The sequence below is a fragment of the Corynebacterium sp. MSK297 genome (genome assembly GCF_030232885.1).
Lineage (GTDB): Bacteria > Actinomycetota > Actinomycetes > Mycobacteriales > Mycobacteriaceae > Corynebacterium.
In genome coordinates, this window is the sequence record NZ_JASPGD010000003.1 from 182,236 (window position 1) to 238,651 (window position 56,416).

Below are 56,416 nucleotides of genomic sequence, written 5' to 3' on the forward strand. Positions count from 1 at the left end.
TGGGTACCGGCTGGTTTGGCGCGGATGTTGCTGGGGCTGGTGCAGGCAAGATTATTGGTGTGGTCGGCGACGGTGCCGTCGGCCTGTCTGCGGTCTTGGCTGCCAAGCAGATGGGTGCGGAGCGCATCGTGGTTTCTTCCCGGCATGAAAGCCGTCAGGAGCTGGCGAAGAAATTTGGTGCCACGGACATCATTCCGGAGCGCGGTGAAGAATTCGTCGAGAAGGTCAAAGAGCTCACCGACGGCGTCGGCCTGCATGGTTGCGTTGAGGCCGTGGGCACGGATGGCTCGATGAAACAAGCCATTGGTGCTACCCGTCGCGGCGGCAATGTGGGCTTCGTTGGTGTCAGTCACGGGGTAGAACTCGACGGCCAAGAGTTGTTCTTCTCGCAGGTTTCGCTGGAAGGCGGCCCGGCTCCAGTGCGGAAATACCTGCCGGAATTGGTCGAATTGATCTATGCGGGCAAGATCACACCGGGTGATGTTTTCGATAAAACTCTGTCGCTGGACGACGCTGCCGCAGGTTATTCGGCTATGGACCGTCGTGAGGCCATCAAGGTCATGCTCAAACCGTAAACGGTGTCATTTTCATTAAGGATCTCTTGTTGAAAATATATCGGCAATGATGTTTAATGAAAATGTACTGAAAACGAGTCGGAAAGGATGTCAGACAATGACTCACGCAATCCACGAAGAGCACACCCACCAGCACGGCCCAAACTGCGGTCACGTTGCCGTCCCACACGATGATCACGTTGACTACGTGCACGATGGCCACCTGCACCGCGAGCACGACGGCCACTGGGATGAGTGCGAAAACGACCAGCACCAGCCGCACGAGGCTCACGAGCATGAGCACGGCCCAAACTGCGGCCACGTCGCTGTTCCGCACGATGATCACGTGGACTACATCCACGACGGTCACCGCCACGCATTCCACGATGGCCACTGGGACGAGCACTAATTAAGTCCTAAGCGAGATACCTGCCACGCCGGGCCGCCAGGTCCTGCAATACTTGCGCCACCTCGTCAATATCTGTGACCCGGTGGCCCGCGCAGGTATCGCCCTGCCCGACCTTGATGCCCACATCATCGGGTCCGAGCACGGCGAAAGCATGTTCATCTGTGGCATCGTCGCCGATGAACACCACGGCATCTGCTTGCACACGCTGTTTTTCGCGTTGCAGCCAGGTGCCTTTCGTGATTTCTAGGGCAGAAAATTCCACCAAATTCTTTCCGGGTGTCACGGGGAACCCGCGCGCATCGACCTGATGGGCGCGCGCCAAGATTTCCTGTGCGGCGTCTGGATCCTCAGCGGCCAGGGGAGCGACGTGAAAAACCTGTTGGAATGGTTTACTTTCCACATAGGTGCCGGGGTGTTGCGCTGCAATGGCCTCGAGTTCGGCGCCGATCGTTAATAAAAAGTTATTCTGTCCCTCCGTTAATTCCACCGTGGCGCCGTCACGGTCTTCGGCACCGTGCGAGCCAACCATCATCACCGGCGCCTGCAGTGGACACACCCGCTGCAAACCGGCCACATGCCGGCCCGATAGCACCCCGACGGTGGTGCCTGGCATTTCTGCTAGCTCCCGCAGTGCCGCCGCGGAATCCGGGTGGGCGCGTACCGCATAGGGATCTGGATCAAAACCTGCCAGTGTGCCATCAAAATCGGACACAACCAGCAGGCGTGCGCTTTCCACGGCAGCAAGAAATGCCGGGTGACTGGCCAAAGCGTGCCTGTTTAGAGCAGGATCGGTTGCGGAATCTGGGGTATTCATGTCCCAAATATTAGCCGCTGAAAATATTAGCCGTGATGCTGGCGATGGCAGCACGAGAAACCGCAAAACTTGCCCGCTCGGGCGTGAGCATCGGCCGCGCTGGGGACGTGGTGCTGTGCAGAACTTGCTGCTATAGCGAGAACATACGCAACGCTGGTGAATCGATCGGTTGGCCGTCGTCAAGCTGCAGCACTAGCTCGCCGCGCGCGTCGAACTGCAGAGCAAACCGGTTGCCAGAGGCCAACAGATCCGAAATATGGCTATGCACCCAGGCTTTGGTGCCGGTGCATTCGGTGTCGGATTCGTCGATAATGACCTCGTTAAGCAGCACGAAACTGGCAGCACCGGCGGGCGCGGAGTTGCCGGATTCACCGCTAAAAATCACCTGTGCCTGCAACGGGGCGCACCCGGTGTAGCCTGCCATGCTGTTTTGGCTGAAACCCAGCCGTGGCACGCCTGCTAAATCCGCGGGCACTTCGGTGGGATCGTCCGGGGCAGAGTAGATGTGGGTGATCTGCCATGTGGAATCCAGTAGCGAGCCGGTGGATTCATCGGCGCACGCGGCTAGGCTGGTGGTGGCGGCCGCGAGAGACACCAATGCTGTTGCTTGCCGACGCCCGATCATGCGAATTCATCCAAACTTGTGAGAAACGTCTGTGCCCAGCGGGCCACGTCGTATTCCAATACGTGTTCATGCATGTGCTGCATGCGGTCGCGCATCCGTTCTGGGTGTTCCCGCAACCCGGTTGCTGCGGTCACCATCGCGGTCTTGATTGATTCCATATCAAAAGGGTTGCACAGAACCGCCTGCTGCAATTCTTGCGCTGCGCCGGCGAATTCGGAGAGCACGAGCGCGCCGGAGCCGTCGTCGTGGCAGGCGACGTATTCCTTGGCCACCAGGTTCATGCCATCTTTGAAAGGCGTGACCACCATGACGTCCGCTAATTGGTAATACAGTTGCAGCGTGTGCTTGGGCAGGCTGGTGTGCTGATAATGCACCACGGGGTGGCCCAGGGTGGAAAACCGCCCGTTGATGCGGCCGACGGTTTCTTCTACTACCGAGCGCGTTCTGCGGTAGTGCTCAATTCGTTCCCGCGATGGGGTAGCCAGCTGCACGAATGACACGTCGCTGGGGGAAAACGCACCGGATTCAAGTAGTTCTTCGAAAGCTCGGAGCCGTTCGACGATACCCTTGGTGTAATCCAGCCGGTCCACACCCAAAAACACCACCCGCGGGTTGCCGAGTTCCGCCCGCAGTCGCGCGATTTCGTGTTCATCACCTGCGCTGCGCTTGGCTTGGGCACCAGAATCCAGCGAGATGGGGAAGGCCGCAACGCCGACCTCACGGGAATCGGGGGTGGTGATGCGTGCGGTGATTTCGCGCAGGCTGGCACTACCTCCGGTCACCGTATGGTCAGTGTGGTCTGTGGGTCCTTTAGTGTCTGCAGCGCCATAACCGGCGTCGACAAGCTGGACAAAGTGGTTGGCGTCAGATACCAATTGGAAGCCCACCACGTCCGCGCCTAAAAGCCCGCGGATGATTTCGTGGCGCCAGGGTAGTTGCCGGAAAATATCCGGGTGTGGGAAGGGGATGTGGGCGAAAAACCCGATACGCACATCGGGGCGTAGTTGCCGCAAAATTCCGGGAACCAGCTGCAGCTGGTAGTCCTGCACCCATACGGTGGCACCTGGGGCGGCGACTACCGCGGCGTGCTCAGCGAAGCGCGTGTTGACATCCCGGTATGCCGCCCACCATTCGCGGTGGTAGGCCGGTGGAACGATCAGGTCGTGGTACAGCGGCCACAGGGTGGCGTTGGAAAATCCTTCATAAAAGGCGGTGAAGTCGTATTCGGACAGCGTAACGGGGTAGAGCAGCGCGCCGGCGTCGTTGTGGAATGGTTCCGGGGCGGCATCGGCGATGCCCGGCCAGCCGATCCAGCAGCCTTGCCGGGCTTCCAAAATGGGCGAGAGCGCAGAAACTAACCCGCCGGGCGAGGCTTTCCATTCTGTGCTGCCGTCGTGGGCGGTGACGAGATCAACCGGCAGGCGGTTGGCGACCACCACGAAATCATGCTCACCGGCCCCACGTCCGGTGCCACCGACATTTCGTCCGGCATTCACCGTGCTACCTCACTCACCGTTTACCTCGACCGCTATCTGGAAACCACAGCAGGTTTATTCGGTTGATTTCTTCGCCGTGGATTTCTTGGTGGCCTTCTTGCTGGTCTTTTTCGCAGACTTCTTCGCGGTCTTCTTAGTCGACTTTTTGGATGCTTTCTTAGCCGTCTTCTTTGTCGATTTTTTGCTGGACTTCTTGGTGGCTTTCTTCGAGGCCTTCTTGGAAGTCTTTTTGGTGGTCTTTTTCGCAACGCCGGATCCGTCGTCAGCATCGCCAGCTGGCTGTGGGTTTTGTTCGGCGGCCACCCTGGAGTGCACCAGGCCGTCTGGTTCTACGCCCAGCATGGACATGAGGGTCACGCCATCCATGAAGTCTTCGGCGTAGGTGGCAACGATGCGTCGTGCAGCAGACGCGGTTTGCTCCTCGACTGCCTCTTCTTGCTCTACGTCGGGATGCTTGTCAGTGACCTTTGGTGGCATGGAGTGCTTCCTCCTGGAGCGGTGTCATTTCGGGTGTGCGGTGCGTATTGCCTACAGCTGCGCCATTCTACGCTATATTTAGTTGCTTTTGCGCCGTGAGGGCTGGGTGTGTGTGGTGTCTTGCGTCTGGTTTTCGGGGGCGCTTGCCGACGCCCGCCCGTGTTTGTGGTTGCTGCTGGTGCGCGGGATGCGGCGGGCTGCGGAACTACCTTTGGCGGCTGCTCTGGCGGCTTGGCGGTAGGAGAACCGGCCTGCGCGTTGCAGGGCCGTGTAGGCGCGGTAGGAGCGTGGGCGGCGTAGGTTACGGGCGACTTTTTCGCCGAAGACCACGCCTGCGGCTAGGGAAGCAGAAATGGCGATGGCGCCGCCGGCGTTGGAAAAACCGACGATGGCTTGTTCGTTGAGCATCGCGTACATGCCGCGGTAGAGCATCAGGCCCGGAAGCATCGGGGTATAACCACACACGGCGACGATCAGTGGTGGGATTTCATAGCGACGAGCCAGCAGGCCACCGGCCAGGCCGATGATGCCTGCGGTAACGCCCGAGGCCAGCACGACGCCTGCGCCCAGTGGCACCATGATGCCGTAGTAGAAGATCATGCCAGCACCGGCGGTGGCACCGGCGACTGCCACAGCGGAGCGACGCGCCTGGCAGGCGAAGGCGAAACCTGCCGAGGCCAGCGCACCGAGTACGATGCGCAGCGGAATTTCGTGTGCGTTGGGCGGGCTGGTGTGTTCGAGTGGGGGCAGTTGCCAGCCGACGAGGATGGCGAATTGAATGCCTAAGGCCACGCCACCGACGATGGCGCCGGTCATCAGAATGGCTTCGAATAAGCGCGCTGCCGAGGAGACCGGAGCGCCGGTGATGCCATCGACAAAGCACTGCACCAGCGTCAAGCCCGCGACCAGCACGATGATGCCGGAGGCAATCAGGTATGACGGTGAGAATGTCCAGCCGATAGTGCCAGCGAAGGTATAAAAGCCAGCTGCGGGCACCGTGGCGATGAACCCGCCGACCACGTTTTGGTAAAACGCCGGAAGGCGGAACTTCGACAGCCAGGAATTCGTCGCCATGATCGCGAACGAAATGATGAATGCCAGGATTCCCACTCCGGCATCGCCGCCGAGCATGACGGAGACACCACCGCCCAGCATGCCCCAGCCGACGTTGACCATCTTCGGTGAGTGTGGCGGAACCTCGGCCATGATGTCGTCGAGGATTTGTTCGGCGCGTTCTGGTGGTGTGGCACCATTCTGGATGGAACGAATCAGCCGGTCCACCGCGGTGAGTTTGGAGAAATCGACCGTCAGGTCAGGGGCAACGCGGAAGACGTTAACTGGGATGCGCTCGTTGATGGTGCCGATATTGGCGTGGATGGTGATGGTTTTTGTGGTGATATCTACGTGTGCCTGGTACAGGCCGTAGGCGCTTAACACGGAGTGGATCTGTGCGCGCACGTCGGAGTTGGAGTTGCCGGAGGAGATGAGGATTTCGCCGATGCGGGCGGCGATTTCCATGACTCCGGTAAGGTGCGCCGGATTAGTGAGGTCCACCGGCGCCAGTGGTGACGGTGGCGGTGCGGCCTTGGCGGCGTCGACCGTGGAAATATTGGCACCGGTGCCCCGCAGGTTCGTTTTCAGGTTATTCAACCAAGACACAGTGGCTCTACCTCATATCGCGTGGCTAGGAATGGTCGTTGCAGTCCGTGGGGATTTTACATGGTGGTACTGGAGCTTATCTGCAGATATATCACGGGGAAACTGGTGATTTTTTTGTTTCGAGAGTCTAAGCTAGACTGTCAGCGTGCTCCGAATATGAACGGACGGTAACAAAAGATTGTCTTTTGTCTACGGTACACGGGTGCACGGTGCTGGAGTGGCGCAATTGGTAGCGCAACGCACTTGTAATGCGTCGGTTGCGAGTTCGAGTCTCGTCTCCAGCTCAAAGTATGATTGGGAAGTAAAAGTTTCCCAAGTTTCTACATGCTTCACTAACGTTAGAACCGGTTAGACACCTGCCAAAAACGTACAAGGAGTTTTGTTTCTTAAATCTTTATTTTTTAGGTTGAGTTCCCATAATTTGTGTGGATTTCAAGTGGTAAAATAGCAGGTAAAGCCCGGTACGACCAGCTATAGCTACCCTAATTTAGGGTGGGCGTGAACTCCTGCTGGAAAATGCTTGGTTACGGGTGTAGGGTTACCTTTCGTACGATGCAGGCGGTGATGAAAACCACCATATACCCGAAAGGTTCGCGCATGGACGTGCTACTTCAGATCAATGAAATCGTGTCAGGGCCAATCAAGGACTTCTTATTCCAGGTCACAGGAGGCGGGGCGCCTCAGGTCAACGCTCCAGAACTGCCTGAGTTGCCTCCACTGTCCTCCCCAACCCTTCCGCAAGATGTAAATGTTGAAGTTGGTGGCTCCACTTTCGGTGACCTGGGATCTTCAGACAATGGATCGTCGCAGTTCCTCAACGATGCCGGTTCTTCCGACCAGCTGAAGGACAACAGCTTCCTCAACGATGCCGGTTCTTCCGACCAGTTTAACGGTAACGAATACGGCTCGTCTCAATTCGGTAATGACAATGGCTCGTCTGAGCTGTTCACCGAGGCTGGCTCTTCTCAATTCGGTAATGACAATGGTTCATCCGAGCTGTTCACCGAGGCTGGCTCTTCTCAGTTGTTCACCGAAGCTGGTTCGTCTCAGTTGTTCACCGAAGCTGGTTCCTCCCAGCTGCTTAACGACGCGGGTTCCGCAGAATTTGGCAATCAGGCAGGATCTTCCGAGCTCGTAAACGGAGCTGGCTCTAGCGAGTTGTTCAATAGCTTCCAGTCTTCGGACCTTGATTTGAGCGCATTGGGTAGCCTCCTGGGAGTTTAAACTCATGTAGCCATGAGCCCAATGGCTTTGTGGCGTTCATCGACGCCTCGCTTGTTCTTTCCCTCACCTCAATTCATCCCGTCCATTTGGGGTGAGGGAAACGTCTGTGAAAATGCGCAAGTGATCGACAGCTTAAAGGGCAAAACCATGGGCTAGTAGAGGTTTTACGCTAAATGTCGAATGTGCACCGTATTCCGACGAACATGTCATCGTGAATTTGGTGTGACTTAACATACGTCCGCACGTTTTACCGTGCGGACGTTTCTTTGTATTAATCCCGTGCACAATGGCGACCACGCCGGGCCGTTTGCGTTAATACTCGTTTACTTAGAGATCGGGTTCTGGCTCTTCAGGATTGTGTAACCGGGTATGCAGTCGGCTCGCGCCAACGTTATGCAGTGAACCCAAGGTGTTACCCAAGGACTTGTGCCTTATAGGGCATAGCAGTGTCGGGTGGTGGCGTTTGTGGAGATGACTATTATACTGAAGTTTATTTACAGGTGACGGATCGGTTTCTGCCTGGACCTCTGGTGTCGGCAGATAACTGGAAACATGAGGGAAGTAATGGATAAAAATTACGACGAAAATGAAATACCAGGAAATGGTAACGATGTGTCTGGCTTTGGTGGAGAAGAGTATGGTGTTGTGAGCTCTAGCTCACAACAATCTCAAGCAAAGAACATCGGCAAGTGGATTACGGTAGCCGTAACGTCGATTGTCATTCTGTTGGTCTTGGTATTGAGCGCTTTTTATCTCTTCCGAGGTGATAGTGATGAAGGTAGCAAACCCGAAGCTTATGTTGATCAATCTGGACAACAGGAGCATGAATTCGAAGCTGCCCCTGGGGAGCTTCGTGGGTTCAACCAGATGTCGATAAATATCCGTGATGAGGCGACGGCAGTCGACCCAGTGCAAGCAACAGACAAGGGTGTGCTTTTGCCGCCGAATGATGTTTCCCGGGTCGGTTGGTACTCTTCTTCGGCTGTCCCTGGCGAACATGGCAAGGTGGGTTCTAGCGTAATCACCGGACACATTAACCACCAGAGTCAAGGCGCTGGATACGCGGGAAAGTTTGCAGAACTTGAGCTTGGCGAAGAATTCGTCGTCAGTCTTGACGATCAAGACCGGCGTTTCCGGGTGACAGACGCTCCATATCGACTGACCAAGGGTGAGGAACTTCCTGAGGTTATTAACGATACGTCTGGAGAAAACCGTCTAGTGCTCGTAACTTGCGGTGGGCAATTTGTCGGAGGAGCTCTTGGCTACGAGGACAATATCATTACTGTCGCGGAGCCGGTGCTTTAGCTACTCTCCGTGCTGTGTCGGGACTTCTGCACTCGATGCCTAGGGAGTTCGATGCCTAGGGACGCCATTGTGGGCTTTGTCGTTGGAACGGCATAGTGCTCTGATGTCGTGCTCTGATGGAGCCGAAATGATATCAAATTGGGTTAGCCGATCTTATATTAAGGTCTTGACAAGTGAAAATTCAGATTGATAAAGTTCAAGTGAAAGGGCACAAAGTGCCTCACCAACCTGAAAAGGAGTCTCTATGTTTCGTAAACTAGGTATTGGTCTCGGTACTGTAGCTCTAGCAGCGACCGTTGCAGCTGCCCCAGCCACCGCTGCAGAAGCTGATGCAAAGCCTGCTGCTGACGTTGCATCGATCGTGGAAAACGTCAAGCCTGATACTCACGCTGACAAGCTCGGCAAGGCTGAACTGACCGGCAAGCACCTTGACAACGCTAAGAAGGGTGTTGAGTCCGCTAAGGGTATTGCAGACACCCTTTCCACTTTGGGTGGCTTGTTCGGACTTGGTGGCAAGTAAAGCCGAAGTCAACGCTAAACTGACGTCCGTCCTAGCCCATCCATGTGATGGAGTATAGGTAGACGGCAGATTCACAAGCGGCCTGGGTTCTTTATCTACCCAGGCCGCTTCGTTGTTTTTATTTACCTTCACAAATGTGCGCAATAACCAGGGATTTTTTAACAGTGGTGTGGTGAACCGTTTGTGCCACAGTATGCGCGCCCGAGGCTACTAGTTGTAGCACATTTATGGTTTCGGCCCGGTTGTCAATGCGCGTGCTGGATGCTTGTCCAGGTTCTGCAGCTACAAGCCGCAGAACCTGGCGCACGTGAGCCGTCGGAAGCCTCTGAGAATGATCGCGCAGAACAAGCAGATCATCCTAGTAGGACCATAAATTTTTAAAAAGATGTCTGAGTTTGATCAAGCGGCTTTTCTGCAGGCATCGGGCGGGGGTTCCCCGGTCGTACGGAATAACTCCGTGCCGTCCACAACTCAGTATCAGGGGAGAGAACGTTATCCACAAAGTGCCAATCACACTGGGCACCTTCTTGGTTTATGTCTACGCTCATATAGCCGTTGAACCGGAAGTCGATCCATTTAAACCAATGATTAAACGCTCGTAGTAGGTTTGCGCCTTGCTCCACGATCGCTTGTGCAGTACCTTCCAACGCTTCATGTGCTGCGAGTGTCGCGAAGGGGCCGTTTGAAGTGACTGCCGGCGTAACGAATTCCGTTGCTATCGACGTCATGTCTTGTCCATTGCGGTACGCGCGGACATCTCGAGGGATATCGCTAGCCCAAGAAGAATGGATGTCGCCAGTTAAAAATATAATATTTCGTCCAGGAGCATCCCCAACGACATCAATAATTTCTTGCCGTTCGGCCATATAACCGTCCCACTGATCCATATTGAGACCAATACCGTCTGGCGGGAGGTCTATCGTGTCGATCAACCAGTGCTGCAACTGCGGACTCAACCCTGGAGGAATAGTCATTGGGCTAAACAGCACGGAGTTAGCAATTATCTGCCATTGCGTGGTTGAACCTGTCACCGAATCCTTGAACCAATTCAATTGGGATTCGCCTAGCATCGTACGGCCGTCTCTGCCAGCAGCCCGGGCAAAGTCTGGGTTCGTTTTGAGTAAATGATCACCGGTCTGAATCAATTGTTCATCGCGGTAGGTTCGGAGGTCTGGGATGATTAAATCTACGAGGTTGCCATAACGCAGCGTGCGGTAGAGACCATCAGAACTAAGATCGTGATCACGACGAACAGGCATCCACTCGAAATACGCCTGAGTAGCTGCTGCCTTCAAGGAATCGAAATCTTGGTTTTCATCGAAGGAGCCGCCCGTTGCACCTTCTCTCCACCGGTTATCTGCGAACTCGTGATCGTCCCAGATACAGATCATCGGTTTCGAAGCATGTAATTCAGCAAGGTCGGCGTCTTCGTGGTAGAGGCCTTGCCGTATGCGAAAATCAGCCAGCGTCGTTGTCTTATGCTGTGGGGCGACTTGGCGGACGGAGGTTTGGTATAAACCGGGATACCCGCCTTGCTCGTATTCATACGTATAATCGCCCAGGTGAAGGACGAATTCGAGGTCATCGCGACGGGCCATGTCGCGGTAAACCTGGAAATAACCGGCTTCGTAGTTGGCGCACGAGCAGACCCCGAAACGCAGAGAATCTAAAGAGGCCTCCGCTGCGGGAGCGGTACGGGTCCGGCCCACACGGGACGTTACCGTCTGACCGTTTATCTTTGCGGAAAAGCGATAGAAATAGGTTGTTGCTGGTGCTAAGCCCCCGACATCGACTTTCACCGTATGATCACTTGTTGCCGCTGCAATTTCCGTACCATGTTGAATGATGCGTGAAAATTCTGGGTCTGTAGCGATTTCCCAGTGCACTGCAGTATCTGGTCCCAGATCGGATCCTGGTAGTGCTTCCGGAGTAGGGGTGATTCTGGTCCAGATGATCAAGCCATGTGGAAGCGGGTCACCTGAGGCTACTGAGTGGCGGAAGACTTCGCGGGCCTGGTCCGTAACTTCAGACTCGGCCGCTAGTGCTTCCGGGGCAATACCGGCGTGAGCTTTTGGTGCTATGTGGTTGAGCACCATCGCGCTACTCATGGCTGTCATGCTTTTTAGTATTTGACGGCGTGACGGGGTGCTTTGTGAATCGTTGGTTCCGTTAATTGGTGGTGTTGCCATCGTTCCTATCCGTGATTCCTACATACTTTGTGCATAAAACGAAGTCTTGACCATAAGACAGACTGACTATATCGCGCTCAGGTGAACCAGAAATGAAACAACAGTAAATTAGCAACGAATGTTTGATGCTACGGAAAACGGCTTTTAGTACGGCTTCTGGAAAGAGGCGAACGGCTAAGCAGTTTCTTCTTATTGTGCAATTTCTTTGGCGGCTAAGCCTTCCGGTCGTAGGCTCGCGTTGCTAATGGACAAAAGATGACAAAAAACAATGCGGCGCCAAGCAACACCAGGACAACCGGATTCTGTAAACTCCACACATCTGGAGTCTCCAGCGCCCCATTATTACCAAACAAATCACGTAAAGCCTGCACCAAAGCAGACAAAGGATTCCATTCAGCGAAAACCCGCAACGGGGTGGGCATCGTTTCTTGCGGCACAAAAGCATTAGACAGAAAAGTCAACGGAAACAGCGTGATAAACGTTGCCGAATTCATTGCCTCAGGGCGCGGAACCACCAAACCCAACGTGACCATCAACCAGGAAAAAGCCCAAACAAACACCAACAGCAACACATAGCCTTGCGCGAAGCCCCAGAAAGACTCCGGACGCCAACCAATTGCCAAACCAGTACACACCATAACCAGTAGGGTGAGACTCGCCAAAGTAATATCGGCAAACGTGCGGCCAAAAACCACTGCCGAACGCGCCATCGGCAACGTCTTATACCTACTAATCAAGCCGTCCTTTTTATCATTAGCGATAAACAAGCCAGACGTGGTAGACCCGAAAATCGCCGATTGCACAAAAATTCCCGGCATTAAAAAATTTTCATAACTCATACCCGGAATATGAATTGCGCCGCCAAATACCTGAGAAAACAACAGCACGAACATAATCGGCTGCAACACAGTAAACACGATGATGTCCGGTGAACGGCGCATGCGAATCAAATTGCGAATCATCACCGCACGGACGTCGGCAAGCCACATCGCAGGAGCAGAAGAAATCACCGGGGTAGGGCTTGTAGTGCTCATTAATTATTTCCGCCTTCCAGTGCAGATTCTTGGGATTCGTTTTCCGGCGCATCCGACCCAGCCGCGGTATGCTCCGCGTGCTTTTCCCCGGTAACGCTTTGCCCCGTGAGATCCAAAAAGACCTCATCCAGGCTTGGCCGTGACATCCCGACATCATGCACGGCAATTTCCTGGGCGCGCAACTTGGTAACCACCTGCTCCAGAGCAGCCGGACCATCCTGGACAGACACACTTAATTCATGGCCATCGATAGTGACTGCATCGCGGTTGGCGGCGACAGCGTCCAACAAACTCTGCACAGCAGCAAGGTCTGCTTGATTGACTGGAACCACGGAAATCCGCTGACCACCGACATTCGACTTCAGTTCGTCGGCAGTGCCCTCGGCGATGACCCTGCCCTGATCAATTATGCTGATCTGATCGGCCAAGTAGTCGGCTTCTTCCAAATACTGAGTGGTCAGCAATAGAGTAGTGCCCGAACGCACGCGCTGCTTGATGACTTCCCACAACGACAAACGTGCTGCCGGATCCAGGCCCGTGGTGGGTTCGTCGAGGAACAAAATCCGTGGATCATTGACTAACGACGCTGCCAGATCCGCACGCCTGCGCATACCACCCGAGAAGCCCTTGATCGGGCGGTGTGCGGCGTGCTCCAGGTTAAAAATCTCTAGCAGCTCGTCGGCACGCTTTTTCGCGCCCTTATCCCCGAGATGAAACAGACGACCCACCATCAGCAGATTTTCGCGGGCGGTCAGTTCCTCATCAATAGTGGCGTTTTGCCCAGATACACCAATGCGATTGCGTACCTCGTGACCATTACGCACTACATTCAAGCCATCGATGGTGACTTCGCCAGAGGTTGGGCGCGTGAGCGTAGTCAAGACTTTCACCGTGGTGGTCTTACCGGCACCGTTCGGCCCCAACAGGCCCCGAACCGTCCCTTCCGCAACCTCCAGGTTTAGCCCATCCAAAGCATGAACCGTGCCGGATTTCGCCGCATAGTCTTTACGCACATTGCGCATGCGGATCAGAGAGTCATCAGTCATGGATGCAGATTAACACCGTTAGGTGATGCCTCATCTACACTCGCGGAACTTATGCAAAACGATGCACATTATTTAAACGGATTCTTGTGGTACTCGTCCAGCAGGGCAACACCATCAGGACCGTAGATCGTCGGCACGGCTCCTCGATTAGTGCGCGGCGGGCCGGTCAACGACCGCATCGTGCCGTGAGAAAGCATATGTTCTGTTGGGGTGAGCTCGCGGATGGCGATGCCCGCGACCGCGCCAGGGTGCTCAATGGCCAGATCGCCGTAATTGAGCGGGTCATGCTGTCCATTATCGCCAACCAAAATCCACTTGATATTTGGGTAGTCGATAATCAGATTACGCAGTTGCACTTTCTTATGTTCGGAACCATTACGAAACAAGCCGGTGGGGGTCGGCCCCCAGTCCGTCAGCAGCAATGGGCCTTGCGGTAAATCGTTATCATCGATGAATTGCTCGAGGGTATGGAAAGTGTTCCACGCACCGGTGGACAGATAAAAAATTGGGGCGTTGGGATGGCCGTCGAGCAGCTCGCTGTAGAACCGCGCCATACCAGGGATAGGTTGCCGGTTGTTCGTCTTTTTGAACCAAGAATTGTAGGCCGCGTGCAACGCGCGCGGAAGGTTCGTAACCATGATGGTGTCGTCAATATCAGAGATCAGCCCGATGGTCTCCGCATTGGAAGTGATGAGGACCTTGGCCTTGGCAGGTTCTGCACCCTCGGCAGTGATATCCACCTCGCCCCATCCAGGTTTGAGGCCATGGCCGACGATAGACACATCGAAGTAGCCGTTGGGATTGGTATAAGTTTGTACCACCTCGCCGCCGACGTGCACTTGAACCGGGTGATCTCCGACTTGCACGGTGAAGAATTGGCGGTAACCACGCTGCGCTTCGTGCGCGAAATTTTCCACCTGCTCGGCGGCTGTGCGTTGGTTGCCGGTTGCGGCAGAATCGTCGAATGTTGGGTCGTCCATCAGAATCCGACCGATGACATGAACGCGTTGCGTAGTGCCGTAGCCGGTGTACGGAACAATTTTTGGCAGCCAACCAGCCCGAGTCTTACGCCGAACGCCACAGGTGTTGATCTTGTGTTCTGCTGTGCGAACGAGGTCGGAAAATCCCATGTGCCCAACAATACTGGTGTCAGTACTGTGGGTGCTCACAGAGTCTATTCAGCGACCGGTCAGTTGAGTGCAAGTTCATGGCCGTAAAAAAGACTTAGTTAAAATAGTTACACTAGCGCCAAGAAAGAAGACAGTGATTCTCATGGATGACCTTACTCATAACGATCCCGTGAAGGTTCTCGTGGTTGACGATGAAGCCAATATTGTTGAACTCTTAACTGTTTCCCTGAAATTCCAAGGCTTCGACGTGCGTAGCGCCAACTCCGGCACGGATGCATTGCGCGTGGCCCGAGAATTCCGGCCAGATGCCTACATCCTGGACGTCATGATGCCGGGCATGGACGGCTACGAACTGCTGCAAAAACTACGCACCGAAGGCCTGGAAGGTCCAGTGTTGTACCTGACAGCGAAAGATGGCGTCGAATCGCGCATTCATGGCCTGACCATCGGTGCAGACGATTACATCACCAAACCATTTAGCTTGGAAGAAGTCATTACTCGTCTCCGTGTCGTACTTCGTCGTAGTAATGTGCAGGAAGATTCAGCAGAAGATTCCTCGATTACCTACGCCGACCTGACGTTGAATGATGACACCCACGAAGTTACCAAGGGCGGTGAACTCATTGAGCTCTCCCCAACCGAGTTCAACCTGTTGCGCTTTTTGATGCTGAATAAAGAGGTCGTGCTATCCAAGGCGAAAATCCTGGATAACGTTTGGCATTACGACTTCGGCGGCGACGGTAACGTCGTGGAATCTTATATTTCTTATCTGCGCCGCAAGATTGATGTCGGGGATACACCCTTGATTCACACCGTTCGTGGTGTGGGCTACGTATTGCGTAAACCGCGCCGCTAAAACACAGATTGAAGCGGTAGAATTACGCCAATGTCCGAGTCCGAGCCGCAGAAAGCCCCTGAGGCATCCACTGGATGGGCCGCGACGGGGGAACGCAGACGGCGTTCCTACCGCGCCTACCGCACCCACCGGCCGTTGCGTCTGCGCACCTGGCTAGTGGTGCTCACCGTCTTGGTTTCCGCTTTCGGGCTTTTAGCTAGCTCGTTTACAGTATATTCCGTCATGCGCGAGGTCTTTTACCAGCGTGTCGACGATGACCTGACGCAATCCATGGATGGGTGGGCACAAAGATCGGAGCTTTTTTCTAGAAACCTCTCCGCCAGCCCTCCCACAGATTACGCCGTGATTCACATCTTCCCGGATGGTTCGTCGCGGGTGTATAACGACCGCGATACGCTTCCGCAGATCAATAACTTGGTCATCGGCGATAGCCCACGCAGTGTCTCGAGCCTTGGTGGGACGCAGCAACCAGAATGGCGGGCGTTGGCCAGCAAGCACAATGGTGTGGTGACTATCGTCGCCAAGAACCTGGAACGCGAAAACGGCCTATTGCGCGGGCTGGCAATGTTGCAGGCATTAATCAGCCTGGTCATGCTCGGTTTCTTAGCACTGCTGGCGTTCGCAGTGATCAGACAAACCCTCAAACCACTACAGATTGTGGAACGCACCGCCAGCGATATTGCCGAAGGAGATCTGGACCTCCGCGTGCCAGAATGGCCACTGAACACAGAGGTGGGACAGCTGGCGGCTGCATTGAATATCATGTTGGAACGCCTGCAAGAGTCTGTCGAAACCGCGCAGTCGAAAGAAGAACAAATGCGCCGCTTCGTCGGCGATGCCTCACATGAGCTGCGCACGCCGCTGACCTCTTTGCGTGGGTATGTGGAGCTGTATCGCTCCGGTGCTACTAACGATGTGGAACACGTTTTTGCCACCATTGACGACGAATCTGGCCGCATGAAACTGTTGGTCGAAGACTTGCTGGCGCTTACGCGTGCAGAAGGTTCCCGGCTGGATAAGCGCACCGTCGACGTGCTGGAATTATCCCTGGCAGTAGTTGGTTCCGCACGTGCCGCTTACCCAGAACGCACCATCCGGTTGGAAAATAAAACCAACGATATTCCTGTGGTCTCTGGCGACCCGGACCGCCTACACCAAGTGTTGTTGAACCTCGTCACCAACGGTTTGAATCATGGTGGCCCGGAAGCCGCAGTAACGTTGACGTTGCGCAAAGAAAATCATGCCGATCATGACCGCCTCACTGGCGAACAACACAACGCCAGTGACACTCACGAGGTTGACGAGCACACCACAGGAAAAGGAAAGCACGACGGCAAAAAGGGGAAAGACTACGTTTGCATCGACGTCACCGACGACGGTCGCGGCATGAGTAAAGAGGTCGCGGGGCTGATTTTTGAGCGCTTCTACCGCGAAGACCCATCCCGTGCCCGGGGTGCTGGGGGCGGTTCCGGACTTGGCCTGGCGATCGTGAAGTCCTTAGTGGACCAGCACGAAGGCGACATCACCGTCGACAGTGAACCCGGGGTAGGATCCACCTTCACCGTGCGCATTCCGGCGCTCAATGAGCCGTCGGCAAGCGAAGAAACCTTCGACGGCTACGACGAAGACTACTAAACCGCAGCCGAAGGCCACCCGGTGCCGGGAAGTTATATCTGGCTGCCGTCCTCGTTAGTGCCCAGCGCTGCGCGTAGCTTCTGCGCGGCCTCGTCCATCGTGGCCTCCTCGGTCTGGTCGGCTGGGATGACGTTGGCGAAATTGAAATCATCCATGCTGTGGGCAGGAAAAACGTGAATGTGCGCGTGTGGGACCTCAAAACCAGCGATGACATTGCCAGCACGTGGGGCGTCGAAGGCCTCGATCACGGCATTGCCAATTTCATGGGCAACTGCGTTGACCCGGGCCCACAGCTCTGGGGGCATATCGGTCCACTTATCCACCTCTTCGACCGGTACCACCAGTACGTGGCCGTAGGCGAGTGGCTCGATGCTTAAAAACGCCACCACATCCGAACTGCGGTACACGAAACGGCCAGGCAGTTCACCATTAATGACTTTGCTAAATACTGTGCTCATGTCACCACACTACCGGGACTATTGCCGCAGGATGGGGATGAATGCTGCGGTTGCTAGACACGTTGCTAGACACGGTGCTGGGTGAGTGGTCGGACGAGTTGCCGGACAATAGTGGACAGAAGGCCGTGGCGGCTGTGACACAGCCATATAGGATATAGGCCATGCGTATTCTCGTACTTGGAACTGGTGGCCGCGAACATGCCCTGTTACAGGGGCTATCCCGCGACGCACAGAAAAATGACGGCCTGAACACTGAAGGTTTGAACACTGAAAGTTTGAACGCTGACGGCCTGAACACTGAGGACCACAGCGGTGCTTCCCAGACAGCAGCCCATGAGCTGCATGTTTGCCCGGGTAACCCAGGCATGGAGAACTTAGCCACCCGGCACACCGATGCCGGAAGCGCCGATGACGCCGCAGCCATGGTGGCTTTGGCGCAGAAGCTGCAGGCAGAACTCGTGGTCATTGGCCCAGAAGCACCCCTGGTCGCAGGCGTTGCCGATGCGCTGCGCGAAGCTGGTTTCGCCGTATTTGGCCCCAACAAAGACGCTGCCCGCATCGAAGGCTCCAAGGCTTTCGCTAAAGACGTGATGGCTGCCGCTGGTGTAGCTACCGCGCGCGCCGAACAAATTGCCCCCGGCGCCAGCGAGGAAGAGATCGCGCGGGTATTGCAGAATTTCGGCCCGAATTACGTCGTCAAGGATGACGGCCTAGCCGGTGGCAAGGGCGTGGTTGTCACCCAGGATTACGATGAAGCCCTCGCTCACATCCACGCCGTGCATGAAGGCGGTAACCCCGTGTTGCTGGAATCGTTCCTTTCCGGGCCAGAGATTTCCCTGTTCTGCTTGGTTGATGGCGAAGACGTGGTTCCGCTGCTGCCCGCCCAAGACCACAAGCGCGCCTACGACAATGATGAAGGCCCAAACACCGGCGGCATGGGCGCCTACACGCCATTGCCGTGGTTGCCGGAAGACGGCGTGCAGCGCATCGTGGATGAAGTCTGCCGCCCCGTAGCCAAGGAACTGGTTGCGCGCGGTTGTGCCTATTCCGGCCTGCTGTATGCTGGGCTGGCCTGGGGTGAAGACGGCCCTGCGGTGGTGGAATTCAACTGCCGTTTTGGCGATCCAGAAACTCAGGCGGTGCTCTCGCTGCTGCAATCGCCACTGGCTCCCGCGCTGACTGCCTGCGCGCAAGGCACCTTGGCTGAGTTGAAACCGCTGGAATGGGAAGAAGGCTCGGCCGTCACCGTGGTCTTGGCCGCCTCAGGTTACCCGGCCAGCCCACGTAAGGGCGACCGGATTGTCTCGGATGATATCGAGAACCCAGAAAAGATTCTGCATGGCGGTACCAGCCGCGATTCCGGCGAATACTACTCGAACGGCGGGCGCGTGCTGAACGTGATCGGCAAGGGGACAGACCTGGACACCGCACGCGAGGCCGCGTATCAAACCATCGGTGGCATTCAAATGGCCGGTGGTTTCTACCGCCGCGACATCGGGGCCAAGGCTTCCCGCGGCGAGATCAGCATTTAGCGTTTGCCCACGGTTGCTTTATGCCCATGGTTGCTTGCCGACGCTGGGGTAGTGGTGGCGTCGGCAAGCGTTGTCGGTCTAGCGAAATTCGTGTGATAATAAACGCTGTGACGCAACAAAAAATGCCGATGAGTAATGTCCTTGCTTCCCGCTATGGTTCTGCAGACCTAGTGAATCTGTGGAGCCCGCACAACAAGGTGATCTACGAGCGTCAGCTGTGGATCGCCGTGATGCGCGCCCAGCGTTCCCTGGGTATCGATATTCCTGCAGACATCATCGCGGATTATGAAAAGGTCATCGACCAGGTTGATCTGGAATCCATCGCGCAGCGCGAGCGTTCCACTCGCCATGATGTCAAAGCCCGCATTGAAGAATTCAACGCGCTGGCGGGCCACGAGCACATCCACAAGGGGATGACTTCCCGCGATCTCACGGAAAACGTCGAGCAGCTGCAGATTTACAGCTCTTTGCAGATCATTCGCGATAAAGCCATCGCGGTGGTCTCCCGCGTTAGCGAACACGCCGCCAACTACCAGTCGTTGGTGATGGCTGGCCGTTCCCACAACGTCGCCGCCCAAGCCACCACGCTGGGCAAGCGTTTTGCCAGCGCGGCGGAAGAAATTTTGCTGGCCATCGACCGCATCAACAGCCTGCTCAGTCGCTACCCACTGCGTGGTATCAAAGGCCCAATGGGTACCAGCCAGGATATGCTGGATTTGCTGGGCGGTTCACACGATAAGCTCGCCAGCTTGGAAACCGAAATCGCGGACTACTTAGGCTTTGCCCACCTATTCCATTCCGTTGGGCAGGTCTACCCGCGCAGCCTAGATTTCGACGCAGTATCCGCCCTGGTCCAGCTCGGCGCCGGGCCGTCTTCGCTGGCTACCACCATCCGCTTGATGGCCGGAAATGAGGTTGTCACCGAAGGCTTCAAAGAAGGCCAAGTTGGATCTTCTGCCATGCCACACAAGATGAACGCGCGCTCGTGCGAGCGGGTTTCTGGCCTACAGGTAGTGCTGCGTGGTTACCTGACCATGGTCAGCGATCTTGCCGGTACGCAGTGGAACGAAGGCGACGTCTCGTGCTCGGTGGTGCGCCGCGTTGCCCTGCCGGATGCGTTTTTTGCCATTGACGGCATGATCGAAACCTTCCTGACGGTGTTGGATGAATTCGGTGCCTTCCCAGCCATGATCGACCGCGAGCTGGAGCGCTACCTGCCATTCTTGGCCACCACCCGCATCCTGATGGCCGCTGTGCGCGCCGGGGTGGGCCGCGAAACCGCCCACGAAATCATCAAAAAACACGCCGTCGCCGTAGCGCTGAACATGCGCGAAAACGGCGCGGACCAAGACCTGGTGGAGCGCCTGGCTGCCGACGACGCATTGCCACTGGATAAGCAGGCCTTGGACGAGGCCCTGGCAGATAAGCACGCTTTCATCGGTGCCGCAGAATCACAGGTCAAGCGCGTGCTGGCGAGGGTAAGCACACTGCGCAACGAGCACCCGGGCGCTGCGAATTACCGCCCAGGCGAGATTCTCTAAGCCCGCTACTGTTCCGGCATGCTCTTTCCTGGCCCGCAGAGCCTGGCCCCGCAGAGCCCGGCATACTTTAGCTTTAGCACCCGAATTCCCGAATCCCCGAATTCACGAAAGGCCCACGAGCGTAGATGACCACGCGACCAGAACTTTCCGCTTATCCCCCGATTGCCACTGGCAAAGTGCGCGATATCTACCGCATTGACGATTCCACGTTGCTGATTGTCGCCTCGGACCGGATCTCTGCCTATGACTATGCCCTGGAACCAGCAATCCCGGATAAAGGGCGGGTGCTCACCGCGATCTCCGCATATTTCTTCGAAGAACTAGCCCAGCGTATGGGCGTGCGCAACCACCTGGCGGGCCCGCTAGACGACGAGCGCATCCCGGAATCAGTGTTGGGCCGTGCCATGGTCTGCCACGAGCTGAACATGCTGCCTTTCGAGTGCGTCGCCCGCGGTTATCTGACCGGCTCTGGGCTGAAGGAATACCAGAAGACTGGCGAGGTGTGCGGGGTAGCGCTTCCCGACGGTTTGGTGGAAGCTTCCAAGCTAGAGACCCCAATTTTCACCCCGGCAACCAAGGCGGAGCAGGGCGAGCACGATGAAAACGTCAGTTTCGATGTGGTTGCCGAGTCTTTGGGCACGCAGCGTGCCGAACAGCTGCGTAGCGCCACCGTGGACATCTTCGCTTGCGCGCAGCAGCTAGCTGCCGAACGGGGCATCATCCTGGCCGATACCAAATTTGAATTCGGTTTGGATGCCGACGGCCAGCTAGTACTCGGCGACGAAGTGCTCACCCCGGATTCATCCCGCTACTGGCCAGCAGATTCCTACCAGGAAGGCCAGGTGCAGCCGAGCTTCGACAAACAATATGTGCGCAACTGGCTCACCAGCGCGGAATCCGGCTGGGATGGCGAGACCACCCCACCGACACTTCCCGACGACGTCGTGGCAGCAACCAGGGCGCGTTATATCGAAGCCTACGAGCGTCTGAGCGGCGCGCAATTTAGCGACTGGCTAGGCGGCTAAGCGTCGGCAAGCACCCCGGCAAGCGGGCTGGCGAGCGCATTAGTTAAAACCAGTATCATGTGGCGGTATGGATAATTCTGGCACTAGCGTTCCGTACACCCCAGCGCCCGCGCAGCCACCACAGGCGAAGAAACAACCGGTCACCCGTAGTTTTCATGGCCGGGACTTCGTGGATAATTACGAGTGGTTGCGTGATAAGGAAGCAGAGGACACTCTTGCCTATTTGCAGGCAGAAAACGCCTATACGGACGCGCAGACCGAGCACCTGACCGGCCTGCGGGACAATATTTACTCCGAGATCACCTCGCGCATCAAACAAACCGATATGTCCGTGCCTACCCGCGCGGGCGATTATTGGTATTACGGGCGTACCGAAGAGGGCAAAGATTACGGCTATTCTTGCCGCATCCCGGTAGAAGAAGGCACTGACCCGTGGACCCCACCGAGCATCCCAGACGACGGCCCGGTGCCGGGCGAGGAAATCCTGCTGGATCTCAACGTTCTAGCCGAAGGCCACGAATTTTTCTCCCTGGGCGCTTCTACGGTGACCACCAGCGGGCGCTATTTGGCGTATTCCGTGGACACCGCCGGCGACGAGCGCTTCCACCTGTACGTAAAAGATTTGCAGACCGGCGACTATCTTGCCGACGAGCTCACTGGCATTTTTTACGGCGCCAGCTGGGTGGGCGAGGACTACATTTTTTACCAGCGTGTCGACGAAGCGTGGCGCCCGGATACGGTATGGCGCCACCGCATTGGCACGCCCCAGTCGGAAGACGTGCTGGTTTTCCAAGAAAAAGACGAGCGCTACAACGTCGGGGTCGGTGCCACGCGCTCTGAGAAATACTTGATGATCATCACCTCGTCGAAGATCACTTCTGAGGTTTGGGTTTTGGACTACAACAACCCAGAAGGCGAATTTGAATGCCTGTGGGCTCGCGAACCAGGTGTGGAATACGAAGTCGACCACGCGGTGGTAGCTGGTGTGGATTATTGGATCGTCACGCACAACACCGCGGGTGCAAATTTTGCCGTGTCTACCGTGCCGGTGCCGGATGGCTGTGGTGCTGGTCATGGCGGCGGTACGGGCGCTGGCGTTCGTGAAGGTAACGGTGACGGCGGCGGTGTGGCGTCGGCAAGCAATCTTCCTGGCCTGCGGGATTTGCCAGTCTTGCTCGAGCATGATGCAGAAGTGCGCATCGAAGACGTCGACGCCTATCGCGACTTTTTGGTGCTTTCTTATCGACGTGGCGCGATCCCGCGCGCGGCGATCATGATGCTGGATTCGGTGCGCGATGCCGCCGGTGATTGGGGTAGCTTCCAAGAAATTGAATTCGAGGAAGAACTGTTTACCGTCGGCGTGGCTGGTAACCCAGAATGGGATGCCCCGGTGATCCGCCTGGGTTATACCTCGTTTACGCAACCGGCGCACCTGTATGATTACCGCCCGGCCACCGGCGCGTTTACGCTGTTGAAGCGCCAGGAAGTGCTCGGCGGTTACGAGGCCCGCAACTACACCGCGTATCGGTTGTGGACCACCGCGCGCGATGGCACCGAGATTCCGGTGTCGATCATCCACCACGCGGACCTGGACACTAGCACCCCGACGCCCACCTTGTTGTACGGCTACGGCTCCTACGAGTCCAGCACGGACCCAGGCTTTTCCATTTCTCGGTTGTCGTTGCTGGATCGCGGAATGATCTTCGCTATCGCACACGTGCGCGGCGGCGGAGAGATGGGCCGTGGTTGGTACGACAATGGCAAGATGGACAAGAAGAAAAACACCTTCTTTGACTTCATTGACGTGGCCGACGATCTGGTGGCCCGTGGGCTCTCGGAGCCGGAGACGATGGTGGCCGAAGGTGGCTCGGCCGGAGGCATGCTCATGGGCGCAATCGCCAACATGGCCCCGGACCGGTTTGCAGGCATTACTGCCATTGTGCCGTTCGCGGACCCACTGACATCCATGCTGAAACCGGAGCTGCCGCTGACCGTCGTCGAGTGGGATGAATGGGGAGACCCGTACCACGACCCGGACTACTACGACTACATGGCTTCCTATGCGCCGTACGAAAACATCACCGACCAGCGCTACCCGGATATTCTGGCGGTGACTTCATTGAACGACACCCGCGTGTTGTATGTGGAACCGGCGAAATGGATTGCGAAGCTGCGTGAGATCGCCGGTGGTGGCGAGTTCTTGCTGCAAACCGAGATGGCGGCTGGCCACGGCGGAGTCTCGGGGCGCTACGGCAAGTGGAAGCAGACGGCGTTCGAATACGCGTGGACGATCAACAAGGCCACGGGTATTACGGAATAATTTTGGCTGCTGCGGCCGTTTTTGGGGCTCCTATGATGATGTCAAACGTTTGGTTCGATGCTGATGAGTACAAGCATGGGGCTAGGTGTTAAGCGAGCCTAGGAGCCTGGCCAGCATTTGTGTTCGTAGTATTATCGTGAGGGGCACGACTGCGTAGAACGGCGAAGGCGGAGTAGAACAGAGCGGTTTTTAGTCGCTTGTTTGGAGACCGTGTGGGGAATTCACCCTCGATCGACGAACCTGATCGTCTAGCGATTGGAGCAATACTAGCGTAGGCGGCCAGGTCGTCGGAGCTGTCGAAGTCGGAGTCAGCATCGGTTGTAAGCAGGATCTGTGCTACTTAACCCACTTTCCTGATGACGACTCTGGGAATACGCATCAAATCCTCGCAAAGAGGGAAATTAGTGACTATCCCTGTTATCGGGGATACTCCAAAGGCAAAGGGGATTCGGTTCCGGTCGGAGCGGCATTTCGACGAAATTATTATTGGTCGAATGTGGATCGGGAGTGCGTTTTTGTGGATGGCGTCCACGAGTGTACCTGTTGGAGTGCTCCAGGAGCCAGTTTAATTAAGAAAACGGCATTGATGATACTTTAATATCTACTATGAGCTCCTCAAATTTATCTACGGAAACCACGCATTCGCTGCGTTCTTCCCGTCACAGAATTTATGAAGTGCCGGATACAGTTTTGCGTTGGTATCACCATGTGATCGGCCTAGTGTTTGGCTTAATTATCACGGTGATTACTGCTGGTAAACATAATTCAGGGGACTGGGGTTCGTTATGGATTGCAGGGTTGCTTGTCCGTGATAATAACCGCGAGTATCTTTATCAGATTGATGATCAGGACTTCGCACTGCCAAAGGGCGATGTTTGGTTTGACACGATCGCTAATTCTGATGTCTCGTCGATGCCGCATCCATTCGTACACGTGCCTTTTGTTGCAGATGTTATGAGCATTTTTGTGCGGATTATGAGTTTTGATACGTCGGTGTATTTTTTAACCGCTCTTTCAGGGTGGGCGCTGGTTGTGTTAGTGGTTTCCGCGTGGTTTTTGTGGTTTGAAGAGGAAATTCCAGCGTTCGTATTGTTGGTGGGAATGCTGTTGGTCTGGGTTTCTACTTCGTTCCAGTCGTCGCTGTACCTTGGACAAACTAGTCCTTTGATTTTTGCTGGGGTTGCTTATGGATTAGCCGCTGCGAGGATTCAACCAATTCGAGCCGGAATTGCTCTGGGGCTCGCAGCTTCGGTGAAGCTTACACCCGTGATTCTTGTGGTTATCTGCCTGTTTTTTCCACGGACGCGCAGAGCTGGGATTATGGCCATGGGGGTTGGTATCTCCATTGTTAGTTACTCCATAGTGGTTGCAGGTTGGGAAGTTTTCATGACCTGGCGCGAAACCTTGCAAAAAATTAATGCTGCGGTTTTAGTGGCTCCGGTGAACGGAGCTTTCGCTTCCCAGATCAGCACGCACTTAGTCGAAGATGACAGATTGCATGTGGCCATCATTAATGATCCTCCCCTGGTGGCCAGCTTGGTTCCTCGTCTGATGATACTCGTGCTCATCGCATTGGTGGTCTATGCTGCATGGAGATCGTATGAGCCGTGGAAAATTGCGACAGTGGGTATATTCACAACTCTTACGGCTGCGAACGGAATCCTCTGGGATCACTACGTTATTGTGGCGATTCTACCGTTGCTAGGAATTATCGCACGCGGCCAAGGTCGAATAACTTATGCTGCCCCAATTTTGGCTTTTTTCGCCTTTCCTCCAGTGGCATCTGCAGCTACCGACCTATGGGTCTCATGGGCGGCCTTAATCACATTGGTAGGCCTTGTAATCGCCCTTTGTTTCGCTGAATTGGGGCGCAAGGAGGCTTCTCCCCAACGACGGATGATTTGGTGGCAGCGCCGACAAACTGGTCTTTTCCCTGTCCAGAATACCAATCCCGATTAATTTGTGTGTTCACGCTAGACTGGCAACGAAAATGGTGGCACGCCCACACGCCGTGGCACGCCCACACTCCGAGTCTCTAAAGGAAGTGCAATGCCCAGAGTCGTAGTCAATGTCATGCCCAAGCCCGAGATCCTCGACCCGCAAGGCAAAGCCGTATTGCAGGCCCTGGGCCGCATCGGCGTGACCGGCGCCAGCCAGGTGCGTCAGGGTAAGCGTTTTGAACTCGATGTCGATGAGACCGTCACCGAAACCGAAATCCAGGCGGTAGCCGAAAAGTTGCTGGCTAACACGGTTATTGAAGATTTCGAGATCGTCATCGAAGAGCGCGATGCTGAGGTCTCTGCGGCTGCCGATTCTGCTGACTCCGCCGCTGAAGCTGGCAACGCCGAAAACTCTCGGGGTGAGCGTTAATGAGCCCAACCATCGGTGTCATTACCTTCCCAGGTTCGCTTGATGACGTCGACGCTGCCCGCGCTGCCCGCCTGGCCGGTGCCAACGTCGTGGAGCTGTGGCACGACGACAACAGCTTGCACAATGTCGACGGCGTCATCGTCCCGGGCGGTTTCAGCTACGGTGACTACTTGCGTTCCGGTGCGATCTCTGCGCTGTCGCCAGTCATGCAGGCTGTGATTCCAGCAGCCCGCGAGGGCATGCCGACGCTGGGTATCTGCAATGGTTTCCAGATTTTGACCGAGTCCGGCTTGCTGCCGGGAGCGCTCACCCGCAACCAGCACCTGCACTTTCATTGTGTGGATACCTATTTGGAAGTCGCGAATGCGAACACCGCTTGGACTAGCGAATATGAGCAGGGACAGAAAATTTTGATCCCGGCCAAGCACGGCGAGGGCCGTTTCCAAGCCGATGCTGCCACCATCGAGCAGCTCGAAGCAGAAGGCCGCGTGGTATTCCGCTACACCGACAACTTCAACGGCTCGATCAACGCCATCGCCGGCATTACAAACGAAGCTGGCAACGTCGTCGGCTTGATGCCACACCCGGAGCACGCTGTTGAAGCTTTGACTGGGCCTTCTGTCGACGGCCTGGGCATTTTCCGTTCCGCACTCAACGCTTTGAGCGCCGAGAAGCTCTAAGGAGACACACCTATGGCCCACGTCGCCAATGACGCTGTTGCGAATAAAGTCGTTAACGATACCGTCGAGCAAGCCCAGCAGAACCCTGACCAGGAACAACCGTATGCTGCGCTGGGTTTGAAAGACGACGAATACGCGCGCATCAAAGAAATCCTTGGCCGTCGCCCTACCGATGCCGAGCTGACCATGTATTCCGTGATGTGGTCAGAGCACTGCTCGTATAAATCCTCGAAGGCGCACTTGCGCTACTTCGGCGAGACCATGACCGAGCAGATGGCGGAAAAGATCCTCGCCGGTATCGGTGAAAACGCCGGCGTGGTGGATATCGGGGACGGCAACGCGGTGACTTTCCGCGTGGAATCCCACAACCACCCGTCGTATGTGGAGCCGTACCAGGGCGCTGCTACTGGCGTCGGCGGCATCGTCCGCGACATCATGGCGATGGGTGCGCGCCCGATTGCCGTGATGGACCAGTTGCGCTTCGGCCCGGCAGAAGCACCGGATACCTCCCGCGTGTTGCCGGGCGTGGTACACGGAATCGGCGGCTACGGTAACTCTTTGGGCTTGCCAAATATTGGCGGCGAGACTGTCTTTGACGAATCCTATGCGGCCAACCCGTTGGTCAACGCGCTGTGCGTCGGCACGCTGAAGGTCGAAGACCTGAAGCTGGCTTTTGCTTCCGGTAAGGGCAACAAAGTCATGCTGTTTGGTTCGCGCACCGGCCTGGATGGCATCGGTGGCGTGTCCGTGCTGGCGTCGGAGTCCTTCGACGATGGTGCAGAACGCAAGCTGCCTGCCGTGCAGGTTGGTGACCCGTTCGCAGAAAAAGTATTGATCGAATGCTGCCTGGAGCTCTACCACGCAGGAACCGTGGTGGGTATTCAGGATCTCGGTGGCGCCGGCTTGGCGTGTGCTACCTCTGAGCTGGCCGCTGCCGGTGACGGCGGCATGGAAGTTAACCTGGACGCAGTGCCGCTGCGGGCAGAAAATATGACGGCTGCAGAGATCCTGGCTTCGGAATCCCAGGAGCGCATGTGCGCAGTCGTGGCGCCAGAAAACGTGGAACGCTTCCGCGAGATTTGTGCGAAGTGGGATGTCACCTGTGCCGAAATCGGCGAGGTCGTCGACGGCAAGCACCTAGTGATCCGCCACGGTGGTGAGGTGGTTGTGGATGCCCCGGCCTACACCATGGCTGATGAAGGCCCGGTCTATGAACGCCCATACGCCCGCCCGGAATGGCAGGATGAGCTGCAGCAGTTCCATGGCGTCGACAAGCCAGCAGGAGCAGACCTGGTGGCCGCCTGGAAGAAGATGCTGGCGTCACCGGCGCTGTGCTCGCGCGATTTCATCACTGAGCAGTATGACCGCTACGTGCGCGGTAATACCGTCGATGCGCTGCACTCAGATGCTGGCGTGCTGCGTATCGACGAAGAGACCCATCGTGGCGTGGCCGTGTCTGCGGACTGCTCCGGCCGCTACACCAAACTGGACCCGAGCATGGGTGCGCGCCTGGCTCTGGCGGAGGCCTACCGCAACGTCGTCGCTAAGGGTGCGAGCCCAGTGGCGATCACCAACTGCCTGAACTTTGGCTCGCCGGAAAACACCGACGTCATGTGGCAATTCCGCGAAGCCGTGCATGGGCTTGCCGACGGCGCGGTGGAGCTGAAGCTGCCGGTTTCTGGCGGAAACGTCTCGTTCTACAACCAGACTGGCGAGGAGCCAATCTTGCCGACGCCAGTCGTCGGCGTGCTCGGTGTGTTTGATGATGTGCGTAAGGCGATCGGGCACCGTCCGGAAGCTGGCCAGAAGCTGGTTCTGTTGGGTGAGACCAAGGAAGAGTTTGGCGGTTCCATCTGGCAGCAGGTCACCGGTGCTGGTTTGAATGGTCTACCACCACAGGTGGATTTGGCTAACGAAGAGCGCCTGGCTGCCGTGTTGAGCGCTGGCGAGGCTGCCGGTGTCGCCGCAGCGCATGACCTGTCCGAAGGTGGATTGGGCCAGTCGCTGGCCGAGATGTGCTTCGATGCTGGTGTCGGTGCGCAAGTGGATTTGTCCGCTGTGCACGCTGATGCCACCACGGCGATGTTCTCGGAGTCTGCCTCCCGCATCCTGGTGGCCACGAACGACGTGGAAGCCACGCTGGCGGCTGCGAAGAAGGCTGGCGTTCCGGCCGCGGAAATCGGTGCCACTACCGAAGAGCGCACCATCAAGGTTGCCGAAGGCGTGAGCGTTGGTGTCGACGAGTTGCGCGAAGTCTGGGCAGCCACGTTGCCTGGTTTGTTTGGTCACGCCACCGGAGCGAACTCCGTTCTTGATTAAGGGCCAGCGCTGCACATTTTATTAGAGCTTGGCATTCCCGCCACGGCTTGTGTTCTGCAGAATCTGCCAGAACCTTCCGCGGCGGGATTTTTCTCGTCTAAAATAAGGGACGTGAAAAACAATGCCTCGTCTGTCTCGCACGCTGCGAACCAGGAAAGCCGTGACTGGCAAACCCATGACCAGGAAAGCCGTGACTGGCAAACCCATGACCAGGAAAGCCGTGACCAGGAAGGTCTGGTTCAGCGCACATTCTTCATGGTTGATCGTGGCCCGCGCCCGGCCACCCGAGGTTGGTTTCATTCTGCGGCGGCCATCCTTATGCTGGCTGCCGCGAGTGTGCTCACTACGTTTTCGTGGATGCGCTTGGAATGGTGGCAAGCCCTCGGTGTTACTGTCTACGGCTGCGGTTTGATCGCGCTGTTTGCGGTCTCTGCGCTGTATCACCGTATTCCGTGGGCTAAGCAGAAAACTGTGCAGGCTTGGCGTCGGGCCGATCATGCCATGATCGCGGTGTTCATTGCCTCGACCTACACGCCGTTTTGCCTGATTGTGTTGCCGCAGGCGTGGTGGCTTTTGGTCATCGTCTGGGGTGGTGCGATTGCCAGCGCGGTGATGAAATTCTTCTGGTTTTCCCGTCCACGCTGGGTGGATGTGGCCATTTATGTGACCCTGGGTTGGTTGATCGTGCCGCTGGTATCTCAACTGTGGACCAACGCCGGACCTGCCGTGGTGTGGTTGCTATTGGCCGGTGGCGTGGTCTATACCGTCGGCGCGGTGGCTTATGGTTTGAAATGGCCGGGCCGTAACGCACGCATTTATGGCTACCACGAGCACTTCCATACCGCGACGATCATCGCGGCGATCTTTCACCTGGTGGCGGTGTGGATCATCGTAGCCAGTGCGTAGCGTAGACTTTGAATTTTTAGTTCAGAGGGTGTTGCCACTGTGGAGCTCCTAAAAGAAAGCTTTTGAGGTCAAACTCTGTGAAAAAAGCCGACCCCACCAAAGCCTGCGCGGCAGTACTTGCGATCGCGGATTGGATCGTAGCCGATTCCCCCGAGGACGCACGTGTGGCGGGCATTGCACAGCCGAGCCGTTCCCAGCTTGCCGACGCCGTGCGCCACACTGCGCGCCTACTCGCCGCCGATGCGCCCGGTCATAGTGTGGAACTGCGCGTGCCGCCGTTCGTGGCAGTGCAGTGTATCGAGGGGCCTCGTCATACTAGGGGAGTCCCGCCCAATGTGGTGGAAGCCAGCCCGCACGCCTGGTTGCGTTTGGCCACCGGCTACAGCAATTGGGACGAGCTGGTGGCTCAGGCAGACACGACGGCGTCGGGTACGAGGGCCGGTGAAATCGCGCAGTGGATGCCCATCATCAGGCTCTAGTCAGGCTCTAGTCTGGCTCTAACCGGGTTTTAGTGGTGCCTTAATCTGGTTTTAGTGAGGCCCTCGTCGAGCTCTGCGCAGCTCCTCGCGAGCCTAAGGTGAGCACAGGAAAAGTGCTTGTTAGCGGATTCCACCACCAACCGTTATGATGAACTGCGTGGTAGCCAACACGTTTACTGACCATGCTGAGCACAATGATTTCGACGATCACGGCGAAACCGAACCACGCGAAGAATGCGGCGTATTCGGAGTGTGGGCGCCGGGCCAAGAAGTCTCGAAGCTAACCTACTTTGGCCTCTACGCCATCCAGCACCGTGGCCAAGAAGCTGCTGGTATGGCTGTTGGCGGGGACGATGGCTTGCTTGTGTTTAAAGACATGGGCTTGGTCTCGAATGTTTTTGATGAATCCCTGCTGGAGTCTTTGCAGGGCGATGTCGCCATTGGGCACAACCGTTATTCCACCGCTGGTGGTAAGGAGTGGGCTAACGTGCAGCCCATGTTCCGCACTTCCAAGCATGGCCAGGATGTCGCGTTGGCTCACAACGGTAACCTGACAAATTATCTGGAACTGCGCGAGATGGCCGAACAGCGCGGCCTGATCACTGCGGGTGATACCTCCTCGGATACGGCAGTGATGTCCGCGTTGCTTGCCGACGGCGTTGGTGACGATAATTCAATTTTGGAATCTGCTGCGCGCCTGTTGCCCGACGTACACGGCGCGTATTCTTTGACGTTCACCGACGGCAATACCTTGTACGCGGCCCGTGATCCGCATGGTGTGCGCCCGTTGGTGCTCGGCCGCCTGGAACGCGGCTGGGTCGTGGCTTCGGAAACCTGTGCGTTGGATATTGTCGGTGCGCAATTCATCCGGGAAATTGAACCGGGCGAGTTGATCGCGATTGACGAAGCCGGGCTGCGCACGCAGCGTTTCGCAGAAACTAAACACAAGGGTTGCGTGTTCGAATACGTGTATTTGGCGCGCCCGGATTCCACCATCCGGGGCCGTAATGTGAATGCGACGCGGCTGGAGATCGGTAAACGCCTGGCGCAAACCCATCCTGCCGACGGTGATTTGGTGATCCCGGTACCAGAATCCGGCACCCCAGCTGCGGTGGGTTATGCCCGCGAATCCGGCATTCCGTTTGGTCAGGGTTTGGTGAAAAACGCCTATGTGCAGCGCACTTTCATTCAGCCGACGCAAACTCTGCGGCAACTGGGCATTCGTTTGAAACTGAATCCGCTGCGCGAGGTCATCGAAGGCCAGCGTCTCGTGGTGGTGGATGATTCGATCGTGCGCGGTAATACCCAGCGCGCGCTGATCAAGATGTTGCGGGAAGCCGGAGCTGCCGAGGTGCACGTGCGTATTGCTTCGCCACCGGTGAAGTGGCCGTGTTTCTACGGTATTGACTTCGCCAGCCCTGCCGAGTTGATTGCGAATATCGGCGGTGATGATTCCTTGGAAGGCATGACGGAAACCATCCGTAACGCCATTGGTGCAGATACTTTGGGCTTTGTCTCTATTGATGAGATGGTCGCTGCCACCGAGCAACCTGCCAAGCAGCTGTGCACCGCGTGCTTTGATGGCAACTACCCATTGGGTCTGCCACAGGGCAATACCAACGCTGATGCCGTGCGTACGCTGCTAAACAGCGCTGAGTAGCTAGGCTGTTTGATACCGCGCTGCATTGCAGCTGCAGAATACACCCAATAAAAGGATAGATTGAGATTATGACGAATTCTTCCCAGCCCGGATCGCAGCCGGATTCCCCAACTTATGCTGACGCCGGTGTGAGCGTGGAAGCCGGCGAACAAGCCGTCGAGTTGATTAAGCCGCACGCCAAGCGCGCAACCCGCCCGGAAGTTCGGGGTGACCTCGGCGGTTTTGCTGGCCTGTTCGCGCTGGGTAAATACCGTGAGCCCCTATTGGCATCCGGCTCCGATGGCGTCGGCACCAAATTGGCCGTGGCCCAAGCAATGGACAAGCACGACACCATCGGCATTGACCTGGTGGCCATGTGCGTCGACGACCTCATCTGCTGCGGCGCAGAACCACTGTTTTTGCAGGACTATCTGGCCATCGGCAAGGTGTACCCGGAAAAGGTGGCTGATATTGTCGGTGGCATTGCCGAAGGCTGTGTGACCGCTGGCTGCGCACTATTGGGCGGCGAAACTGCTGAGCACCCCGGCGTTATGGGCAAAAATGACTATGACGTTTCCGCCACCGCCGTTGGTGTAGTAGAAGCTGATGACGTGCTGGGGCCAGAAAAGGTCAACGAAGACGACGTCGTGATCGCCATGGCCTCGTCCGGTCTGCACTCCAACGGCTACTCACTGGCGCGCCACGTCCTGCTGGAGCAGGCTAATCTGCCGCTCGATGGGCACGTGGACGAATTCGGCCGTACCTTAGGCGAAGAACTGCTGGAGCCGACCCGCATTTATGCCAGAGACTGCTTGGAACTGATGTCGGAATGTTCGGTATCGGTATTTTGCCACGTCACCGGCGGTGGTTTGGCGAAAAACCTGGAGCGCGTCATTCCAGAAGGCTTGGCCGCTGATGTGTACCGCACCACCTGGACACCGGGGCCGATCTTCAAAAAGATTTCCGAAACCGGCAACGTCAGCCTCGATGCTATGGAAGAAACCTTCAACATGGGCGTGGGCATGATCGCCGTTGTCGCACCAGAAGACCGCGACCGCGCACTTGCCGTACTTACCGCGCGCCACATCGACGCCTGGGAACTGGGCACGGTTCGTGCTGCAGGTCAGGGTGAGTCACGCGTCGTCATGCACGGCGAGCACCCACAGTTCTAGCAGCTCTAGCAGTTCTAGCGTCGGCGGGGATGCCCCCCTAGAATCCAAGCCGCCGTTTAGCACACAAAAACTACCCCTGCCGGAATCTACAGTGGAAACTGTAGTGACCGGAAAGGGTAGCGGGGTAAAAGCTCAAATATTAAGCCCAGTATGCGCGGTACGCACAGTGGGCCTAGCGGTTAGTCTTCGCGGTAGTCAGAGTCGTACTCGTCGTCGGAGTCCTCAGACCAACCGCGTCCCGGCGGTTGAGAAGCGAGCTCTTTCTGGAGCGAGTCCAGATCCATTGCTGGGGAGTTGTACTTCAGCTCCCGGGCAACTTTAGTCTGCTTTGCCTTCTGGCGTCCTCGACCCATAGCCATGACCCCCTTTGGGTTAAGGGCAATCCAGGGAATTCGGATGCCCCATCTGCTTTTCTATTCGTCCTGTGTTACAGGATAGAGCAAAACCGCAAAAAATTCTGCACCGGGGGAAAACTAACGTCCGCGTAACTTGTTAATAGCCGCCCTACCAGCCTTTTCGCCTTCGTCAACCGGGATGGATTCCGCATCAATACTTGCAGCGACATCACCAATGTTGACTTGTCCTGCATCCAATGCGGAGCGTTTCACGATGCCGAGTGCGATCGGCCCATAGTCGCAATCATCAATCACGGTACCGAGCGTGCCGACGCGCCGACCCTTCGCCTGAATATCCGCACCCGGGCTCGGCATTGTTGGCGCTGAACCATCCAAGTGCAGCAAAACCACCAGCCGCGGACTGCGACCCAAATTTTCCACGCGTGCGACGGTTTCTTGTCCGCGATAACATCCCTTTTCCAGGTGCACGGCACCGATGCGTGGCCCGCGTCCAATCCAATGTGGTATTTCATGCGGGATAGATTTTTCATCCAGATCAACTGCCTCTGGCTCGAGCGCCTTGACCCGCTCGGCGGTATACGCCATCAGCCCGATGAGCTGCAATCCGGCATTCTCGAGTTCCTCGACGGCTGCTGCCAGCTGCTCCCGCGGTACCGCGATATCTGTGCGGTTGGTTTCCCACAAACCAGTGGTTGGTGCTGTGTTTACAGCTGAACCGAAACCAGCGTCACCAGAATGTGCCTTCGAAACCGCGCGCGAATATACGGCCTGCGAAGGAAGATCGATATCCGCCGGGCCACCGAGCACGGTGATGATTGCCAAGTCGGCTTCCTCGATGGTCACTTGCGACCAGAAGATCATCTTCTGCAAGAAATCCTGCAGGGAATCGAACTGGCTGGCTTCGCAGTCTAGGTAAAAAACCAATCCCGCAGATCCAGCGGTTTCAGTCTGCTCGACTGAGTCGTCGTGAGCTGCGCCGTGAGCATCTGCCTCTGTGGTTACTGCTTCTGTGGTTACCGTGATATCCATGGTGTGCAGAATGCGGCCCTGCGTATCCAGGTCCAATGCGGACCCAGACCAACCAGCGGCAACGTCGTCTAGTTTTTGCGAAAGCAAATTATGCAAAAACGCGGCGGCTTCCGGACCGGATACTTTTAACACGCGGCGGTGGGAACGATCCACGATGGCGCCGGTGGATGCAATTGCGCGCTGTTCGCTTAGCGGCTCGCCATAATGCCAGGCCACACCGGTGACATCCGGGTGCGGTGGATCCTCCTGATAAGCCATGGCATCCGGACGGTTCAGCAGTACAGAACGGTAGTGCGTAGTCACATCACCATGGTAGCGCTAGAACCTTGGCATAATCCATGACATGTGTGAGCAATCTCCAACAACGTCGTTGACACCGGTGGTGTATACCCTTGATGTGCGCGCGGGTACTTTTCGGCGCCATGATCCAGCGCAACCGGTGGTCTTCTGGGACGACGCCGCGGTGACAAGGGGCGAAGCTGTTTTTGAGTCCGTGCTGGTGCGTGCTGGACGTGCGGCGAATTTGCAGCGACACCTGGACCGGCTGCAGCGTTCTGCGCAGCGCTTGGAATTGCCGGTACCGGAACGTGAACTCTGGGCACGCGCGACAGCGGCGGCGGTTTCTGATTGGCAACAGCGTCTCGCTGAGTTAGGGGAGCTGACAGGCGTGCTTGCCGACGCCAGCGGTGTCGATGCGAAATGCACCTGGACGTATTCACGAGGCCGGCAGTTTGTTGGTGCGGCTGGGATACAACCGACCGCTTGGCTGGTGATCACCCCGGTGTCCGATACTGTGCTGCGGCAGCGGCGCGAGGGGGTACGCGCACAGCTGGTTCCGCGCGGCTGGACGACGACAGTGGGTGCGAAGACCGTGAACTATGCGGCTACGATGTCTGCGCTACGACAAGCACGCGGCTTTGACGACGTAATCTTCGTGGAGCCCGCCAGTGGTTCGTCGGAACGCGCAGCCCGCGTGCTAGAAGGCGCGACCTCCACGGTGGTGTTGGTGCTCCGGGACGACGGAGACACGGATAGTGACAGGGACAGTGGCAGCGACGGAGACAGGGGCAGCGGCAGCAACAGGGACAGGGACGCTGACGGAAACAGGACTGGCGGCACCGCCGGCATCGGCAAGCGCCGCTTAGTTACCCCGCTGGAGACGTGCTGGCGGGTACCACGGTCGATTCTCTGTTCGAGTATGCGGTAGCCCGTGGCTGGAGATGCGAAAACCGCCCGGTCACAGCAGGAGAGCTGTACCAGGCGGAATCGGTGTGGTTGATTTCGTCGGTGCGGATCGCTGCGCGAGTGACCAGCTTGGGCGGGCTCCATGCAACTGGTGGCGATGCCGAAATCATAGAGTTACCGGCCGCGGTGGAGTTACCGGCCCCAGAAAATCACGCGGAAATCCGCGCGCTGATCGAACAAGCGCTAAGTCTCTAGCGGTCGCAGTAGCCGTAGTAGCGACCGATGTGAGCAGGCTCGGTTAACCCGCCACGCGCTGCAGCTGCGCCGACATATACGGTGTTAGCTCGCCGTCGGTGACGCGCTCGTCGACCCAACCCAGGTCATTATTTGGCATCAGGCCGTACAAACGTTTACCTGGGCCTAGTGTTTTCGGGCCGGTCTCGGTGACCATGGTGGAAGCAGATTGCAGCTCCCACGAGCGCTCATTGTGAGGTTGTCCGTACATGATTTCCACGATGCCGTCAGAAGAGGTATACGTCAGCTCCATGGCATCCTTGTTGTCGATACGTAGGTAGCCGGTTTCGCGTCGGGAAGCGCCCGCAGGCTTGCCGTTTTCATCAATGAACCAGGTGCGTGAATCATACTTCACGTGGTTTTCGCCGTTGTGCGAAAAGATGATTTCCTGCCCGAAGGTGTGTTGGCCGTCGGCGGTGACTGCCTGGCCTTCACCGCGCCATACGCCAATAAGAGGCAGTACGCCCAACAGGCCGTCGTTCAGGTTTGGCCCGTAACGTAGGTTTGCCGTGTCATCCGGGACTGGTAATTTGCCCAGGCCGGTTTGCGGGATGTTCTTGTCCGCGGTTTTCTTCGCCTGCTTTTCGGCTAGGTTGATGGCCTCGTTGCCATCCAAACGCATTTGTGGGTCTACTTTGTCGTTTGCGTCTTTCTGGTTTTTCGCGTTGTTCTGCTCCTCGGCTGTCATAATCGTTAATTCTACCGTGCGATCGGCTACTCTAGGCATTCGTGCGCATTCTGTTAATCGCTAATCCAAATTCGACGAGTCAAACCAATGAACTGTTCCGCCGTATTATCCCGCTGGTGCGCAGTATTGATGATTCGCATGTGCTCACCAAGTTCACTCACTACGTCGGCCATGCCGAGGATATGACCCGCGGGCTTAGCCGCGAAGATGTCGACGTGGTTATCGCGGTCGGCGGGGATGGCACCGTCAACGAAGTAGTCAACGGGCTGTTGGGCAAGGTTGGCGACGGCCGTCGAAAAGCCTCTGAGGTTCCTGCGTTAGCGGTGATCCCGACTGGGTCGGCGAACGTCTTCGTGCGCGCGCTCGGCTACCCGCGCGATGCCGTGCACACCACGGAGCTTGTGGTGGGCCACATTAAACAAAACCTGCGCCGGCGCATTCGCTTGGGCACCTGGAATGACCGATGGTTTGCCATCAACGCGGGTATCGGTATTGATGCCGATGTGTTGCACAGCATCGACAAACTTCGCGAACAAGGCTTCGCTGCCACCCCGCTGCGTTACCTGCGTATTTCCTACCAGGCCTGGCATCGAATATTGAACGCGCCGCCGAAAATCAGCGCGCATGCAGAATCTGCCGAGGGGCAAACCCAGCATATTGACGAAGCCCCACTGGTGTTTGCCTCGAACACGAACCCGTGGACATTCTTGGGTCCGTTGCCGGTAGTCACCAACCCGCGCAACTCCTTCGATAAGGGGCTGGGAACGTTTGGCTTGACGGATCTGAAAGGCTTCGGCGGCTTCGTCGGCCTGCTGCACCTGTTCGGGGCAGACGGAAAGGGCCGGTTGAACAAGTTCACCGATGCGCGCACGCTGCGTTTTGACGATGCCACCCGCATCACCTTGGAATGTGACAAAGAGCTGCGCTTCCAGGCCGACGGCGAAACCCAGGGCAAGCTGAAAACCGTGGAGCTCAACAGCATCCCGGATGCCATCGAGGTGTTCTCGCCAGAAGAAATCATTCCGGTGCAGCAGCGCGGTGTGTGGGCCGTGGTGCGCGATTTATTCCGGATCTAAAGCTAACCGGTGACGAAAGTTATCCGCTGACGAAAATTATCCGGTGCCAACCGCCGGAGTGCCAACCGCCGGAGTGCCAACTGTGGGGGTGCTACCGACCGGGGTGAGGTATTCCGGCTGCACAATCACGTTATTGCGCACAGCCTCGAATACGATGGAACCGCCTTCCAGATACACCGCATCTGCGGGTCGGTCTAGCGGCAACGTGGTGGTATCCACGGTCAGATCAAAGGCTGCCAGCGCGTCGTCGTCTGCATCATCCGGGTGTACCGATGAGCTGACAATTTCTTTCGGGCGCAGTTGAAACTCATCACCGACCAACCGCAACGTGGCCAGCACGGAAACCTGCTCATGGAAACCCGGTGGGCGTCCCTGAAACACGGCCTCAGTTGCGGTGCCACCACCTGGGGAAATATTTTCCGGATGTGTGATCGTCAAATCCTTCATGCCCAACCATGCACCCATTGCCACGCCATCCAAACGCAGCGTGCGTCGCATGGATTGTGCTTTCGCACCCACAAAATCGCCCGACCACACCTGATTCGGTTCAGCGCTCACCCCCTGTAGTGTGACCCCGGTGTTGACCATGCCGACACCGTCCACATCGACATCCAGTGCGGATACCCCAACGACGGGCACCTGGGCCGATCGCAAGGCCTGCATATAGGGAATCCCGCCGACATACACCGATGGTGGTGTGGCTAGCTCATGCCCGGCTTGCGGCGCGTAAGTCTCATATACCGAATCGGAGATTGTGCGTTCCACATTGGACGCCACGGCAGTATCACCAATCCAGGCGATGCCCACCACACCGGCGAGACCCAATGCCCAGGTCGCGCGGCGGGCGGTTGTGCGCTTGACGACGATCGACGACATTCCTCATTCATACCGCATTAGGGTAGGGGCATGACTAATTGCGATCGTTTACGTTTCCAACTTACTACTCTTGCCGACGCCACACGTGCAGAAGCGGATCTCTCCGGGATCGTACAAGACGGAGGGCTCATACAAGGCGGTGGTAGCAAGGACGTGCAGAATATTGTTCCCGCGACGCGCGCTGCCGCCGAGAAAATTGTGCAGGATGCAGAATCTACCGATGGTTTTGCTCCCTTGTCTGAGCAGTTCGTCGCGGGGCTATCGGATACCCGCGTTGGCCACCAGCACGTACTGGTTTTTCTTGACGACGAGCTAGTGGGGCTGGCTGGCCTGGATGGCTGGCAACCTGGCAGTGCTGGTGATGCAGACCGGGATGCGAGTGGTGATGTGAACGCGGAGATGGTGATCGCTCCTCTCCATCGCGGCCAAGGATTTGGCACGTGCTTGTATCAACATCTGCGTGAGCTCGTCGGCACGAGTTTGCAAGCCTGGGCACACGGGCAGTTGCCAGCGGCCGAAGCTATCGCGCACAAGCAGCAGTTGGATATTGTCCGCCACCTGCTGGTGATGTCTGTGACGGGTGAGGCATTGCAGAAATCTGCTGAGCCGGGCGAAACCCCCGATGGTTTCGTGGCCGCGAATTATCCTGAGTCGGTAGAACGATTCGGCACCGAGCATGTAGAAAACAGTTGGATAGAGGCGAACAACCAGGCGTTTTCCTGGCACCCTGAACAAGGCGGTTGGGATACGGAGCGATTGCATCGCGCCATGGAAGCCGAGTGGTTCGATCCGCACGACGTGATCTTTTTGTGGGACGATGCTGCGGATAATGCTGGGGACGATGCTGCCGAGGGCGTCGCCAAGCGTCCTGCGCAGGCAGGTTTTCACTGGACGAAATGGCATGGGGCTGCCGAAGACTCCGCGAAAGACGTCGGTGAGGTCTATGTCGGTGAGGTTTATGTGATTGGCCTGGCTAGCGCGTATCAAGGCCGTGGTTTGTCTGGGCACCTGCTGCGCCTGGGAATTAAACAAATGGTGAATAAAGGGGCAACGGAAGTCATCCTGTATGTCGAAAAGGATAATGAATCCGCCGTGCGGGTATATGAAAAATCCGGTTTCGACATCGCAGAAAACCACGTGGTATATGCCGCTAACAGCGGAAACGGTGCCGAAAACTAGCAGTTGTGCCCGGCTTTTAACCCGACCATAAAGGTTTGCAGAGACTTCACACGAAGTCCATGATGATTTTCCTTCCTGGTTACATAAGTCTCTTAGTGTGAGTTCTTGTGAGCGCGGCACAGCGTTTGAGAATTGCACAGTAATCCAGGAAGGCTCCCATGACTCTGACCAACCGCATCGCTTTTTCCCGCACTGCTTTTTCCCGTAACAAGCTGCGTCAATACAAGTTGCGTCAAGTTTCCGCAGTACTGGGAGCGGTGGCTTTATCGGCATCGTTGATTGCGTGCTCGGAAGTGGATGAAGCTGCTAGCATTGCCGACGATGCCGTCGATAGCGATTACACCGCCACCGGCGAGCTCATTGGAGAAGGTGCATCCTCGCAGCAAAACGCGATGGATTACTTCGGCGTGCAATTCAACTCGCTGACTGATGCCACCCTGGCCTACAATCCGACCGGTTCCGGTTCCGGTCAGACCGAATTCATCGCGGGCAATGTGGATTTTGCCGGTTCTGATTCGCCACTCAAAGACGACCAAGTGCAGGCCGCTGCTGATCGCTGCGAAGGCAATGATGCATGGCACCTGCCGATGGTCATTGGCCCGGTCGCCATCGCTTATAACGTCGAAGGCGTCGACGGGGAGCTGAATCTGCCAGTAGACACCGTCGCCAAGATCTTTTCCGGCGAGATCACCAGCTGGAATGATCCAGAGATCGCCGAGGCCAACCCGGATGCGGGCCTGCCAGATACCAAGATCACCGTGGTGTACCGCTCGGATGAATCCGGTACCTCGGATAACTTCCAGAAGTTCCTGACTGCTTCGACTGGCCACTGGGATGCTGCGGGCAAGCAATTCCCGCAAAAGGTCGGGGAGGGTGCGAACGGTTCCAGCGGTGTCGCCAGCCAGACCGGATCCATTGACGGTGCCATCACGTATGTGGAATCCGGGTTTGCGGAACAAACCGGCCTGGGCATCGCTCACCTAGACTTCGGTTCCGGCCCGGTAGAACTGAGCGAAAAATCCGTGGGGGTAGCCCTTGATAACTTGAAATTCAAGGGTGCGGACGGTGATGAAGCTCCGCACGATATGGTCGTTGATTCCGATGCCTTGTTTGCTTCTGACGACGAAGGTGCATACCCGCTGATTCTCACCACGTACGAGATCGTCTGTTCGGATGGCTACGACGAAGAAACCGAAACCCAGGTGAAGGATTTCCTCAACGTCATGCTGGAATCCCAGGATGATGAGCTTGCAGCCTCTGGATACATCCCGGTGACCGGCAAGCACTTGCAGCGTCTACACGATGCGGTTGATGCCATTGGTGCTGGCTCGGGTGCTAGTGCTCAATCCTCATTGTCCGAGCTTTAAGCAGTTGAAATAAGCGTTAATAACAAGAAAGCGTCTGATAATGTCGCAGGCACGAACACGCATCGGCGACCGGGTTTTCCGCACCGCATCGTCGACTTCGGCGCTGCTGATGACCTTGATGATCGCCGCCATTGGCATCTTTTTGGTCCTGCAAGCGGTCCCGGCACTCAACCGCAATACCGAGGGCTACCTCGGATTCCTCACCTACGGGCAGGATTGGATCACCTCCGATCCGCAAAAGATGACCTTTGGCATTGCCTCTATTCTGGGATCCACGGTGCTGATCTCCGCTTTGGCGCTGCTACTTGCCATGCCGATTGCACTGGGAATCGCGATTTTCCTGGCCAGCTACGCCCCAGCCCGAATGGTCAAACCCCTCGGGTTTTTGGTGGACATGCTCGCCGCCATCCCATCGATCGTGTATGGCCTGTGGGGCTGGCAGGTGCTCGGGCCGTTCTTGTCCGATTTCTATGACTGGCTAGACGGCTGGGCCGGCGGGTTTTTCCTGTTCACCGTCTACCCAAACTCACCGTCGTTTGCTACCGGACGCAACATCTTCACCGGGTCGGTGGTGCTCGCAATCATGATCCTTCCGATCATCGCCGCCACCGCCCGCGAAATTTTCAACCAAACTCCGGCGGGCCAGATCGAAGCTGCGTTGGCGTTGGGCGCCACACGCTGGGAGGTTGTGCGTATGACGGTGCTTCCATTTGGTTTCTCCGGCTATATCTCAGGCTCGATGCTGGGACTCGGCCGCGCACTGGGGGAAACCATGGCGCTGTACATGATCGTCTCACCGCTGACAGAATTCCGTTTCTCGCTTTTCGACGGCGGGACCACGTTTGCCACCTTGATCGCGAACGCCGCGCCAGAATTTTCCAATCCGTTGCGCGCCGGGGCATATATCGCCGCTGGTTTGGTGCTGTTCATCCTCACCTTTGTGGTGAACGCGGCGGCACGTTCATTGGTGGTGTCGAAATCCACAGCGACACAGAAATCGAAGAAGGGTGCATCATGACGCCAGCAACTCTAGAAACTGCCGGACTTTCACAAAAACGCCGCACCGCCGACACAATCGCCACCCTCAGTGTGTGGCTGGCAGTGGTCATCGCGTTGATCCCGCTGGTGTGGGTGCTCTGGGAAGTAATCTCTCGCGGTTTGCCCACAATTTTTGATGTCGGCTGGTGGCAGTATTCCCAGCGCGGTATCCGCCTGCATGATATCGGAGGTGGCGCGCTGCACGCGATCGTCGGGACGCTGGTTCAGGTGGCCATCGCTTCGCTTATTTCTATTCCCATTGGCATTTTGACCGCGATTTACCTGGTGGAATATTCCCAGGGTGGCCCATTGGCCCGCCTGACGACGTTCATGGTGGACATTCTGTCCGGTGTGCCATCCATCGTAGCTGCGCTGTTCGTTTATGCCCTGTGGATTACGGTCCTGGGGTTAGAGCGTTCTGGTGCTGCCGTAGCGCTGTCACTCGTGTTACTGATGATCCCGATCGTGGTGCGTAACTGTGAAGAAATGCTGCGAGTGGTGCCCATGGAGCTGCGTGAATCTGCGTATGCACTGGGTGTTCCGAAGTGGAAAACCATAGTGCGCATCGTATTGCCTACTGCGATGTCAGGTATTGGTACTGGAATCGTGCTCGCGATTGCACGCATCATGGGCGAATCCGCCCCGGTGCTGATCCTGGTGGGGTCTACCTCGTCGTTGAATATCAATCCATTCGGTGGGCCGCAATCCTCACTGCCACTGATGATGCTTGATATGTACAAAGCCGGAACTTCCGATGAGGTAGCTGCGAAGCTTTGGGGCGCTGCGTTGACCCTGGTGCTATTCGTCGCTGCGCTCAACGGTATCGCCCGGTTGATTTCCGCCAAATTCTCTGTGAAAACCTCCCGCTAATCAAAGGTGATTAATTCTCATGTCTGATCCGAAGTTCGTGCTGGATGACGTCAACATTTACTACGGTGATTTTCACGCGGTACAAAATGTCAACCTCAACATCCCTGCCAAAGCGGTCACGGCTTTTATTGGGCCGTCTGGTTGTGGCAAGTCCACTGTGTTGCGCACGCTGAACCGCATGCACGAGGTTATTCCTGGCGCGAGTGTGAACGGCAAAATTCTGCTGGATGGGCAGGACATCTATGCTAACAACGTCGATCCCGTGGCGGTGCGCATGAATGTGGGCATGGTGTTTCAAAAGGCGAACCCGTTTCCGACGATGTCTATCGAAGAAAACGTGGTTGCTGGTTTGAAGCTGGCCGGGGTGAAAGATAAAAAGCGTCTGCGTGAGGTGGCAGAGCGATCGCTGCGCGGGGCGAATTTGTGGGAAGAGGTCAAAGACCGCCTGGATCAGCCCGGCGCGGGATTATCCGGTGGTCAGCAGCAGCGTCTGTGTATCGCGCGGGCGATTGCTGTGGAGCCAAAGGTGTTGCTGATGGACGAGCCGTGTTCGGCATTGGATCCGATTTCCACGCTGGCCGTAGAAGATTTGATTCATAATTTGAAACGGGATTACACCATTGTCGTGGTCACTCACAATATGCAGCAGGCGGCACGCGTTTCGGATAAAACTGGTTTCTTTTCCTTGGAAGCGACCGGGAAGCCGGGGCACCTGGTGGAATTTTCTGATACGAAAACGATTTTTGAAAACCCCGGGAAAAAAGAAACTGAGGACTATATTGCCGGCCGGTTTGGCTAAAACCTCAAACTGGTGTGGTTAAAACTCCGCGCCGGCGTGGTGAAAGACATTGCGCCGGTGGGATGAAAGACGTTGTGTCGGCGTGGTGAAAACCCTCGCGTCGGCGTCGTGCAAACTCCGAACCGGTAAGTGATAAGGGTAGGGCCGCGGTGATTGTGACCGCGGCTATTTTTCTTGCAGTGCAGGCGACAAAGCTTGCCGTATAGCGGGCAGAAGTTTAATCGATAACGAACTGCGAACGGTGGAACTGCGAGCTCAAAAAGCCCTCGGGGAGTTTCCCGGTGGACAAAAAGACGATGCGCGCGCACACGTTGACGCAGTGATCGGCGTAGCGCTCGTAATAACGAGCCAGCATGGACACATCCACGGCCGCACGTGAACCATGCGCCCAATCATCGGCAGTGGTCAGTGCCAACAGTGCAGCATTGAGCTTGTCGACGGCGTCGTCATCATCATTCATGGCGGTATCAATTCCGCCTGCCGGATCTTTCAGGATCGCGTTGGTTTGCTGCGCCATGTCGTCGACAAGCTCGGATAGCTGCGCGAAATCCGCGGTGACTGGTTCCGGCAACACGCGCTCCGGAAAACGGCGCAGCACCGCTTTGGCGATGTGCGTGGCAAGGGCTGCCATGCGTGTGAAATCCTCCACGATATAAATCGAAGAAACCACCTGGCGTAGCTCCGAAGCAACCGGGCCCTCCAAAGCGAGCAGCTCGAAAGCGCGGGCTTCGCTGCGCTCGCGGATCGGATCCAGATCCTCCGTGCGAGCGACGGCCTGGGTGGCGGGTTCTTGTGCGGCTTCTGGCTGGGCCAGCAACGCCTGCGAAGCCAAGTCCATCACCTGGTGGACGGTGTCGCTGAGTTCAATTATGTCATTGGCAAAATTATGAAGTGTGTCTCGATATGCAGTACGCATAGATACGAGATTAAAAACACAAAGTTGCCGCGAGATTACCTCGCGGCTGGTAAAACGTGAAGTTCGGGAAAACTCTTGGTTATCCCCCAGAATTGATTGCCTCAGCACCGGCGAGCGCGCGGGCATCATCTTGTGGATCATCCAACCAGCCTTCTGGCAGCGCCACCTTCGATGGCGAGCCTTGGCGTCCACGGGCTCCGTCGGCGTCGTCGGCAAGCGCGTCAGAGTCCGCCCAGGGAGCTAGCTCGTCGGCAAGATCCGCCAGGCTAGAAACCTTGGATAGGCGCGCCCGGACCTCACCGCCAACCGGGTAGCCGCGCAGATACCAACCCATGTGCTTGCGCAGATCACGGCAAGCGCGTTCCTCACCCTGGTGCTCACCGAGCAATTCCGCGTGTCGGGTAACGATGGCGGTGAGTTCACCCAAAGTCGGCGGGGCCGGGGGTTGCTCACCGCGCAGGTGGGCAGACAGTTCAGCGAACAGCCACGGCCGACCTAAGCACCCACGTCCGATGACGACGCCGTCGCAGCCGGTGGCTTCCATCATCGCCGAAGCATCCGAGGCCTTGAAAATATCACCATTGCCTAGCACCGGAATTCCCGTGTGTGCCAGGTGCTGTTTCAACGCAGCGATCTGCTCCCAGTCCGCGGTGCCGGAATAACGTTGCGCGGCAGTACGCCCGTGCAGCGCGACCGCCTGGGCACCTTCCTCCACGGCGATGCGGCCGGCGTCGAGATGCGTGTGGTGTTCGTCGTCGATGCCGACACGGAATTTCACGGTTACGGGGATATCGGTGCCTTCGGTGGCTTTGACCGCGGCGGCCACGATCTGGCCGAACAACCGGCGCTTATACGGCAAGGCAGCGCCGCCACCGCGCTTGGTGACCTTCGGCACCGGGCAGCCGAAGTTCATATCAATGTGATCGGCCAGGTCCTCGTCGACGATCATCTTCGCAGCCTGGTAGGTCCATTCTGGATCTACGGTATACAGTTGCAACGAACGCGGAGATTCTTCCGGCGCGAACGTCGTCATGTGTAAGGTTTTTTCGTTGCGTTCGGCCAATGCACGGGCGGTGACCATTTCGCAGACATACAAACCAGAAACTGTGCCGGTTTTCGCGATTTCTTGCTCGCGGCAGAGACGTCGAAAAGCGACATTGGTCACCCCGGCCATGGGGGCGAGGACGACGGGGGAAGAAAGCTGGTGGGGGCCGATTGTTAAGCTCACAGGCCCTATTGTGCTCAACGTTGGGAAATACACCAAACGGCCGCCGGGGCTATCCTGAACGCGGTTCATGAACGCGGCTCATGAACGCGGCGATCACGAACGATGACTGGATCTAGCAGACTATGACATGGATCTATTAAGGCTATGAGCTGTATTAGTATTTATCATGAATACAATCACAGTGACCTCCGCTATACTGTGGTGTCAGAAGCGCTATGCAGACATTGAGTCCCGGCCCCCATGTGGGAATTTGGGCTCTGCCGCTTGCACAGGGCGCACTCGACACGAACGCGAAGTTCACAACCTAACGAAGTTCACAACGTTCAGAACAAGGAGAGATTAACGTGGCTGACCGTATCCTCAACGAATTCTTTAAAGATAAGATCGTTTCCGCTGAACAGGCTGCGGAGCACGTCAACAACGGCGACAAGATCGGCATGTCTGGCTTTACCGGCGCTGGCTACCCGAAAGCCGTTCCTACCGCTATTGCCGACAAAGCGAAAGCAGCCCACGCCAAGGGCGAAGAATTCAAGATCGATCTGTTCACCGGCGCTTCCACCGCGCCAGAGTGCGACGGTGTGCTGGCAGAAGCCAACGCCATTAACTACCGAACCCCTTATAACTCCGACCCAAACCTGCGCAAGCAGTTCAACGCTGGCGAAGCCAAGTACCAGGACATCCACCTGTCTCACCTGGGATTGCAGGTTGAACAGGGCTTTTTTGGCCGCTTCCAGGTAGCTATTATCGAGGCCACCAAGATCACCGAAGACGGGAAGATCGTGCCATCGTCTGCTGTGGGTAACAACCTGGAGTGGATCGACAACGCCGATAAGGTCATCATCGAGGTCAACTCCTGGCAGTCCGAAAACCTCGAGGGCATGCACGACATCTACCAGATTCCACGCAAGCCAAACCGCACCCCAGTGCCGATCGTCAACGTGGGTGACCGTATTGGTTCCCCATACATCGAGATCGACAAGGAAAAGGTTGTCGCTGTCGTCGAAACCGATGCAGCAGACCGCAACGCCCCATTTAGCGAGCCAGATGAAATCTCCGAGAAGATCGCCCAGAACTTCCTGAAGTTCCTGGAAGCTGAGGTCGAAGCGGGACGCCTGGAATACGATCAGTTCATCCTGCAGTCTGGTGTCGGTAACGTGCCCAACGCCGTGATGGCTGGCCTGCTGGACTCCAAGTTCGAAAACATCACCGCTTACACTGAGGTTATCCAGGACGGCATGCTTGACCTGATCGATGCAGGCAAGATGACCGTGGCTTCGGCTACCTCGTTCGCTTTGTCCCCGGAATATGCGGAGAAAATGAACGAGCAGGCAGAAAAGTACCGCGAGCACATCATCCTGCGCCCGCAGCAGATCTCTAACCACCCAGAGGTCATCCGCCGCATGGGCCTGATCTCGTCGAACGGTGCGATTGAGGCCGATATTTACGGCAACATCAATTCCACCAACGTCATGGGCTCCCGCGTGATGAACGGCATCGGTGGTTCCGGCGACTTCACCCGTAACGCCTACATCTCGACGTTCATCTCTCCATCCCGGGCCAAGGGCGGCGCTATCTCCGCGATTGTTCCATTCGCCTCGCATATCGATCACACTGAGCACGACACCATGGTCTTCATTACCGAATACGGCTACGCCGACCTGCGTGGTTTGACCCCGCGTGACCGTGCTGAGAAGATGATCGCGATCGCGCACCCGGATTACCGTGACGAACTGCAGGCATACTTCGATCGTGCTATGAAACAGCAGCACGTCCACACCCCGGTTGACCTGGAAACCGCCTTTGATTTCCAGCGCAACTTCGAAGAGTACGGCGATATGCGCGGCAGGCAGGACTAATTCCTAGCCTTACTACTGGTCGTTGCTAGCTGTAACTAGCTTCCTGTCGGGCTCTGTTGGGCCCCTGACTGACGCCCCAAGCTAGCGTGTTTTGTGTGCACGACTGACACCCTAAGCTAGCGTGCTTTACGCACCTGGCCGGGGTGATTTTGCTTTTTGCTGGGCTGATTTTTGTAGTGTGCCAGGCGCGTTTTGAGCACTGTGCCAGGTGCGTTCAGAGCGCCATGGTAAGGGGGTTTGAGCACTGTCGCAAGGGTGATTTTTAATTATGTTTGGCATGTATTAGCATAGTGATCTGTTGGGCCTTTAGCTCAGTTGGTAGAGCTGCGGACTTTTAATCCGAAGGTCGCGGGTTCGATCCCCGCAGGGCCCACATAACGAGCGCAACCCCCGGTCGGGAAATCGACCGGGGGTTCGCTGTATCTGCTTTGCGCGTGATCCTCGGGGTGAAGTTGAGGGATTATGCGGGGATATGTGACAAAAAGCGCATCTGGTCGGGGCGTCGACCAGAGTATTGGGTCTTTTTTACAAATAGTGAACGAAAAAGGCCACTTTCAGCGGTTCTATTTGTAAAAAGGCACCATAGACATGATTACCGGCGATGGGGTAAACGGATGAAGAAGCAAAAAGCGGGATAAGTAGGGCTATATAGCAAAAGTGCGTCTGGTGGAGGGCACCGGCCAGAGCGTGGTGTGTGATTAAATTCCTACTGAAAGTGCGTGCCGGTCTCGCAGTTGTACATGTGCGAACGGACGCGGGGACCAACTCCTAGTTCTTCCATTGTGGCGGTGGTGTAACAAGGCACATCCCCGAAGTGGGCTTCTAACAGGTCATCGTAGTGCACCCGGTGCCAAGCACTGTTTTTCCACTGCACCATATAGAGGTGGCTTGTTCCTTTCGGTCCGGCAACGGCGAAGTTTCCTTCGCAAGGTTCAACGAAAACCCAGGCGACGTCGTTTGTTTTAATATCCCGTTCTATCGCCTTTATCGTGCACTCTGGGCTGGAACTCTGTCCTTGCATCCACCCGGAGTCGTTACCTCTGAGGCTGTGTCCCGCAGAACTGGTGCCACTCGGGCTAGGTTCTTGCGTAGCAGACGCAGAAGAACCGGCGCTAGCAGATCCGCCGGAATCTGCTGATGAAACAGAAGATTTGGCGCTTGACGGCGTCGTGGGTGACGATGGCGACTCATCCTCGGCTGTGTCTGGCAGAGTCGTAGTCACAGTAGTGGTGACCACGACTTCTTCCGCCTCCGTTAACCCGCACCCTGCTAGAGCCACAGCAAACGTGAGTAATCCGGCAGAGATGCCAGTGATGCCCGTAGGGCGGGAGTGAAAACGCATAAACGCAGTGTAATCCGAGATTCTCAACAGCACAGGCAGGCACACCCGCCCGCGCACATCGAAAACCCCGAGCCCCGAAAATGGGGCTACGGCACCGACGAGTGTGGGCTAGGCACTCATATCCGTACCCGCGGTGGATTCGAATCCCCGCAAGCGCAGGCTATTGCTGACGACGAACACACTCGATAGCGCCATTGCTGCACCGGCGAGCATCGGATTCAACAAACCGAGTGCGGCCAGTGGGATTGCGGCCGTGTTATAAGCAAAAGCCCAGAACAGATTGCCCTTGATGGTACCGAGCGTGCGACGAGACAAGCGAATAGCGTCGGTGGCTGCCCGCAGATCTCCGCGTACCAGCGTGATGTCGGCGGATTCCATCGCCACATCGGTGCCGGTGCCCATCGCCATGCCTAGATCGGCTTGCGCCAGGGCAGGGGCGTCGTTGATACCATCACCGACCATCGCAACCTGATAGCCCTGAGCTTGGTAATCTTCGATCACCGCGACCTTATCTTCTGGCATGACTTCTGCTTTCACATGGTCAATGCCTACTTCGGCCGCGACGGTGTTCGCCACCGCCTGGTTATCGCCGGTCAGCAGCATCGTTTCAATGCCAAGCTCCTGGAATTGCTTGATTGCCGCAGCGCTGGTGGGTTTCACTTGATCGGCCACGGTCAGCACAGCAGCGGGGGTGCCGTCGACAAGCACAGCCAATGCCGTGTGTCCTTGGTGCTGCGCGTCGAAAAACGGCTGCTGCAGCACACCTAGATCTTCGTTCACCGCCAGGCTTGGCTTGCCGACGGCGACCTGACGGCCATCCACCATTCCGCGCACGCCAGCGCTGCGGATGGATTCGAAATTGGTGACCTCGCTGAGGCGACCGTCCGCACGTTTATCTGCTGCTGCCCGGGCGATCGCGCGGCCAATCGGGTGTTCGGATTCGTGTTCCAGGCTTCCGGCGAGGTGCAGCACCTCGCCGCGGTCGACGCCTTCTGCGGTGATGACGTCGGCAAGCTCCATCACGCCGGTGGTGACGGTGCCGGTTTTATCTAGGACGACGCGATCAATGCCGCGGGACTGTTCGAGTACCTCCGGGCCCTTGATCAGTACGCCCATCTGCGCGCCACGGCCGGTGCCCACCAGCAAAGCAGTAGGGGTGGCCAGACCTAGCGCGCACGGGCAGGCGATGATCAGCACGGCAACCGCGGCAGTAAATGCGGCAGGCCAGTCACCATCGATGAGCAGCCACGCGAGCAGCGTGAGGACGGAGACACCGATGACTATGGGTACGAAAATGCCGGAAATTTTATCGGCCAATCGCTGGGCAGAAGCCTTGCCCGATTGTGCGTCTTCGACCATCTTGGCCATCCGCGCCAATTGGGTGTCCGTACCGACCTTCGTGGCACGCACAACCAGCTTGCCGCCACCGACGTTGATCGTGGCGCCAGCGACAGAGTCCTCCGGGCCTGCCTCTACTGGTACGGATTCGCCACTGAGCATCGAGGTATCAATGGTGCTGTGACCGGATACGATCACGCCGTCGGTGGCGATCTTTTCGCCATCGCGGACGACGAATTCATCGCCGACAGCCAGCTCATCGATGCTGATGGTGGCCTCCGAGCCATCGCGCAGCACCGTGACTTCACTGGCACCCAGATCCAGCAGCGCGCGCAAGGCAGAACCAGCGGTGCACTTGGAACGCTTTTCGAAGTATCGACCCAGCAGGATGAAAGTGATCACGCCAGCGGCAACTTCGAGGTAGATGTGGCTGAGCCCGTCGCCACGCGAGACAGTGAAATCAAAACCGTGACGCATGCCAGCATCGCCTGCCGAACCGAAGATGAGCGCGACCAGCGACCACAGCAGCGCCGAGGAGGTGCCCAGCGAAATCAGCGTATCCATGGTCACGCTGCCGTGGCGCAGGTTTTGCCACGTAGCCTTGTGGAACGGCCACCCGGCCCACAGCACGACCGGGAGAGTCAACGCCAATGAGACCCAGCCCCAGTAGTCGAACTGCCACGCCGGAACCATCGCCATCGCAATAACCGGTATGGCTAGCACAACAGACACGAGCAGGCGGCGTCGTAAAGAATTCAGTTCAGTTTCGGCCATCGCATCCTGCGGAGCCTGCGAGCCCGGCGTAGTGGTCTCTGGGATGAGCTCTGCGCCGTAGCCGGTCTTTTCGACGGTGGCGATCAATGTGTCGGCATCCAAGGCATCCGTGCCGCCGGTGATGGTCGCTTTTTCCGTGGCGTAGTTGACCTGTGCCTGCACGCCGTCATGCTTGTTAAGTTTCTTTTCGATGCGTGCTGCACAGGATGCGCACGTCATGCCGGAAATATTCAGCTCGATAGTGGACGTAGTGTTGGTTGGGGACGCAGTGTTGGTTGAGGTGGCAGCGTTGGTTGGGGACGCTGCGTTGGTTGTGGTGGCAGCGTTGGTTGGGGACGGTGACGATGGTGTCGGAGTGGGCATATGGGACATGCTCCTTTGCGCTTGTTTGTGCTTTGCTTTCGCGGTGAGGAGGGCGCAGTTTTATGTGCAGTGCTATGCGCGTTCGGCGGTGTAGCCGGCTTCATCGACAGCGGCGATAATGTCCTGATCAGTAGCTGGGTTTTCTGCGCCTTCGTGAAAGTGCACTGTGAGTACGCCGCTGGCGGAGCTGACATCTAAGCCGGAAACTCCGGACAGTGGGGATACTTCTTCGCGTACGGCTTTTTCGCAATGCTCGCAGCTCATTCCGGTGATTTTGTAGGTTGCTGCTGGATTGGATGCGTTCTTGGTGGACATGATGAGCCTTTCTGTTTGAGCAATCGTTTTGTGGATTCTATACGCCTCATATTATACCCCCATGGGGTATGTGACAAGGATGGGTGATGGTCTGCATTGCTGGTTTTGTAGCAGCCCCCGCGCAATCATCATTCAGTTTCTTCAATGGAGCTGGGCAAGGTAGTAGGCCAGTTCCGCAACCGGCAACGTTGCTGGGGGAGTCCGGCATTGCTGCCAGAACGTCTGGAACAGCCTGGCCAGTCTGGCCAGTCTGGGCAATTAGGGCAACCATGGGCAACCGCATAAACCGCGACAAGATTTCGACGTCACGATGTTTGGGGGTCTGCTAGGCGTCGGCAAGAACCCTGCGCCCGGCATTCAGCGATCCTCTATAGGCCGGAGAAATGTTTTTGCGCTATATCCAAGGTCATTTTGGGCGTTCATAATGTTCAACGAGCAAACACTGGCCGTGGAGGTCCGTATTTCCCGCGAGCTGGCGACCGACTGGAACCGTGTGCCGGTGGCGACGATCGTGCGCAGCGGACCATGGAGTCGGCCGCAGGGGGCGAATAACTTCTCGCAGCCGCATGGTGGCTCCTGACGACGCCGTCATACCGCAACTGACCACTGATGAGACCACCACGATCGTCGAACTTGGCGACGCCGAAGCTGCCGCGCTGCTGGACTAGCTAGCTCTTGACGATCTTGCGGATGGCCTTCATGGCCTCGTCCAGTGTGGCTTCTGCCTGTGGCCCGGATTGGGTTGCGGCATCGGCCACGCACGAATGGATGTGGTCGTTGAGCAAGTCTAGGGAAATATTTTCTAATGCTGAGGTGATTGCGGAGATTTGCGTGATGATGTCGATGCAGTATTGGTCTTCGTTGATCATTCGTTGAATCCCGCGGGTTTGCCCTTCCACGCGGCGTAAACGGGACAGGTAGCGGGATTTATCTGCGCTGTACCCATGCTCGTGGTGGGTGCACGGGCAATGATCGTCGTCCTGCTCGCTGTCCCGGCGCATGTTCTGTGTGTCCGTGGTTTGTGTATCCATGGTCTGTGCGAGTTCTTGTGGGGTATCCGCAGCGCTCATACTCGTAGATTACTGGTTGCTTGCCGCTGCATACAAGCGGCTAAAAATAGTCTATAAACTGCTGTTTTGTGTAATACCATGGTATGTATTAATGTATTGCAAGTCGCCGACACCAAGGAAACGCGGTGTTGAACACGCTAGCCCCCATCGTCTAGCGGCCTAGGACACTGCCCTTTCACGGCAGCGGCACGGGTTCGAATCCCGTTGGGGGTACAAAGAGCTTTCTAAAACTCTTTCACAGTTTGGCCCTGTGGCGCAGTTGGTTAGCGCGCCGCCCTGTCACGGCGGAGGTCGCGGGTTCAAGTCCCGTCAGGGTCGCCAACAAGATCTCGAGTCATCGTTATGGAAACGGTGCCTCGAGATTTTTCTTTCAGTAAGAACCTTGTCATCACCCCTTAGTTTAGGTCCCTTTGAGGTATTTCCTCCGCGCTTTCATGGCGTGAATTATAAGTACGTGACCATCATCAAAAATTAACGCTACAAGTTCAAGTGGCCTAGCGGATTGATCTAGGCCAATCATCAACCATCGCCGTGGATCTTCATCATCGAGTGGGTATGAGCGAAGAACGTGGTTGACAGCGAAAAGTATCGAGGAATCGCTCAGATTATCACGTTCATAATGCTTACGGGCAGATTTGTGCAGGCTAAGCGACATTTGGTCCTTCGACCCATTCGTGAATGGCCCTGCGAATAGCCTCTGATTGCGAAGATAGTCCTTCAACTGCTGCTCGTTTGGTTAGCCTGCCGACCAGATCATCATCGAGCTCGACCGAAATAACTGTTGAAGAATTGTTCATGCTTTCTGGGGGTCCCATTTTCGGCGACGGCAACTGGGATAGATCATAACCAGCTTCTGCTTCGTCGGCCCATGCCTGAATTTGTTCATCAGCGATTGTATGACCATGAATTAGATGCTCTTTCATGGTTTTAACCGTATACAAGATCTCAAGTGGCTGCTGCATTTAATCCCACATTGATTTGCCGGTGCCTCGAGATTTTTCTTTATCAACTCACGCCTAGCTTGTCCGCCATATCGTCGCAGATCTTGCGCAGGACCTCCAGATTTTTCGTGGTCGGGTGCTGGCGACGCTGCGTGTCTTGACTGCACTACGCCCGACGATGACGAACTGATTGCTCGGGAGAGTCGTGTGTAGCGTACGCGCGGCTGCGGCACCGATTCCATTTGATGCTCCAGTGATGACGATGATGTGGGGTGGGGGCAACATTATTGTTAGAGGCACTATTTTGTTAGGCACACTAGGAGCCATAACTTTATGAGCTTAAATTTGAGGCTGAGGAAGGGGTTCGGATGTCAATTTTATGGTGTTTGTAGTGCAGATTTGCTCAGATATGCAACCAAACGGTAGTCTTAACCATCGTGCGCAACGGAGTCTGCACAGGCAGAATCTGAAGTCACACAAAGTTAATAAGGCCCTGTGGCGCAGTTGGTTAGCGCGCCGCCCTGTCACGGCGGAGGTCGCGGGTTCAAGTCCCGTCAGGGTCGCTCAGGAAAATGCTAAGCATTCACGGAAACGTTAATGCTATGATTATTTTCCTTGGCCAGATAGCTCAGTTGGTAGAGCATCCGCCTGAAAAGTGGAAGGTCAGCGGTTCGATCCCGCTTCTGGCCACATCTAGCCCGTCAGAATGTTTACAGAAACATCCTGGCGGGCTTCGTGTATCTCGAATGCAGGGTCGGAACAGGAGTACCAGGAATACTGGCATACTGGGGGCGTCAGGTTTTCCGGCTAGAGGATCACACGATCCACGGAAAATACATGAGCAAAGGAGAGATTTCATGACTGCACATAACCAGCAAATCACCGATAACCCTGCAGAATCCCGCTTTGAATTAACCGTTGACGGCGAGCTGGCGGGTTTTTCTGAATACAAAGACAATGGCGACATCCGCGAGTTTGACCACACCGTGGTACACGAAGAATTTCAAGGCAACGGTCTATCCAAGCCGTTGATCAAATTTAGCCTGGATCACGCCCGGGACAACGGCCTCAAGGTTATTCCTACTTGCCCGGCATACGAGAAATTCTTGCAGAAAAACGAGGAATACCAAGACCTGGTAGCGAAATAAAAACGCTAGCCTGAAACCGCCCTGCAGCGGCTACGCCCATGGGGAGATCCACACGATTACCTTAGGGCGTGCAGGCAGCAGAAAAGCCCGAGCGTAAATACTCGGGCTTTAACCATGCGTGTGGACTACGCGCCGTGCAGCCGCTGGGGCGACTAGTGTGCGGTCATCCTAGATGACAGAGCGAGATGCCTAGATGTAGTAATCCGGGTCGCGAAGTTTTTCACACTCTTCTTTCTTCCGTGGACGCGCCACGGCGGGGATGCCCACGGCAATGCAATCAGCCGGAACATCCTTGGTTACCACGGCATTGCCACCGACCGAGGAATTCTTCCCGATCGTCACCGGGCCTAATACCTTGGCGCCGGCACCGATAACAACATTGTCTTCTAACGTTGGGTGACGCTTGGTCTGGGTGAGCACCTGGCCGCCCAGGGTGACACCGTGATACAACATCACGCCATCACCAATTTCGGCGGTTTCTCCGATGACAATACCCATGCCGTGGTCAATGAAAAAGCGCCGACCGATCTTTGCACCGGGGTGAATTTCAATTCCGGTGAAAAATCGGTTCAACTGCGCCAACACTCGGGCAGGCCCCTTCCAATCGCGCTGCCATAACCAGTGGGCAACGCGATGCGCCCAGATCGCGTGTAGACCTGAATACACGATCGCATTTTCGACGGTACCGCGTGCAGCAGGGTCATGCTCACGGGCATTCTGAAGATCTTCGCGGATGCGGGATACGATCTGGAACATAGACAAGAGCCTAACAGGTGATTAGTCGCGGATGTCTTCGTAGAGCAAGGTGGAAACGTAACGCTCGCCGAAGTCCGGGATGATCACAACGATGTTCTTGCCTTCATTTTCGTCACGGGCTGCAACCTCCAGGGCGGCCTTGATATTGGCGCCAGTGGAAATGCCACCCAGAATGCCGTCGTCAACAGCCAGCTTGCG

The 56,416-nt window shown here is 56.6% G+C and carries 53 protein-coding genes, 6 tRNA genes and 2 pseudogenes (2 of these 61 running past the window's edge); 37 read left to right on the forward strand and 24 right to left on the reverse strand.

Features of this window, described 5'->3' with window-relative positions:
* Both QP888_RS04500 and QP888_RS04505 read left to right on the forward strand, forming a co-directional pair.
* Positions 1-575 carry the 3' portion of a zinc-binding dehydrogenase gene (locus QP888_RS04500; protein ID WP_284812324.1) on the forward strand. It extends 448 nt beyond the left edge of the window, so only the last 575 of its 1,023 coding nucleotides appear in the window; the start codon falls outside the window, past its left edge; it ends in the stop codon at positions 573-575.
* A gap of 97 nt (positions 576-672) precedes the next feature.
* The gene (locus QP888_RS04505) at positions 673-963 is read left to right on the forward strand and encodes a hypothetical protein (RefSeq protein WP_284812325.1); all 291 of its coding nucleotides are present in this window, start codon (positions 673-675) and stop codon (positions 961-963) included.
* 7 nt (positions 964-970) lie between these two features.
* On the opposite strand, the gene otsB is transcribed toward QP888_RS04505, so the two are convergent.
* The 5 genes from otsB to thrE form a co-directional block, all read right to left on the reverse strand.
* Positions 971-1,777, reverse strand: a complete 807-nt coding sequence (gene otsB, locus QP888_RS04510) for a trehalose-phosphatase (RefSeq protein WP_284812327.1) — start codon at positions 1,775-1,777, stop codon at positions 971-973.
* A gap of 130 nt (positions 1,778-1,907) precedes the next feature.
* Complete coding sequence (locus tag QP888_RS04515; protein WP_284812328.1) at positions 1,908-2,402, reverse strand: hypothetical protein; 495 nt, start codon at positions 2,400-2,402, stop codon at positions 1,908-1,910.
* A complete protein-coding gene (locus QP888_RS04520) occupies positions 2,399-3,898 on the reverse strand; it encodes an alpha,alpha-trehalose-phosphate synthase (UDP-forming) (protein ID WP_284812329.1) in 1,500 nt (499 codons plus the stop codon). The genes QP888_RS04515 and QP888_RS04520 overlap by 4 nt, the downstream gene beginning before the upstream one ends.
* A 54-nt stretch (positions 3,899-3,952) precedes the next feature.
* Positions 3,953-4,375, reverse strand: coding sequence for a histone (locus QP888_RS04525; protein ID WP_284812330.1), 423 nt, complete (start codon positions 4,373-4,375; stop codon positions 3,953-3,955).
* A 78-nt stretch (positions 4,376-4,453) separates the two neighbouring features.
* Positions 4,454-6,034, reverse strand: coding sequence for a threonine/serine exporter ThrE (gene thrE / locus QP888_RS04530; protein WP_284812332.1), 1,581 nt, complete (start codon positions 6,032-6,034; stop codon positions 4,454-4,456).
* A gap of 211 nt (positions 6,035-6,245) precedes the next feature.
* On the opposite strand from thrE, the gene QP888_RS04535 reads away from it, so the two are divergent.
* The 4 genes from QP888_RS04535 (at position 6,246) to QP888_RS04550 (ending at position 9,083) form a co-directional block, all read left to right on the forward strand.
* A tRNA-Thr gene (locus QP888_RS04535) sits at positions 6,246-6,318 on the forward strand.
* A gap of 313 nt (positions 6,319-6,631) precedes the next feature.
* Complete coding sequence (locus QP888_RS04540; protein ID WP_284812333.1) at positions 6,632-7,258, forward strand: hypothetical protein; 627 nt, start codon at positions 6,632-6,634, stop codon at positions 7,256-7,258.
* Positions 7,259-7,822: 564 nt separating this feature from the next.
* On the forward strand, positions 7,823-8,563 hold the full coding sequence (locus QP888_RS04545; protein ID WP_284812335.1) for a class F sortase: 741 nt from the start codon (positions 7,823-7,825) through the stop codon (positions 8,561-8,563).
* Positions 8,564-8,807: 244 nt separating this feature from the next.
* The gene (locus QP888_RS04550) at positions 8,808-9,083 is read left to right on the forward strand and encodes a hypothetical protein (protein WP_284812336.1); all 276 of its coding nucleotides are present in this window, start codon (positions 8,808-8,810) and stop codon (positions 9,081-9,083) included.
* A 377-nt stretch (positions 9,084-9,460) separates the two neighbouring features.
* Here QP888_RS04550 and QP888_RS04555 read toward each other — a convergent pair whose 3' ends face one another.
* From QP888_RS04555 to QP888_RS04570, 4 genes are all read right to left on the reverse strand, one after another.
* On the reverse strand, positions 9,461-11,272 hold the full coding sequence (locus tag QP888_RS04555; protein WP_284812337.1) for an alkaline phosphatase D family protein: 1,812 nt from the start codon (positions 11,270-11,272) through the stop codon (positions 9,461-9,463).
* Between the two features lie 212 nt (positions 11,273-11,484).
* Positions 11,485-12,306 (reverse strand): ABC transporter permease, encoded by an 822-nt coding sequence (locus QP888_RS04560; protein WP_284812338.1) that lies wholly within the window; start codon positions 12,304-12,306, stop codon positions 11,485-11,487.
* Positions 12,306-13,352, reverse strand: coding sequence for an ATP-binding cassette domain-containing protein (locus QP888_RS04565; RefSeq protein ID WP_284812339.1), 1,047 nt, complete (start codon positions 13,350-13,352; stop codon positions 12,306-12,308). Before QP888_RS04565 ends, QP888_RS04560 begins: the two co-directional genes overlap by 1 nt.
* A gap of 68 nt (positions 13,353-13,420) precedes the next feature.
* The gene (locus tag QP888_RS04570) at positions 13,421-14,482 is read right to left on the reverse strand and encodes an App1 family protein phosphatidate phosphatase (RefSeq protein ID WP_284812340.1); all 1,062 of its coding nucleotides are present in this window, start codon (positions 14,480-14,482) and stop codon (positions 13,421-13,423) included.
* 142 nt (positions 14,483-14,624) lie between these two features.
* Between QP888_RS04570 and QP888_RS04575 the strand changes: the two genes are divergently transcribed.
* Both QP888_RS04575 and QP888_RS04580 read left to right on the forward strand, forming a co-directional pair.
* Positions 14,625-15,338, forward strand: a complete 714-nt coding sequence (locus tag QP888_RS04575; protein ID WP_284812341.1) for a response regulator transcription factor — start codon at positions 14,625-14,627, stop codon at positions 15,336-15,338.
* Positions 15,339-15,368: 30 nt separating this feature from the next.
* A complete protein-coding gene (locus QP888_RS04580; RefSeq protein ID WP_284812342.1) occupies positions 15,369-16,973 on the forward strand; it encodes a sensor histidine kinase in 1,605 nt (534 codons plus the stop codon).
* Between the two features lie 32 nt (positions 16,974-17,005).
* Here the strand turns inward: QP888_RS04580 and QP888_RS04585 are convergent, their stop codons facing one another.
* Positions 17,006-17,431, reverse strand: a complete 426-nt coding sequence (locus tag QP888_RS04585) for an HIT family protein (RefSeq protein WP_284812343.1) — start codon at positions 17,429-17,431, stop codon at positions 17,006-17,008.
* Between the two features lie 161 nt (positions 17,432-17,592).
* Here QP888_RS04585 and purD point away from each other — a divergent pair, with 161 nt between their 5' ends.
* From purD to QP888_RS04605, 4 genes are all read left to right on the forward strand, one after another.
* Positions 17,593-18,963 carry a phosphoribosylamine--glycine ligase gene (gene purD / locus QP888_RS04590; RefSeq protein WP_284812344.1) on the forward strand — a complete coding sequence of 457 codons (1,371 nt, stop codon included), beginning with the start codon at positions 17,593-17,595 and terminating at the stop codon, positions 18,961-18,963.
* A gap of 122 nt (positions 18,964-19,085) precedes the next feature.
* Positions 19,086-20,504 (forward strand): adenylosuccinate lyase, encoded by a 1,419-nt coding sequence (gene purB, locus QP888_RS04595; RefSeq protein WP_284812424.1) that lies wholly within the window; start codon positions 19,086-19,088, stop codon positions 20,502-20,504.
* 125 nt (positions 20,505-20,629) lie between these two features.
* Entirely contained in the window at positions 20,630-21,529 is a 900-nt protein-coding gene (locus tag QP888_RS04600) for a phosphoribosylaminoimidazolesuccinocarboxamide synthase (protein ID WP_284812345.1), read from the forward strand.
* A 67-nt stretch (positions 21,530-21,596) separates the two neighbouring features.
* Positions 21,597-23,849, forward strand: a complete 2,253-nt coding sequence (locus QP888_RS04605) for a S9 family peptidase (protein ID WP_284812346.1) — start codon at positions 21,597-21,599, stop codon at positions 23,847-23,849.
* Positions 23,850-23,988: 139 nt separating this feature from the next.
* Here the strand turns inward: QP888_RS04605 and QP888_RS04610 are convergent.
* Positions 23,989-24,261: pseudogene (locus tag QP888_RS04610) on the reverse strand (transposase); the annotation flags it as partial.
* Positions 24,262-24,455: 194 nt separating this feature from the next.
* Between QP888_RS04610 and QP888_RS04615 the strand changes: the two are divergent.
* The 8 genes from QP888_RS04615 to purM all read left to right on the forward strand — a co-directional run bounded on the left by QP888_RS04615 (position 24,456) and on the right by purM (position 33,414).
* Positions 24,456-25,808 (forward strand): glycosyltransferase family 87 protein, encoded by a 1,353-nt coding sequence (locus tag QP888_RS04615; protein WP_284812347.1) that lies wholly within the window; start codon positions 24,456-24,458, stop codon positions 25,806-25,808.
* Positions 25,809-25,898: 90 nt separating this feature from the next.
* Complete coding sequence (gene purS, locus QP888_RS04620) at positions 25,899-26,219, forward strand: phosphoribosylformylglycinamidine synthase subunit PurS (RefSeq protein ID WP_284812348.1); 321 nt, start codon at positions 25,899-25,901, stop codon at positions 26,217-26,219.
* Positions 26,219-26,899 carry a phosphoribosylformylglycinamidine synthase subunit PurQ gene (gene purQ, locus QP888_RS04625; protein ID WP_284812349.1) on the forward strand — a complete coding sequence of 227 codons (681 nt, stop codon included), beginning with the start codon at positions 26,219-26,221 and terminating at the stop codon, positions 26,897-26,899. The genes purS and purQ overlap by 1 nt, the downstream gene beginning before the upstream one ends.
* 12 nt (positions 26,900-26,911) lie before the next feature.
* Complete coding sequence (purL, locus tag QP888_RS04630) at positions 26,912-29,218, forward strand: phosphoribosylformylglycinamidine synthase subunit PurL (protein WP_284812350.1); 2,307 nt, start codon at positions 26,912-26,914, stop codon at positions 29,216-29,218.
* A 255-nt stretch (positions 29,219-29,473) separates the two neighbouring features.
* Positions 29,474-30,124: a PAQR family membrane homeostasis protein TrhA gene (trhA, locus tag QP888_RS04635; RefSeq protein ID WP_284812425.1), complete on the forward strand. Its 651-nt coding sequence runs from the start codon at positions 29,474-29,476 to the stop codon at positions 30,122-30,124.
* A gap of 77 nt (positions 30,125-30,201) precedes the next feature.
* Positions 30,202-30,603, forward strand: a complete 402-nt coding sequence (locus QP888_RS04640; RefSeq protein WP_284812351.1) for a sterol carrier family protein — start codon at positions 30,202-30,204, stop codon at positions 30,601-30,603.
* Between the two features lie 148 nt (positions 30,604-30,751).
* On the forward strand, positions 30,752-32,263 hold the full coding sequence (gene purF / locus QP888_RS04645; protein WP_284812426.1) for an amidophosphoribosyltransferase: 1,512 nt from the start codon (positions 30,752-30,754) through the stop codon (positions 32,261-32,263).
* 68 nt (positions 32,264-32,331) lie between these two features.
* Positions 32,332-33,414, forward strand: coding sequence for a phosphoribosylformylglycinamidine cyclo-ligase (purM, locus tag QP888_RS04650; RefSeq protein ID WP_284812352.1), 1,083 nt, complete (start codon positions 32,332-32,334; stop codon positions 33,412-33,414).
* Between the two features lie 179 nt (positions 33,415-33,593).
* Here purM and QP888_RS04655 read toward each other — a convergent pair whose 3' ends face one another.
* On the reverse strand, positions 33,594-33,767 hold the full coding sequence (locus QP888_RS04655; RefSeq protein ID WP_081604949.1) for a DUF3073 domain-containing protein: 174 nt from the start codon (positions 33,765-33,767) through the stop codon (positions 33,594-33,596).
* 120 nt (positions 33,768-33,887) lie between these two features.
* A complete protein-coding gene (gene ygfZ / locus QP888_RS04660; protein WP_284812427.1) occupies positions 33,888-35,057 on the reverse strand; it encodes a CAF17-like 4Fe-4S cluster assembly/insertion protein YgfZ in 1,170 nt (389 codons plus the stop codon).
* A gap of 85 nt (positions 35,058-35,142) precedes the next feature.
* On the opposite strand from ygfZ, the gene QP888_RS04665 reads away from it, so the two are divergent.
* The 3 genes and pseudogenes from QP888_RS04665 (at position 35,143) to QP888_RS04675 (ending at position 36,239) form a co-directional block, all read left to right on the forward strand.
* The gene (locus QP888_RS04665; protein WP_284812353.1) at positions 35,143-36,006 is read left to right on the forward strand and encodes an aminotransferase class IV; all 864 of its coding nucleotides are present in this window, start codon (positions 35,143-35,145) and stop codon (positions 36,004-36,006) included.
* Positions 35,988-36,053 (forward strand): annotated as a pseudogene (locus QP888_RS04670) (hypothetical protein); the annotation flags it as partial. The gene QP888_RS04665 and the pseudogene QP888_RS04670, both read left to right, overlap by 19 nt.
* A 15-nt stretch (positions 36,054-36,068) precedes the next feature.
* Positions 36,069-36,239 carry a hypothetical protein gene (locus QP888_RS04675; protein ID WP_284812433.1) on the forward strand — a complete coding sequence of 57 codons (171 nt, stop codon included), beginning with the start codon at positions 36,069-36,071 and terminating at the stop codon, positions 36,237-36,239.
* Between the two features lie 43 nt (positions 36,240-36,282).
* On the opposite strand, the gene QP888_RS04680 is transcribed toward QP888_RS04675, so the two are convergent.
* Positions 36,283-36,966 carry a heme-binding beta-barrel domain-containing protein gene (locus QP888_RS04680; RefSeq protein ID WP_284812354.1) on the reverse strand — a complete coding sequence of 228 codons (684 nt, stop codon included), beginning with the start codon at positions 36,964-36,966 and terminating at the stop codon, positions 36,283-36,285.
* A 41-nt stretch (positions 36,967-37,007) separates the two neighbouring features.
* Between QP888_RS04680 and QP888_RS04685 the strand changes: the two genes are divergently transcribed.
* Positions 37,008-38,042 (forward strand): diacylglycerol/lipid kinase family protein, encoded by a 1,035-nt coding sequence (locus tag QP888_RS04685; RefSeq protein WP_284812355.1) that lies wholly within the window; start codon positions 37,008-37,010, stop codon positions 38,040-38,042.
* Positions 38,043-38,078: 36 nt separating this feature from the next.
* Here QP888_RS04685 and QP888_RS04690 read toward each other — a convergent pair whose 3' ends face one another.
* On the reverse strand, positions 38,079-38,918 hold the full coding sequence (locus tag QP888_RS04690; RefSeq protein WP_284812356.1) for an LmeA family phospholipid-binding protein: 840 nt from the start codon (positions 38,916-38,918) through the stop codon (positions 38,079-38,081).
* A gap of 30 nt (positions 38,919-38,948) precedes the next feature.
* On the opposite strand from QP888_RS04690, the gene mshD reads away from it, so the two are divergent.
* The 5 genes from mshD to pstB all read left to right on the forward strand — a co-directional run bounded on the left by mshD (position 38,949) and on the right by pstB (position 44,171).
* Positions 38,949-40,097: a mycothiol synthase gene (gene mshD, locus QP888_RS04695; RefSeq protein ID WP_284812357.1), complete on the forward strand. Its 1,149-nt coding sequence runs from the start codon at positions 38,949-38,951 to the stop codon at positions 40,095-40,097.
* Between the two features lie 158 nt (positions 40,098-40,255).
* The gene (gene pstS / locus QP888_RS04700; RefSeq protein WP_284812358.1) at positions 40,256-41,464 is read left to right on the forward strand and encodes a phosphate ABC transporter substrate-binding protein PstS; all 1,209 of its coding nucleotides are present in this window, start codon (positions 40,256-40,258) and stop codon (positions 41,462-41,464) included.
* A 40-nt stretch (positions 41,465-41,504) separates the two neighbouring features.
* Positions 41,505-42,482: a phosphate ABC transporter permease subunit PstC gene (gene pstC, locus QP888_RS04705; RefSeq protein WP_284812359.1), complete on the forward strand. Its 978-nt coding sequence runs from the start codon at positions 41,505-41,507 to the stop codon at positions 42,480-42,482.
* Positions 42,479-43,372 (forward strand): phosphate ABC transporter permease PstA, encoded by an 894-nt coding sequence (gene pstA, locus QP888_RS04710; protein ID WP_284812360.1) that lies wholly within the window; start codon positions 42,479-42,481, stop codon positions 43,370-43,372. The genes pstC and pstA overlap by 4 nt, the downstream gene beginning before the upstream one ends.
* A gap of 19 nt (positions 43,373-43,391) precedes the next feature.
* Complete coding sequence (gene pstB, locus QP888_RS04715; protein WP_284812361.1) at positions 43,392-44,171, forward strand: phosphate ABC transporter ATP-binding protein PstB; 780 nt, start codon at positions 43,392-43,394, stop codon at positions 44,169-44,171.
* Between the two features lie 217 nt (positions 44,172-44,388).
* On the opposite strand, the gene QP888_RS04720 is transcribed toward pstB, so the two are convergent.
* On the reverse strand, positions 44,389-45,087 hold the full coding sequence (locus tag QP888_RS04720) for a phosphate signaling complex PhoU family protein (protein ID WP_284812362.1): 699 nt from the start codon (positions 45,085-45,087) through the stop codon (positions 44,389-44,391).
* 79 nt (positions 45,088-45,166) lie between these two features.
* A complete protein-coding gene (dusB, locus tag QP888_RS04725; protein WP_284812363.1) occupies positions 45,167-46,315 on the reverse strand; it encodes a tRNA dihydrouridine synthase DusB in 1,149 nt (382 codons plus the stop codon).
* 344 nt (positions 46,316-46,659) lie between these two features.
* Here dusB and scpC point away from each other — a divergent pair, with 344 nt between their 5' ends.
* Together scpC and QP888_RS04735 are read left to right on the forward strand one after the other, a co-directional pair.
* Entirely contained in the window at positions 46,660-48,171 is a 1,512-nt protein-coding gene (gene scpC, locus QP888_RS04730; protein ID WP_284812364.1) for a succinyl-CoA:acetate CoA-transferase ScpC, read from the forward strand.
* Between the two features lie 300 nt (positions 48,172-48,471).
* Positions 48,472-48,544, forward strand: a tRNA-Lys gene (locus QP888_RS04735).
* Between the two features lie 333 nt (positions 48,545-48,877).
* On the opposite strand, the gene QP888_RS04740 is transcribed toward QP888_RS04735, so the two are convergent.
* The 3 genes from QP888_RS04740 to QP888_RS04750 form a co-directional block, all read right to left on the reverse strand.
* Positions 48,878-49,513, reverse strand: coding sequence for a hypothetical protein (locus QP888_RS04740; RefSeq protein ID WP_284812365.1), 636 nt, complete (start codon positions 49,511-49,513; stop codon positions 48,878-48,880).
* 108 nt (positions 49,514-49,621) lie between these two features.
* Positions 49,622-51,988: a heavy metal translocating P-type ATPase gene (locus QP888_RS04745; protein WP_284812366.1), complete on the reverse strand. Its 2,367-nt coding sequence runs from the start codon at positions 51,986-51,988 to the stop codon at positions 49,622-49,624.
* A 72-nt stretch (positions 51,989-52,060) separates the two neighbouring features.
* Positions 52,061-52,303 carry a heavy-metal-associated domain-containing protein gene (locus QP888_RS04750; protein ID WP_284812367.1) on the reverse strand — a complete coding sequence of 81 codons (243 nt, stop codon included), beginning with the start codon at positions 52,301-52,303 and terminating at the stop codon, positions 52,061-52,063.
* Between the two features lie 424 nt (positions 52,304-52,727).
* On the opposite strand from QP888_RS04750, the gene QP888_RS04755 reads away from it, so the two are divergent.
* The gene (locus tag QP888_RS04755) at positions 52,728-52,883 is read left to right on the forward strand and encodes a hypothetical protein (protein WP_284812368.1); all 156 of its coding nucleotides are present in this window, start codon (positions 52,728-52,730) and stop codon (positions 52,881-52,883) included.
* An 88-nt stretch (positions 52,884-52,971) separates the two neighbouring features.
* Here the strand turns inward: QP888_RS04755 and QP888_RS04760 are convergent, their stop codons facing one another.
* Positions 52,972-53,373 (reverse strand): metal-sensitive transcriptional regulator, encoded by a 402-nt coding sequence (locus QP888_RS04760; protein WP_284812369.1) that lies wholly within the window; start codon positions 53,371-53,373, stop codon positions 52,972-52,974.
* 140 nt (positions 53,374-53,513) lie between these two features.
* On the opposite strand from QP888_RS04760, the gene QP888_RS04765 reads away from it, so the two are divergent.
* Positions 53,514-53,586 (forward strand) — tRNA-Glu (locus QP888_RS04765).
* Between the two features lie 31 nt (positions 53,587-53,617).
* A tRNA-Asp gene (locus QP888_RS04770) sits at positions 53,618-53,694 on the forward strand.
* A 323-nt stretch (positions 53,695-54,017) separates the two neighbouring features.
* On the opposite strand, the gene QP888_RS04775 is transcribed toward QP888_RS04770, so the two are convergent.
* Positions 54,018-54,335: a ribbon-helix-helix domain-containing protein gene (locus tag QP888_RS04775; protein WP_284812370.1), complete on the reverse strand. Its 318-nt coding sequence runs from the start codon at positions 54,333-54,335 to the stop codon at positions 54,018-54,020.
* A 468-nt stretch (positions 54,336-54,803) separates the two neighbouring features.
* Here QP888_RS04775 and QP888_RS04785 point away from each other — a divergent pair.
* The 3 genes from QP888_RS04785 to QP888_RS04795 all read left to right on the forward strand — a co-directional run bounded on the left by QP888_RS04785 (position 54,804) and on the right by QP888_RS04795 (position 55,462).
* A tRNA-Asp gene (locus tag QP888_RS04785) sits at positions 54,804-54,877 on the forward strand.
* Positions 54,878-54,931: 54 nt separating this feature from the next.
* A tRNA-Phe gene (locus tag QP888_RS04790) sits at positions 54,932-55,004 on the forward strand.
* 167 nt (positions 55,005-55,171) lie between these two features.
* The gene (locus QP888_RS04795; RefSeq protein WP_502869113.1) at positions 55,172-55,462 is read left to right on the forward strand and encodes a GNAT family N-acetyltransferase; all 291 of its coding nucleotides are present in this window, start codon (positions 55,172-55,174) and stop codon (positions 55,460-55,462) included.
* Between the two features lie 189 nt (positions 55,463-55,651).
* On the opposite strand, the gene epsC is transcribed toward QP888_RS04795, so the two are convergent.
* Both epsC and cysK read right to left on the reverse strand, forming a co-directional pair.
* A complete protein-coding gene (gene epsC, locus QP888_RS04800) occupies positions 55,652-56,218 on the reverse strand; it encodes a serine O-acetyltransferase EpsC (protein ID WP_018120848.1) in 567 nt (188 codons plus the stop codon).
* A 21-nt stretch (positions 56,219-56,239) separates the two neighbouring features.
* Positions 56,240-56,416: the final stretch of a cysteine synthase A gene (gene cysK / locus QP888_RS04805; RefSeq protein WP_284812372.1), read on the reverse strand. 759 nt of this gene lie beyond the right edge of the window; only the last 177 of its 936 coding nucleotides appear in the window; its start codon lies beyond the right edge, outside the window; the stop codon is at positions 56,240-56,242.

Excerpts from the sequence above, each read along its gene's own strand:
- QP888_RS04505 (WP_284812325.1), top strand. The coding sequence starts at position 673 with ATGACTCACGCAATCCACGAAGAGCACACCCACCAGCACGGCCCAAAC.
- otsB (WP_284812327.1), bottom strand. The coding sequence starts at position 1,777 with ATGAATACCCCAGATTCCGCAACCGATCCTGCTCTAAACAGGCACGCT.
- QP888_RS04515 (WP_284812328.1), bottom strand. The coding sequence starts at position 2,402 with ATGATCGGGCGTCGGCAAGCAACAGCATTGGTGTCTCTCGCGGCCGCC.
- QP888_RS04525 (WP_284812330.1), bottom strand. The coding sequence starts at position 4,375 with ATGCCACCAAAGGTCACTGACAAGCATCCCGACGTAGAGCAAGAAGAG.
- QP888_RS04540 (WP_284812333.1), top strand. The coding sequence starts at position 6,632 with ATGGACGTGCTACTTCAGATCAATGAAATCGTGTCAGGGCCAATCAAG.
- QP888_RS04545 (WP_284812335.1), top strand. The coding sequence starts at position 7,823 with ATGGATAAAAATTACGACGAAAATGAAATACCAGGAAATGGTAACGAT.
- QP888_RS04550 (WP_284812336.1), top strand. The coding sequence starts at position 8,808 with ATGTTTCGTAAACTAGGTATTGGTCTCGGTACTGTAGCTCTAGCAGCG.
- QP888_RS04555 (WP_284812337.1), bottom strand. The coding sequence starts at position 11,272 with ATGGCAACACCACCAATTAACGGAACCAACGATTCACAAAGCACCCCG.
- QP888_RS04560 (WP_284812338.1), bottom strand. The coding sequence starts at position 12,306 with ATGAGCACTACAAGCCCTACCCCGGTGATTTCTTCTGCTCCTGCGATG.
- QP888_RS04565 (WP_284812339.1), bottom strand. The coding sequence starts at position 13,352 with ATGACTGATGACTCTCTGATCCGCATGCGCAATGTGCGTAAAGACTAT.
- QP888_RS04570 (WP_284812340.1), bottom strand. The coding sequence starts at position 14,482 with ATGGGATTTTCCGACCTCGTTCGCACAGCAGAACACAAGATCAACACC.
- QP888_RS04575 (WP_284812341.1), top strand. The coding sequence starts at position 14,625 with ATGGATGACCTTACTCATAACGATCCCGTGAAGGTTCTCGTGGTTGAC.
- QP888_RS04580 (WP_284812342.1), top strand. The coding sequence starts at position 15,369 with ATGTCCGAGTCCGAGCCGCAGAAAGCCCCTGAGGCATCCACTGGATGG.
- QP888_RS04585 (WP_284812343.1), bottom strand. The coding sequence starts at position 17,431 with ATGAGCACAGTATTTAGCAAAGTCATTAATGGTGAACTGCCTGGCCGT.
- purD (WP_284812344.1), top strand. The coding sequence starts at position 17,593 with ATGCGTATTCTCGTACTTGGAACTGGTGGCCGCGAACATGCCCTGTTA.
- purB (WP_284812424.1), top strand. The coding sequence starts at position 19,086 with ATGCCGATGAGTAATGTCCTTGCTTCCCGCTATGGTTCTGCAGACCTA.
- QP888_RS04600 (WP_284812345.1), top strand. The coding sequence starts at position 20,630 with ATGACCACGCGACCAGAACTTTCCGCTTATCCCCCGATTGCCACTGGC.
- QP888_RS04605 (WP_284812346.1), top strand. The coding sequence starts at position 21,597 with ATGGATAATTCTGGCACTAGCGTTCCGTACACCCCAGCGCCCGCGCAG.
- QP888_RS04615 (WP_284812347.1), top strand. The coding sequence starts at position 24,456 with ATGAGCTCCTCAAATTTATCTACGGAAACCACGCATTCGCTGCGTTCT.
- purS (WP_284812348.1), top strand. The coding sequence starts at position 25,899 with ATGCCCAGAGTCGTAGTCAATGTCATGCCCAAGCCCGAGATCCTCGAC.
- purQ (WP_284812349.1), top strand. The coding sequence starts at position 26,219 with ATGAGCCCAACCATCGGTGTCATTACCTTCCCAGGTTCGCTTGATGAC.
- purL (WP_284812350.1), top strand. The coding sequence starts at position 26,912 with ATGGCCCACGTCGCCAATGACGCTGTTGCGAATAAAGTCGTTAACGAT.
- trhA (WP_284812425.1), top strand. The coding sequence starts at position 29,474 with ATGGTTGATCGTGGCCCGCGCCCGGCCACCCGAGGTTGGTTTCATTCT.
- purF (WP_284812426.1), top strand. The coding sequence starts at position 30,752 with ATGAACTGCGTGGTAGCCAACACGTTTACTGACCATGCTGAGCACAAT.
- purM (WP_284812352.1), top strand. The coding sequence starts at position 32,332 with ATGACGAATTCTTCCCAGCCCGGATCGCAGCCGGATTCCCCAACTTAT.
- QP888_RS04655 (WP_081604949.1), bottom strand. The coding sequence starts at position 33,767 with ATGGGTCGAGGACGCCAGAAGGCAAAGCAGACTAAAGTTGCCCGGGAG.
- ygfZ (WP_284812427.1), bottom strand. The coding sequence starts at position 35,057 with ATGGCTTATCAGGAGGATCCACCGCACCCGGATGTCACCGGTGTGGCC.
- QP888_RS04665 (WP_284812353.1), top strand. The coding sequence starts at position 35,143 with ATGTGTGAGCAATCTCCAACAACGTCGTTGACACCGGTGGTGTATACC.
- QP888_RS04680 (WP_284812354.1), bottom strand. The coding sequence starts at position 36,966 with ATGACAGCCGAGGAGCAGAACAACGCGAAAAACCAGAAAGACGCAAAC.
- QP888_RS04690 (WP_284812356.1), bottom strand. The coding sequence starts at position 38,918 with ATGTCGTCGATCGTCGTCAAGCGCACAACCGCCCGCCGCGCGACCTGG.
- mshD (WP_284812357.1), top strand. The coding sequence starts at position 38,949 with ATGACTAATTGCGATCGTTTACGTTTCCAACTTACTACTCTTGCCGAC.
- pstS (WP_284812358.1), top strand. The coding sequence starts at position 40,256 with ATGACTCTGACCAACCGCATCGCTTTTTCCCGCACTGCTTTTTCCCGT.
- pstC (WP_284812359.1), top strand. The coding sequence starts at position 41,505 with ATGTCGCAGGCACGAACACGCATCGGCGACCGGGTTTTCCGCACCGCA.
- pstA (WP_284812360.1), top strand. The coding sequence starts at position 42,479 with ATGACGCCAGCAACTCTAGAAACTGCCGGACTTTCACAAAAACGCCGC.
- pstB (WP_284812361.1), top strand. The coding sequence starts at position 43,392 with ATGTCTGATCCGAAGTTCGTGCTGGATGACGTCAACATTTACTACGGT.
- QP888_RS04720 (WP_284812362.1), bottom strand. The coding sequence starts at position 45,087 with ATGCGTACTGCATATCGAGACACACTTCATAATTTTGCCAATGACATA.
- QP888_RS04740 (WP_284812365.1), bottom strand. The coding sequence starts at position 49,513 with ATGCGTTTTCACTCCCGCCCTACGGGCATCACTGGCATCTCTGCCGGA.
- QP888_RS04745 (WP_284812366.1), bottom strand. The coding sequence starts at position 51,988 with ATGCCCACTCCGACACCATCGTCACCGTCCCCAACCAACGCTGCCACC.
- QP888_RS04750 (WP_284812367.1), bottom strand. The coding sequence starts at position 52,303 with ATGTCCACCAAGAACGCATCCAATCCAGCAGCAACCTACAAAATCACC.
- QP888_RS04755 (WP_284812368.1), top strand. The coding sequence starts at position 52,728 with ATGTTCAACGAGCAAACACTGGCCGTGGAGGTCCGTATTTCCCGCGAG.
- QP888_RS04760 (WP_284812369.1), bottom strand. The coding sequence starts at position 53,373 with ATGAGCGCTGCGGATACCCCACAAGAACTCGCACAGACCATGGATACA.
- QP888_RS04775 (WP_284812370.1), bottom strand. The coding sequence starts at position 54,335 with ATGCAGCAGCCACTTGAGATCTTGTATACGGTTAAAACCATGAAAGAG.
- QP888_RS04795 (WP_502869113.1), top strand. The coding sequence starts at position 55,172 with ATGACTGCACATAACCAGCAAATCACCGATAACCCTGCAGAATCCCGC.
- epsC (WP_018120848.1), bottom strand. The coding sequence starts at position 56,218 with ATGTTCCAGATCGTATCCCGCATCCGCGAAGATCTTCAGAATGCCCGT.